The organism is Pseudomonas citri, from assembly GCF_025336485.1.
GTDB lineage: Bacteria > Pseudomonadota > Gammaproteobacteria > Pseudomonadales > Pseudomonadaceae > Aquipseudomonas > Aquipseudomonas citri.
Genome location: NZ_JAODAB010000009.1, coordinates 171788 through 215918, shown reverse-complemented (window position 1 = coordinate 215918; position 44131 = coordinate 171788). Strand labels below are relative to the sequence as shown.

The following is a 44131-nucleotide window of genomic DNA, read 5'->3' as shown; positions in this document are numbered from 1 at the left end:
ACCACTTGCGCTTTCGATCTCTCGTCAGCGGGAGGCGAATTCTACAGCGTTACTCGCTGCTGTCAACACCTCTTTTTTCAGCGCTTCCGGACTTCGATGAATTGAAGCCCTGCACCTTCGAAACTTACTTAACTCATTGAATCTCAAGGAGTTTTCCGTTTCGACTGCGCCGGAAGTGGGGCGAATTATAGAGATCCAGAATTCGCCGTCAACACTTATTTTGCTTTTCTATCAATAAGTTGCAAAACACCTGAAACCAGCCCTCCCCCTCTCGCCACCGAAAGCCCGCCTTAATATGACAGCAAGGATCACAGAACCCCCGCCTCTCTAAACCCCGCCACCGCAGCCTCGTCCAGCCCTAGCACCCGCTGCAACACCTCCAACGTATGCTCCCCCAGCAACGGCGGTGCACTTCGATACTGTATGGGTGTTTCGGACAAGCGAATCGGATTGGCGACTTGCGGCACCATGCCCCCCAAAGCGTGGGGCAGCTCCATTGCGAGGCCACGAGCCCTTACTTGAGGATCGGCAAACACTTGGGCCAGATCATTGATCGGCCCACAAGGCACCCCCACCTCTTCCAACCGAGCCACCCATTCAGCCGTGGTCTTGAACACCGTCGCCTGACGGATCAAGGGGATCAGCAGCGCCCGGTTTGCCACCCTCTGCTTATTCGTGGCGAAACGAGGATCGTCGGCCCATTGCGGCCGACCGGCAACCTCGGCAAATTTTCGGAACTGACCGTCATTACCTACGGTAAGGATGAAATCACCATCAGCCGTAGGAAAATCCTGATAAGGCACGATGTTCGGGTGCGCATTGCCCAGCCGCCTCGGCGCATTACCCGTGGTCAGGTAATTCATCGCCTGGTTGGCCAGACACGCCACTTGAACATCCAGCAAGGCCATATCAATGTGCTGCCCGCCCCCCGCATGATCGCGATGAGCCAACGCAGCCAGGATGGCAACGGTCGAATAAAGCCCCGTAAGAATATCCGTCAGTGCAACGCCGACTTTGACCGGCCCAGCCCCCTCATCACCTTCAGGTCGACCGGTAAGGCTCATCAAGCCTCCCAACCCTTGGATCATGAAGTCATACCCTGCGCGCTTGGCGTAAGGGCCCGTCTGGCCAAAGCCGGTGATCGAGCAATAGATCAGCTGCGGATTGACCGCTTTCAGCGAATCGTAGTCCAGCCCATAGGCTGCCAACCCGCCCACCTTGAAGTTCTCGATCAGGATGTCGGACCTGGCTGCCAACTCTCGCACCAACGCCTGCCCCTCCGGACGGGTGAAGTCGATCGTGACTGACTGTTTATTTCGATTGGCCGACAGGTAATAGGCCGCTTCGGTCGTATTCTCGCCCAGTGCATCCTTCAAGAAGGGCGGCCCCCAGGCGCGGGTATCGTCACCGCTCCCAGGACGCTCGACCTTGATGACCTCTGCCCCCAGGTCCGCAAGGATCTGCCCCGCCCAAGGCCCGGCCAGCACCCTCGATAAATCCAGTACACGCAGATGCGAAAGCGCGCCCATCATCGTTCTCCTATCAATAGAACGCCTGGATTCCGGTTTGCGCCCGCCCGAGGATCAGCGCATGGACGTCGTGCGTGCCTTCGTAGGTATTCACCACCTCAAGGTTCACCAGATGTCGCGCGATGCCAAACTCATCGGAAATACCGTTGCCGCCGAGCATGTCCCGCGCCATGCGGGCGATATCCAGCGACTTGCCACAGGAGTTGCGCTTCATGATCGAGGTGATTTCCACCGCAGCGCTACCTTCGTCTTTCATGCGACCCAGTCGCAGACATCCTTGCAAGGCAAGGGTGATTTCCGTTTGCATGTCGGCCAGTTTTTTCTGGATCAACTGATTGGCCGCCAGAGGGCGACCGAACTGCTGGCGATCCAGGGTGTATTGGCGAGCGGTGTGCCAGCAGAACTCAGCGGCTCCCAGGGCCCCCCAGGAAATGCCGTAACGCGCCGAATTCAAGCAAGTGAACGGCCCCTTGAGGCCACGCACGTCCGGGAAGATGTTTTCTTCCGGAACGAACACATTGTCCATGACGATCTCACCGGTGATTGAGGCCCGCAGCCCGACTTTGCCGTGGATGGCCGGCGCACTCAGGCCCTTCCAGCCTTTCTCGAGCACGAAGCCCCGGATATCGCCAGCGTCATCCTTACCCCAGACAACAAAGACATCGGCGATAGGGCTGTTGGTGATCCACATCTTGCTGCCGGTCAGGCTGTAGCCGCCCTCCACCTTGCGCGCACGGGTAATCATCGCCCCAGGATCGGAACCGTGGTTCGGCTCGGTCAGGCCAAAACAGCCGATCCATTCGCCAGAGGCCAACTTCGGCAGGTATTTCTGCTTCTGGGCCTCAGTACCGAACTCATTGATCGGCACCATGACCAGCGAAGATTGCACGCTCATCATCGAGCGATAGCCGGAATCGACGCGCTCCACTTCCCGGGCGATCAGGCCATAGCTGACATAGTTCAGGCCACTGCCGCCGTACTGCTCGGGAATGGTCGCTCCCAGCAGCCCCACTTCACCCATCTCACGAAAAATCGCCGGATCGGTTTTTTCATGACGGAACGCTTCCAGCACGCGCGGCGCAAGTTTTTGCTGGGCGAACTGCTCAGCAGTGTCGCGGATCATGCGCTCCTCTTCAGTGAGCTGCTGGTCCAGCAACAACGGATCGATCCAATTGAAGCTCGCTTTACCGGCCATGAAAGAGGTCCTCATCGATTAAGTGGAAAGCATGCATGGATCCTAGGCGCCGTTTCCTACCAAAGCAAACGACGATTCTGCACGCTGTTGTGCTAATTTCTCACTTCGTAAACGTCATAAACCACGTTTATTTCGCTAATGAGTGAGGGAGTCGTACATGCGCCGCAAAATCCCCAGCACTGCCGCCCTGGTCAGCTTCGAGGCAGCTGCTCGTCATGAAAGCTTCACCAAGGCCGCCCAGGAGCTCTCCCTGACCCAAGGAGCCATATGCCGACAGATCGCCAGCCTGGAGGATTTTCTCAGCGTGGAGTTGTTCCGACGCTCGCGGCGCGGGGTCAAGCTGACCGAGGCGGGTCTTTCCTACAGTCGACGGGTGGCTACCCAATTGGACGCTGTCGAGCGCGATACCCTGTCGGTCATGGGGCACACCGGTGCCAACGTGATCGAGCTGGCGGTGGTGCCAACATTCGGGACCCAATGGCTGCTGCCGCGCCTCAAGGACTTTCAACAGGCGCACCCGGAAGTCACGGTCAACCTGACCAATCGCACGCGTCCCTTTCTCTTTGCCGATACCGATTTTGACGCCGCCATCTATTTCGGCGATGCAGACTGGTCCGGTACCGAATCCCACAAACTGATGGGCGAGAATCCGATGCCTGTATGCAGTCCGGCCCTACTCGGTGACCAGGACAGCCTGACACCGGAAGCCATCGCGGAGCTGCCCTTGCTCCAGCAGACCACCCGCCCATATGCGTGGCGCCAATGGTTCAACGCACAGAACCTGAACATTGCACGAGACCTGACAGGCCCGCGTTATGAACTATTCTCCATGCTGGCCCAAGCCGCCATGCACGACATGGGGATTGCATTGATCCCACCCTTTTTGATCCAGCGTGAACTGACGGAGAAACGCTTGGTGATCGCCAACCGTAACGCGCTGTCGAGCGTCAAGGCGTACTACCTGATGATTCCTGAGCGAAAGGTCGAATCGGCCTCACTTCGGGCTTTTCGCGATTGGCTGGTGAAACAGGCAAACAACTATCTTATTGATTAATAAGGAAAATTTAATATCCTATTTAGGTAGTCAACTAATCAAAGTCGCTACAGATATAACTATATGTCGCATTCAGTCAATCTGTTACCAATTTAGTACCGTAGTCTCTAAAGCGTTTAAATACATGGCTTTGAGCCATATAGCGCACCCTATCAGGGCTTATTCATTTGGCCGATGGGAGTTTTTGTCAATTTGAGCCTGAATCCTTGAACAGCACGGCCTACGTGGGATGCCGGTCGATAATTGCGACATTCGGTCACAGGGTGACTTGTAGTTAATTTTCCGTCACCCGTCATAATCCCTTGAAGGGCTGAATTTTCGCCTGCAAAATGCCGCGCCCCGCCTGTTTTCAGGCGGGATCGTGCTGATCGGCCGCCCCCAGCCGCACCATCCGAAGTGCCTGGGTTTACTCAATAAGATCACGCAGGAGATTTGACGTGCACATTGGTGTTCCCCTCGAAACCCAAACGGGTGAAACACGGGTTGCTGCTACCCCGGAAACCATCAAGAAGCTGGTCGGCCAAGGCCATAAAGTGACTGTTCAAAGCGGCGCGGGCCTCAAGGCCAGTGTTATTGACAGTGCCTATGAAGCGGCGGGCGCGACCATTGGCACTGCCAATGATGCGTTCGGGGCCGAGCTGATCCTCAAGGTGGTTGCTCCCAACGACAGCGAACTTGCGCTGATCAAGAGCGGCACCGTTCTGGTGGGCATGCTCAATCCGTTCAACAACGAAACCATTTCCAAGCTGGCCGAGCGCGGCATTACCGCGTTCGCCCTTGAGGCCGCGCCACGTACTTCTCGCGCCCAAAGCCTGGACGTGCTGTCGTCTCAGGCGAACATTGCCGGCTATAAAGCCGTGCTGCTGGCCGGCCACTACTATCCACGCTTCATGCCGATGTTGATGACGGCTGCGGGCACCGTGAAAGCGGCGCGCGTGCTGATTCTCGGCGCTGGCGTGGCCGGTTTGCAGGCAATCGCCACGGCCAAGCGCCTCGGTGCGGTGATCGAGGCATCGGACGTGCGTCCAGCCGTGAAAGAACAAATCGAATCCCTTGGCGCCAAATTCGTCGACGTGCCTTACGAGACCGATGAAGAGCGCGAGTGCGCCGTCGGCGTCGGTGGTTACGCGCGTCCGATGCCTGCCAGCTGGATGCAGCGCCAGGCCCAGGCCGTGCATGAACGCGCCAAGCAGGCGGACATCGTTATTACCACTGCATTGATTCCGGGCCGCAAGGCACCCACCCTGCTGAGCGCCGAAACCGTTGCGCAGATGAAGCCCGGCTCGGTGGTCATCGACCTCGCGGCAGCCCAAGGCGGCAACTGCCCGCTGACCGTGGCCGATCAAGTGGTTGTCGCGAACGGCGTGACCATCGTCGGCCCGACCAACCTGGCCGGTGAAGTCGCGGCGGACGCTTCGGCGCTGTATGCCCGCAACTTGCTGGACTTCCTGAAGCTGGTCTTCACCAAGGAAGGTCAATTCGACGTGAACCTTGAAGACGACATCGTCGCCGCGTGCCTGATGTGCCGCGACGGCCAGGTCATCCGCAAAAACGCCTAAGCAGGGATTCAGACAATGGAAGAGCTCATCTCCCCCGGTATCTATAACCTGATCATCTTCGTGCTGGCGATTTATGTCGGTTATCACGTGGTCTGGAACGTTACACCCGCACTGCACACGCCATTGATGGCCGTAACCAACGCCATTTCGGCCATCGTGATCGTCGGCGCCATGCTTGCTGCCGCACTGACCGTAACGCCCTTGGGCAAGTCAATGGGAACCCTGGCCGTGGCCCTGGCGGCGGTGAACGTGTTCGGTGGCTTCCTGGTGACGCGCCGCATGCTTGAGATGTTCAAGAAAAAAGCCCCGAAAGGCGTGAAAGAAGAGGCGCCCAAGTAATGAGCATGAATCTCGTCACGACGCTCTATCTGATCGCGTCGATCTGTTTCATCCAGGCTCTCAAAGGCCTGTCGCACCCGACCACGTCGCGTCGCGGCAACCTGTTCGGCATGCTTGGCATGGCATTGGCAATCCTGACCACTGTCGGCCTCATCTATAAGCTGGGCGCTGAGCTGGCCACCGCCGGTATCGGCTATGTGATCGTCGGCCTGCTGATCGGCGGTACCGCCGGTTCGATCATGGCCAAGCGCGTTGAAATGACCAAGATGCCGGAGCTGGTAGCCTTCATGCACAGCATGATCGGCCTGGCAGCGGTGTTCATTGCCATTGCCGCCGTGGTTGAGCCACAGTCGCTGGGCATCGTCAAACAACTGGGTGACTCGATCCCGGCGGGCAACCGTCTGGAGCTGTTCCTCGGCGCAGCCATCGGCGCCATCACCTTCTCGGGTTCGGTGATCGCCTTCGGCAAGCTCTCCGGCAAGTACAAGTTCCGCCTGTTCCAAGGTGCGCCGGTACAGTTTTCCGGTCAGCACAAGCTGAATGCGGTGCTGGGCCTGGCAACACTGGGGCTCGGCGTAACATTCATGCTCACCGGCAACCTCACTGCGTTCGCATTGATGCTCGCCCTGGCTTTCGTGATGGGCGTGCTGATCATCATCCCGATCGGCGGCGCTGACATGCCGGTGGTGGTGTCGATGCTTAACAGCTACTCCGGCTGGGCGGCGGCGGGTATCGGCTTCTCGCTGAACAATTCGATGCTGATCATCGCAGGTTCGTTGGTGGGTTCGAGTGGTGCGATCCTGTCGTACATCATGTGCAAGGCGATGAACCGTTCGTTCTTCAATGTACTGCTGGGCGGCTTCGGCAACACCGTGGATGCTGGTCCGGCCGGTTCGAAAGAGGCCCGCCCGGTGAAGTCCGGTTCCGCTGACGACGCAACGTTCCTGCTGACCAACGCCGACACCGTAATCATCGTACCGGGCTATGGCCTGGCGGTAGCACGGGCGCAGCACGCGCTGAAAGAACTGACCGAGAAGCTGACCCACCATGGCGTGACCGTGAAGTACGCGATCCACCCGGTGGCCGGTCGTATGCCTGGGCACATGAACGTCTTGCTGGCTGAGGCCGAAGTGCCTTACGACCAGGTGTTCGAGATGGAAGACATCAACTCCGAGTTCGGCCAGGCCGACGTGGTGCTGGTGCTGGGTGCCAACGACGTGGTCAACCCGGCGGCGAAGAACGATCCGAAGTCGCCGATCGCCGGCATGCCGATCCTGGAAGCCTTCAAGGCCAAGACCATCATCGTCAACAAGCGCTCGATGGCCAGCGGCTACGCGGGCCTGGACAACGAGCTGTTCTATCTCGACAAGACCATGATGGTGTTCGGTGACGCCAAGAAGGTCATCGAAGACATGGTCAAAGCCGTGGAATAAGGCTTCGTCGCTTGACCAACAACGCCCCGACATGTCGGGGCGTTTTGATTTGTATCAAGGCGAAACGTTACCGATCCGGTAACAATGTTTTGCCTGAAACGCCCGTAATAGACGCCTCAAATGCGACTTATGTAGCGGGTCGGGCATGGCGCGAATTCACTAGACTGCGCATCTTGCTTCCAGCCCGAGACAATGACCTATGTACCGTGATCGCATCCGCCTCCCCTCTTTATTGAATAAGGTAATGAGCGCTGCCGAAGCAGCCTTGTTGATCGAGGACGGCATGACCGTCGGCATGAGCGGTTTTACCCGCGCCGGTGAGGCGAAGGCGGTGCCTCATGCCCTGGCCGAACGCGCCAAGACCACCCCACTGAAAATCAGCCTGATGACCGGCGCAAGCCTGGGCAATGATCTGGACAAGCAACTGACCGAGGCCGGCGTACTGGCCAGGCGCATGCCCTTCCAGGTCGACAGCACCCTGCGCAAGGCGATCAACGCTGGCGAAGTGATGTTTATCGACCAGCACCTCTCGGAAACCGTTGAGCAAATGCGCAACGCCCAGCTCAAGCTACCCGACATCGCCGTGATTGAAGCGGTAGCCATTACCGAACAGGGTCATATCGTGCCCACCACTTCGGTGGGCAACTCGGCCAGCTTCGCCATCTTCGCCAAGCAGGTGATCGTTGAAATCAACCTCGCCCACAATCCCAACCTGGAAGGGCTGCACGACATCTATATACCGACCTACCGGCCGACCCGCACTCCCATCCCCCTGGTGAAGGCCGACGACCGCATCGGCAGTACCGCCATCCCGATCCCGCCGGAGAAGATCGCCGCCATCGTCATTACTCAACAAGCGGATTCGCCCTCTACCGTCATTCCACCGGACAGCGAGACCCAGGCGATTGCCGATCATTTGATCGATTTCCTCAAGCAGGAAGTCGCGGCCGGACGTATGACCAACAAGCTTGGGCCACTGCAGGCGGGTATCGGCAACATCGCCAACGCCGTCATGTGTGGATTGATCGCGTCCCCGTTCGAGGACCTGACCATGTACTCCGAGGTCCTGCAAGACTCCACATTCGACCTGATCGATGCGGGCAAGCTGAGTTTCGCCTCAGGCAGTTCCATTACCTTGTCGGGTCGACGCAACGCCGACGTCTTCGGCAACCTTGAAAGGTATAAGGACAAGCTGGTGCTGCGTCCGCAGGAAATCTCCAACCACCCCGAAGTCGTGCGGCGCCTGGGTATCATTGCCATCAACACCGCGCTGGAATTCGACCTGTACGGCAACGTCAACTCCACCCATGTCTGCGGCACGCGAATGATGAATGGCATCGGGGGCTCGGGGGATTTCGCCCGCAACGCCCACCTGGCGATCTTCGTGACCAAATCAATTGCCAAGGGTGGCGCGATTTCCAGCGTAGTGCCGATGGTCAGCCATGTGGACCACACAGAACATGACGTCGACATCCTGGTCACCGAAGTCGGCCTCGCCGACCTGCGGGGCCTGGCGCCACGGGAACGGGCCCGGGCGATCATCGACCATTGTGTGCATCCCTCCTATCGCCAGGCCTTGAATGATTATTTCGAAGCCGCGTGCGCCTTGGGTGGACACACACCTCACATCCTTCGCGAAGCGTTGAGCTGGCACATCAACCTGGAAGAAACCGGGCGCATGCTCGCGGTTTGATACAGCTGGATCACCGGTAGGGCAAATACAGTTTTGCAGTGAGTTAAAGACACGTCTCCATTCTTACAAAAACTGTACTGCTGTACCGGTGATTTCCTACAACATTTTCCTATCAGACACCCTTGGACATCCAAGAATGCACAATTTTAGTGCTGACAGGTACAGTTGCCTCAATATCGACCAGTACACCGCTCTTTAACAGTTAACTGGTCTCTCACAATACAGATGAACTGTATCTAGAGAGACTGGCCAAACGAGAGGATCATGGGCACCAGTTAAACCACTACCTAATCCCGCCACAAGCGGAAGGATGTCAACCATGGAACGTACACTCAGTTCCGAGCTGTTTTTCGAAGACAAAGCTGAAAAAAACCAGGCTTCCCTGCCTCTGCGCGTGATCGCCAACCTGATGTTGTGGCAGCGCCGCATCTCCAGCCGCCATCAACTGGCTCGTCTGGATTCGCGTCTGCTGGCTGACGCTGGTATCAGCGAAGCACAACGCTACGAAGAGCTGAGCAAGCCGTTCTGGCGCTAACTCAGCCTCGCTGGCCCTGACCCACCGGGTCCACCGCCAGCACCGAATTGAACAAACAAGACCCGTCGCGGGAAACCGCGACGGGTCTTGTCGTTTTCAAGGATCTATTTTCACATCATCCCCAGAACATAACAGTTTTCTTAATCTTAAATAATTACAGGTACAGTTTTCCCGCAGCGGGATAACGCAACGCTCGGGTACGCCAAAGCTGTCAACCGACTCGTTCTGCCTTAATATCGAGGCGCACCTGGTAATGCGCATCCAGCATGCGTTTCCTCCGCCTGCTACGCGCATCGCGCCATCTCATCATCCAAGGAGTTTCATCATGACCCGTCTTCGCCTGCTCAGCGCAGCTGCCTTGCTGGCCGTCGCCACCCAATCCAGCGCCAGCAGCTTTATCGTGACCACAGACGCTGTCGTCGGCGCGCTCAAGGCCACGTCCGATGCGACGTCCGATGCAACCTCGTCGCTGCGTGACAACAAGATCGTCCAGGCTGCCCGCGATGACGCCGCCAGCTTCGTGGCCAGCGAAGGCGCCATCCGTGGGGTGAAACTGGAAAGCGCCCTGGATTACATCCGTCAGCAGGCGCCACAGCTGAACGCTACCGATGCACAACTGGCGCAAGCCATTCTGGTGATCTGACAGAAGATGAAATATCGGCCCCTAAAGCGTGTTCCGATGTTTCAGCCCTGGCTCTGGGCTGGCGCTTTGCGCTAGCCTTCAGGCTCGTTATCAACTGTCGAGCCCCATGCGTTTTTCCCCAGCTCTGCTCCTCACCTTTCTCCTGGCTTTTGGTGGGTCAGTCCCGGCAAATGCCTTCGATGCGTCCACTCAGCTAGTGGTAGCCGCCGGCTACGCCACGAGCATGGTGACCGCCGCGCCCTTCGACCATAAACTGCTCGTCGCCGCTCATGATGATGCCGCGGCATTCGTCGCCAGTGATGGACAATTGCGAGGCGCACAGTTGGAGTCGGCACTGGATTATCTGCGCCGGACCCAGCCAAAACTTCACGCCAGCGACCTTGAACTGGCACAGGCAATTCTCGTCCAATAGTTATCCTTATTTTTCCGGAGTCATTCCATGCGTAGCCCGCTGATTGCTGCCGCACTAGGCCTGCTGGTGTTGGCCGATGTGGCCCAGGCACACACCCTGGTAGCCACCAGTAACATCATCGTTCGCGCCTCCCAGCGCACGATTGATTTCACTTCCGACACCACTACATCCATCCGTGATTCGAAAATCGTCCGCGAAGCCCATGACGACGCCGCCAGTTTCGTCGCCAGTAACGGCGAGATTCGTGGCGCTCACCTCGAAGCCGCCTTCGACACCTTGCGCACCCGCGTACCAGAAGCGCGCGATGCCAGTGATCAGGTGCTTGCCGAAGCCATCCTCGCATTGTGAGGCGGCTTGCCGCCTGGCTGACGGCCGGTCTGGTGCTGCTGATGAGCAGCACCGCCCAGGCCGGCCTGCAATTGCACCTCAACGGTGAAGGGTTGAGCCCGGCGCAACAGCGGGCCAGCCAGGCGCTGCTCGATGAAGCAATGCAGGCCCTGCCGCCGAGCTTCATCGAGCGACTGGACCGGCGCATCGACGTCGGCTGGACCGACCAGATGCCCGCCAATGCCTACGGCCAAGCCTCGTTGGTGTCGCAACTGGACCTCAACCGCAACCTGCTCGACAGTCTCACTGACGGCAGCGCTGCCACCCAAAAGACCCAGCGCCCCCACGGCACCGTGCGGCGGGAAATGCTCGCCACCGTCCTGCATGAACTGACCCACATCTATGACCGCTCGCGCTTATGGCCGGATGCCGAGCGCGTCCTGATCCAACGCTGTACCCGACGTCAAGGCAGCGCCGGGCTGATCGGCCTCCCCGACGAATGCCGGGGCCAGAACGATCGCCGCTTTACCCTCAGCGATGACCCTCGTTTGCTGGACCTCGCCGGCTGGCCCCAGTACGTCGGCCGGCGTGGCGAGCGTGAACAGCACAACCGCCAGGTCGCCCGCAGCCCCGACCTCTACGAGACCAGCAGCCCCAAGGAGTTCGTCGCGGTCAACATGGAATACTTTCTCCTCGACCCGAGCTACGCCTGCCGACGTCCCGCACTTTATCGCTATTACCAGGAACACTTCGGCTGGGCACCCGCCGCCAAGGACACTTGCGCCAAGTCGTTCGCCTTCCTGAACGCCGGCAATGATTTCGCCAAGACCCCACTGGGCAAGGTTGACCCCGAGCGGGTCTACGCCATCGACTACCTGCTGGCCGAAGCCAACCAGAACTGGGTCAGCCGTTGGGGCCACAGCATGCTCCGACTGGTGATTTGCGCCCCGGGCCGCCCGCGTGGACCGGATTGCCGGTTGGACCTGGACCAGCACCTAGTGCTGTCATACCGCGCGTTCGTAGGCGATGTGCAGTTGTCGAGCTGGGATGGCCTGGTCGGCAAATACCCGTCGCGGCTATTCGTGCTGCCGCTGTCCCAGGTGATCGACGAATACACCAAGACCGAACTGCGCAGCCTGGCGTCCGTGCCGTTGAACCTGTCGCGTACCGAGATCGAGGAAACGGTCGAACATGCCGCCGAAATGCACTGGAGCTATGACGGCAACTACTACTTCCTCTCCAATAACTGTGCGGTGGAGAGCTTGAAACTGCTGCGCAGCGGCAGCAACAACACGCAACTCAAAGGCCTGGACAGCATCATGCCTAACGGGCTGCTGGAAGTGCTCAAGGGACGGGGCCTGGCCGACACCAGCGTGCTCGATGACCCCAAGGAAGCCTTGCGCCTGGGCTATCGCTTCGACTCATTCCGCGACCGCTACCAAGCCATGTTCGATGTACTGCGCAAGCACCTGCCCATCCAACAGCAAACGGTGGAAGACTGGCTGGCCCTGAAGGCCGCCGAACGCCGTACCTGGTTCGACCAGGCCGACCTGCGCACCAGCGCCGCGTTGCTGTTACTGGAACAGGCCAGTTACCGCCGACAACTGTTGCTGGCCCAGGACGAGGTCAAACAACGTTACCTCGGAGCCCGTGAATTGCAGAACGGCGGCATGGAAAAGGCCAACGCGACACTGCAACAGATCCTGGCCAACAGCGGTTTCCTGAGCCGCCCCGCCGAGTTGCTGGGCAGCAGTGGTTACGGGTTGCCGCAACCCAGCGAATGGCAGCGACTGGAATCGGAAAGCAGTTTGCGCCAGAAGCAGCTCCAGACGCTGACCGGAGACCTGGATAAAGAAGTCCGCGCTTTGCTTGAGCCAGAACGGGCGGCCGAAATTGCCGCAAGCGAGGCCAACGTCAAGGAAATCGGCGAGCACTTGAGGAAACTGCACAAGGCAGGCGGTGGGTTGGAGTTGCCGTGATGCCCACCGCCCTCACCACCAGGACGAAATACTAGCCAGAGCGTCTCGTAGTTGTTGCGCCTCGATGCTGCGCTGCCTGGGATCAAAGGCCAGCGCCGAACGCAGCGCCCTCCAACAACGCCTGGGCAGATCGCGCGGCGGCTTGAGTTCACGCTCCAGCCCCGCATCGCGAGCCTGGATGGACGGCAAGCGGCGAAACGGATGCTTGCCGCTCGCCAACTCATACAACAGACAAGCCACACCATAGACATCGGCCTTGCGGGACAAAGGCCAGCCCTCGAGCAATTCCGGGGCCGCATAACCTGGCGTCCAGGCCTTGAGGCGCTCGCGATTCAAACCCGGCAGGTCCTTCAACGGCCCCTCCTCGGCAAGTCCCAAGCCGAAATCGAATAAACGCACATCCGCACCATTAAGCATGACGTTGCTGGGTTTCATATCGCCGTGCAGCACCCCACGACCATGGGCATAGGCCAGGGCGTCGAGCAGAGGCACGGCGATGGCCCGCAGCTCATGCCAGGGCAGGCCCAGGGGACGTTCGCAAAGCAGTTGGTCGAGCGTCAGGCCGTGCATCAGCTCCAGCGTGATGAAGGCTTGCCCGCAGCCAGCGTCCACATCAAAGGTATAGGGGCGCAGCACGTTCGGATGCCGCAGGTACCGGGTCAAGGCGAATTCGCTGTAAAGCAGCGCACTCGCGTCGCAGGACTCGCTGAATTCCTTCCGGAGCATTTTCAGCGCGATGCAGGGCTGTGGATCACCGTATTGTTCGTGCAGCAGGTCCCTTGCGCGATACACCGCCCCCATGCCGCCAGCACCGAGCAAGCGTTCGAGGCGATAACGTCCCGCAACCAGCTCCGGCACATCCTTGATACCGAGTGAGTGCAGTTTCGCAACGGGTGCCGCGCTGGAAGAGGCGCAACCGGTGACCCGATGACTCCCCTCGTTCACTGGCGGATCACCACGGCCGTGAGGTTGTCCCGCGCCGGTCCGCGCAGCACGTCCTCGAAAAGACGCTCCAGCACCCTGCGCGGTGAAGCCAGGCTCAATGCATGACCCAGGGATTCGCCACTCAGGTGCTGGTACAAGCCATCACTGCATAACAAAAACGTATCGCCTGGATGGACACTGAGTTCCAGCACCTCCAACACCAGCTCGTGCGCGGCCCCCACCGCGCGGGTCAGCGCGTTGGCTGCGGGATGGGCACGAGCCTCGTCGAGACTGAGACGTTGCGTGTCTATCAATTGTCGTTGCAGCGAATGATCCTTCGACAATTGATACAAGCGCCGGTCACGCCACAGGTAGCAACGGCTATCGCCTGCCCAGATGCAGACCCCACGATCACCTTCCAGCAACAGTGCCACCACGGTACTGCCCATCACACCGCAATGATCTTCGGTGACAGTCAATTCCTGGCTCAGCCGACGGTTGGTCCAGCGCAGGCACTGGCGCACCGCTTTCGCTCGATCCTCCAAGCCGTGGTGCGGCGGCAGGTCCGCCAGGCTGGTCACGATCAACTGGCTGGCAATATCACCGCCCGAATGCCCACCCATCCCATCGGCCACCGCCCAGAGCCCGCGATGTGGGCACTCCAGGAAAGCATCCTCGTTACGGGACCGGACCTTGCCTGGGTCGGTGCGCGCAGCGCTGCGCCAGGGAGCAACCCTCTGCATCAGAGCTGCGCCGGCATACGGAACGTGCGTAACGCGCCCAAATCGAACGGATTCGGCGTGCGCTGGCTAGTCAACAGATAGTTGGCCCGCAGCCCTCCCAGATCCGCCTTGAGCACCCGCACATCGCGTCCGGTCAGGTACTCGCTCTGCATCAGGTCGAACAAGCGGAACAAGGACCACGGCCCGGTATTTTTCTCGATGCCAAGCCCACGCCCGGTCATTCTGTCGAGTACCAGCGCCGTGCGACCGTTTTGCGCGGCGCTTGGCCAGGTGAACGCCATGGGCAGGATCGGACCGTGACGGTATTCCAGCGACTTGTCGCCGAAGCGAAACTCGGACCGACTCACCGCAGGATCCAGGGTGTAGGGTTCAAGCTTGAATTGCACTTGCGGTTCGGTCGGATCTTCGGCGAAAAAGCTCTGGCGAATGGTGTGTGCTGTCGTCATTTGGTCCAGGTAGGCCCTGGAGACCGGCAAGCTCTGGCCGTCGATGCTGCGCAAGCGATAGTGCCCCGGATGACCGCTGACAAAGGGCCGGAGGTAACTTTCGAAGAATCCCTCGACCATACCCTGATCCTTGAAGAACGCCCGGAAGTCATTGAGGGCAACGTCGCTGGCGCTGTGGGCACTGAACGGGTAGCGCTTGTCGATCGCCGAGCCATAGAAACTGTACAGCTCGCTCTGATAGCGCAGATTCAGGTAACGGTACGCGTCGTTGAGCACCAGGCGCCAACTCTCTTCGGCCAGTCCGTTGAACCAGACGTTGACCGGACGAGGCAAACGCACCGAGGCATTGCGCAAGTTGCTCAACGCATCGCGCTGACCACCCATGCGGCTCCTGGCCAGTTCGAACGCGGCATGCTCCGGAGCACTGGCTCGGGCCAGGCCCGCCAGTTGCAGTTGCACCTCGTCGAGGGCACGCAAGGCCTGGACCAGATCAGCGCTGGGACCATTGTCCGCATCCAGCAGGCGATGCAGCGGTTCAAAACGTCTCTGCAAGGATTTTTGCGCGGTGTCCGGTCTTCTTTCGATGTGCTCGGCCACAGCGGCAAGTTTCGCCACCGCCCCCGCAGCTGTCCCGGACGTTTGCGCCACCTCGTCGATACGCTCGGCAACCCCCTGGATCCGGGTGTTTTCGCGCACTTGTACCAGCAACTGCACGATCGGCGAATGAGCCGAGGCCAACCCTGCCAGTTGCCGGGCCCCTTCACCTGCATCGCTGATCGAGTGCAAAGCCACCAGGCCGACCGCTTCGCTCCAGTGGTCGGCATAGTCACGAAAGTACAGTTGTTCCAGTTCGCCCATCAGGCGCCGCATGTCCGTGCCGCTGAGGCTCGCGCTTTCACCCAGGACCCAGTTGTCCCGCAGCAATCCGGTCACCAGCGCCGAGCCCTGGATCGAAAAGTATTGCTCGTAGCCTTCGCGAGTGTAGAAGCCTGGGATGAGCTGATCGGTGCCGACCAACAACCCACCCTGTGGGCCCAAATGCTGGCTGAGCCGGTATTGTGGTAGATGGTCGGCTTGTTCACGCAGCATCCGGTAAACGACGGTGGCCAGGGATTCACTGCGCAGGACTTCCCGAGCCTGCGTCACCAATGGCTCGTCCAACGCGTAGGTGAAGGGTTGCTCCAGCAGGCGCTCGAAATGCGCGTTCAACCGTTGTTGCAGCGCAGGATTGCCGGCATAACGCCGGGACCAGTCGCTGGCCATGCGGTTCTTCAACCACCCGCTGTCGCGACGCTCTTGCAGGTCCAGCATCAAGTAAGCGCGCAAGCTGTTGAGTAGTTGTTCGCGGTCCTTCCAGTTATCGCGGATATGCGCTTGCAGCGTCTGCGCGACCCGCGGTAGCAATTGCGTGTGCAATTCACGCCTGTAGGCGTCGACCACCACCGGGTTGCTTGTTTCACCCTGGTAAAGACCGCCGCGCTCATGCAGCGGCATCGAACTGCCGGGAGGGAAAACCCCGGTGGCCTCGAAACGGGTATCGAGCGATTCAAGCATCGTGAGCCAGTCAACGTCCGCCTGGGTAGAGCGCTGCTGATCCCAGCGCTGGGCCAATGCACGCAGGAGTTCCAAACGCTCATGGTTGGCCGAGAACGCATTGGCCCACAACAAGCCAGACAGGCCCAGGGTGGTCAGCGCACCGAGGTAAAACGCTCGTTGGTGCCACTGCATGAGGTTACGCTCGCGCGGATCGAGGCCCGCCAGACCGGCTTCGGGAAAGATCACCCGACTGAGCAAGGGATGAGTACGTCGTGAGCGCCCATCGTGCAAGGCACTGCTCGCGCGAAAGATCGCACCGCCCCGCACGGTGGACAAGTCCACGGGACGGGGCGGCTGCAATGCACTGGTCAAGTAGAAGCCGCGCAGATGGCAAGCCTTGCCGGTGAACACCATCTCGACCAATTGGCACAGGTTGGCGCCGATGTTGCCCAGTTGGTAGGGAAACTCAAGGATGCGGCTACGGCGCCGCGGATCGCGCTCCTGATGCATGCGCAGGGTCACCTGGCTGTTGAGCCGACGCAGCAATGCTTCAAACTCGGCGCGCACGGCGCTCACACCATTACCCCGCAGGTCGCGATTGAAGCTCGCCCCCAGCATCTGGTCGCTCTCCTCGCGCGTCAGCGAATCGAAGAACTCGTTGAAGCCAGGCACACCGTCCGCTTTGCTCAGGATGAGATAAATCGGTACATCGACGTGCAGCCGTCGGTGCAGCTCTTGCAAGCGACTGCGGACCTGGCAGGCCAGCGTCGTGAGTTGGCCTTCGCTGCCCAGCAAGACCTCCATCGGAACCGTCACCAGTACACCGCTCAAGGGACGATGACGGCGGCGCTTGCGTAAAAGCTTGAGCAACACGGCCCAAGCGCTGCCATCGACTTCGCTGTCCACCTGGCACAGGTAACGCCCGGCGGTATCGATCAACACCGCGTTCTCGGCAAAATACCAATCGCAATACCGGGTGCCCGGCACCTCACCGATCGGTCTTCGCTCCGAGCTCTCGAAGGGCAGTTCCAGGCCCGAACACTCCAACAAACGGGTCTTGCCGCTGGCAGGCGGCCCCATCATCAGATACCAGGGCAGCTCGTTGCGCCAGCGTTCGCTACGACCGGGATACAGGCTCGAATGCTTCAAGGTCTTTAACGCGTCCCCGAACCGCGAACGCAGTTCACGCTGCTCCTCGGCAATCCTGGCCAGACGCGGCAACGGCGAAGGATCCGTCTCGTCCTCCCGGGCACGACCCGCCTCACGTTCCCGTCCACTGACGAAAACCATGCACAGGCCCCAACCCAACAGCAGCGCACTGACCGTCAGCAAGCGGGCCGTCGGACTTGCCCAGAACTTATAGTCGTTGACCGCCAGCAACGGTCCGATGAACCACACCAACAACGTCACGCCAAGAACCGACAGCAGCGTCCAGACCCAGGTCTGCTGCACCCATGCCGCGGCTTTCCTGAAAAGCAATTTCATGACACATCCCTGTTCATGGCAGTGGCTGGAAAGTAGCCGGCTCCAGCCCTTGATAAGGTTGCAGTACGCTTTCGCGCTGCCCGTCCAGAACCCAGGCAAAGCTTGAATACATCATCCCCAGGCAAGCCAGCGTAAAGGCCATCACCGTCCACGCCGGGACCATGCGCACGGGACTTTGCCGCGCACTCTCAGCACCTTCCCCTCGAGTTGACAACTCACGGGGAGGGTCACCCTGTACTTGGCGGATCAATCGATACAAGGCATCTCGAATACCTTCCAGTTCAAGCACTCCGCGGGTCTGGACCCGATATTTGCCTTCGAAGCCGAGAGACAGGCACAGGTACAGCAACTCGAGCATGGGCAGGTGCTTGACCGGGTCCTTGGACAAACGATCGAGCAGTTGGAAAACCTTCTCGCCACCAAAGGTTTCGCCGTGGAAGGAACTCAACAGGCTTATCTGCGACCATTCGCTTGCCAGGCCCCACGACGTAGTGACGATCGCCTCGTCGATCACCGTGCACAGCACGTAGCGGGCGGCCATCATCTGACTGCCCTCGACATCGCCCTGCACGGCGCGGGCCTCGAACTGCTCCAAGCCGTAGATCAACTCCTGCTTGAGGAGGTGCAAATCCCCGCGCTCACCTCCGTACTTGATGTCCATGACTTGCGACAGCAAGCCGAAAGCCGCTGTCACCAGGGGATTGAGGCTGATATCGAATGACCGGGACGGCGATAGGTGCGCGGCGTAGATCATTCGCTCTTGCAACTGTTCGATAGACGGTGGTGACTGCGCATCCGTCAATGGTCCTGTAGCAGGGCGCTGCCCATGGTGGTCGAGCAAGACGGTGATTTCGTCCTGAGGATGTTCCTTATCCATTTCGGTCAGTTCCTGATGGCCCAGAAGTTCAGTTCAAGCTCGGCGAAATCCCCGGAAACGTGGAATGCAAAGCCTGCCGAGCGCTTGAGCTGAGCCACGTCTTCGGCGCCGGGTTCGAGGATGAAATACGTTTTGTTGGCGTGGAATGCGATCTGCCGCGGCGCCACGGGTAACGGTCTGATCTTGATACCTGGCAAATGCAGGTTGACCAATTGGCGGATACGCTCCACCGGACCGATCTTGAGATGAGAAGGCAAGCGATGGCGCAACTCTTCGCCATCGCAATGAGCACTGGCCGCCAGTACGAACGATGCCGAATCCAGCAGCGAAAGGTCCTGCACCGGCGAAACGAGGATGCCGTATTGACGCGCCTGCAATTGCAGTTCGATCGCGTGCTGTTCGAGCACCATCGACAGGACCTGGCGGATCCCCTGCATAAGGCCTCGAAAGCAATTGCCCTGGTCGCTGTGCTGGTAGCGATTGCCGAGTGACGGTCGCTTGCCGTCGCTGGAGAACGCCGCCAGGTCCCCCAGCAACGCCAGGAGCGCGCGGTAGAGCGCTTCCGGATGCACCTGCTCGAGGTCCAGATAATGACGCAACAACAGCTCGGTACGATTGATCAGCTGAAGCATCATGAAATCCCCGACCTGCGCCCCACCCGCCTTGCCATTCGAACCGACTCGCTCGGCCAGGCTGTCACCCCGATGGGCAAGCATGCCGATGACCTCCTTGAGACACGACAGTAGATAAGGGGATGAACCCACCTGGATGAACGTCGGCACAAAATCCGGATCGAGCCTGATCACCCCGTCCGGGGTGGTGTCGAGCACCTCACAGAGCTTGAGCTTCACAAATGCCTGGTCGCTCTGCTGCTCGCCCAACAGCAGGCGCAGGTCCGGACGACCACAACTGATCGGGTGCCAGCTGGCTTCCCCGGCATTGGAGTCCGCAACCTGCGTCTCATAGAGGGTGTAGCGTGCCAGAACGTCGGACTGTTCCAGGCGACGGGACTCGATGTGATTGCCCGTCACCAATGGCAAGGCGAGGTATATGGGCGTATTGCTGGTGTTGGGCGGTATTTCAAGGACCAGCGGCTCGGCGTTGCCCGCCAACTCGAACAAACTGCCGTCCGGCAAAATGCCCGAGGCCCGGCTCACCACCAAACGGCCCATGTTGAAAAACTGCGAGTCAATTTCCAGTTCGAGGAAACCCCAGACATGACTGGCCAGCAAGCGGGTGCGGACCTTCAACTGATGGTCGAGGTAACGGTCGTTATGCTGTAGATGCTGCGGGCGCAGCAGCATGCCTTCCTGCCAGATGACTTTGTCGTGATTCATTGGTCATCTGCCCCGTTCGGCCTTTCGAAAGTGTTGCCGATCCCGTCCTCGTCCAGGGTCAGGTTGGCTTCGGTCAACCGTGCCACCGCGACCGGCAGCGTGTAGCGCCATTGGCTATGTGGCAGGTCACGATAGGCTGCGAGCACCCCGACGTAGCGACCACCCCGCGCGATTTCGAGCCTGAGCGCGACGGTCTCGCCCGGGCGCAGTTCCAATTCCTCGCTGGAAACCAGGTCGGGCGACAAGGCTTGCCTGGCCCGTTCATACAGGCTGAAGAAATCCGCGCTCTCGAAAGCCACCGGGTGCTTGAGTTCGAACAACCGCACCACCACGGGCGAGGGCCTGCCATTGAGATCTGGGTTGAGTCGATCTGTGGCGGCCAGCGTGAGGTTGAGCTTGGTCTTCGTCGAGAAGGGCGACAGCGTGGTGCAACCGGCCAATAGCCAGGTTGCGGCCAGTACCATCGAGGTCTTGAACAAGAGCATCGTGCAGCGAGACATGTTCGTCATCCGTGGCAATCGGTTTGCAGGGTGCTGATCAACCGCACCTGTTCTTCGTAGGCTCGGGCAAAGTCGCGGGCCAGGAGGCGCTCGGTCCAGTCATCATCTTGGCTCAGGGCGTGGTGATAACGACGATAAGCCCGCCAGTAGTGGCCCGACGTGCTGCACAGTGGCTTGTACTCGCGCTCCAGGCGAACCATCAGTTGCCGGGGTGAGAACTGTTCGAGCGTTGCGCGCATCGCGGCGCGGCTGGCGCAGAGCAGGGCCACCTGATGAGCCTGCAGATCTCGGAATGCATGGGCAATCGCCCGATCGGCCGGTATTCCGAAAGGCTTGTCCGGCCTCAACAGCATCCGCAGGGCATGGTGAACATCTCCGGCCAGTTTCAGCGGATTCGTGCCCCCGTCCTGAACGAGGGTCTGGGCCAGGCGCAGTTCGTTTTTCAGTTCCGAACGGGTACGCAGGCTCTGTTGCAAGCACTGGATGCTTTGCTTGAGCAGCCCCGCGACCTTGATCGCCAGGGCTTCGCGGGCCTCGTCGGACAGGCCTCCAAGCTCCATGTCCAGCGCGGCACCGAAACGCGTCCAAAAATCGTCGGCTGGGCATTCGCGCCCTTCCGACGGCGAAACGGGCACGTTTCCTGGCTCGACCGACGCCTCGACCAACTCGGGCAGCAGCAGATTTTCCATGTCGATGCGGGCGCAATCCGAACCTGCGAACGTTTCCAACGGTATGGCCGTCGGGTTGATCAGCTCATCGATGTCCGGGCAGGCGCGCGCCTGTTGGTCCAGCGCCTTCAATGGGTCGAGATCGAGAAAGGCATCGTCCGGAATGAGGCTTCCCCCCGACACAAAGCCGTTGGCCGGCGCGGTGTTACTCGCGGTATCGGTGACCAGTCGTGCGACGATTTCGAAGTCGCCCATGATGTAGGCATCTCCGTCCCTGATACGCACCGGCTCACCTTTGGGCAGGCGCACGCCGGTCTGGCGAAGGACCGTGCCATTCCCACTGGTGTCGGTCAGGAAAAAGCTCCCCTCAAGCAGGCTGACCTGGGCGTGACGCTTGGACAGCAGGCGCTGGCGATCGGGAATGCTCCAATCACAACCCTCGCCTCGCCCGATCACGCCACCGGCAGGCCCGAAGGTCTTGCGGCACATCTGGGTGGAGATGAACTGGCTGGCGCGCAGTATTTCGAAAACAAGTTCCATCTATGAGGCTCCCTACGCTCACTTGCGGCGATTGACCGCCTGTGGATCACCCAAGGGGCGATAGCCGGCGTCGTTGAATTTGTAATTGCCGCTGCAACCGACGGCAGCGGATAACACGACGAAGGACAGCAGGATCGTTTGCCAGCAATGGACAGGCATCAGCAGATCTCCAGGAATGACAGGGCCACGGGTATTGATGCGAACAGCAAGAACGGGATCAACCGTCGAGATCCTTGCGCTGGATTTTCAGAAGCCCGAGGCGGTAAACCAGTGTGCGCAACGGCAAGCGGAGTTCGCGGGCGGCACGCGTCTTGTTGCCGGCGTTCTTGCGCAGGCAATCGATCAAAAGATGGCGTTCGATCTGCTTCAGCCGTTCGCGAAGCCCCACGCGCTCGGAGAAAGGCTCGATGTGCAGGGCAAAATGCTCGACCAGCAGTTCGCCTTCTCCGCACAACACCACCGCCCTTTCCACGACGCTTTTGAGTTCACGCACGTTTCCGGGAAAGCTGTAGGCGGCCAGGTGTTCGAGCGCCGCGTCGGACCAGCGCACCGGATCGCGCTGCAGCAATGCGCAGGCCTTTTTGGCGAAGTGCCGGGCCAACTCGATGATGTCGCCTGCCCGTTGGCGCAACGCCGGCAACTGGATGGGGAACTGTGCGAGCCGGTAATACAGGTCTTCGCGGAACTTGCCTTCCTCCATCAATTGCTTCAAATCGCGATGGGTCGCGGCAATGACGCGCACGTCGATCTTGTGGGTGTCGTTGGAACCCAACGGACGGATTTCGCCCTCCTGCAACACCCGTAGCAACTTGGCCTGGAGGGACAACGGCATGTCGCCGATTTCATCGAGCAACAGCGTGCCTCCGTTGGCGGCATCGAACAGTCCGGCGCGATCCCGATCGGCCCCGGTGAAAGCCCCCCGGCGATAACCGAACAACTCGCTCTCCAGCAGGTTCTCCGGAACGGCTGCACAGTTCTGTACGATGAATGCCTTGGACCGACGAGGGCCGCACTCGTGAATAGCACGCGCAGCCACTTCCTTGCCCGTACCGGTCTCGCCCCGCAGCAACACGGTGTAGGGGGTATGCAGTACTTTGCCGATCAATGAACAGGTTTTGCGCATTGCCGAACTCTTGCCAATCATGCCGTGGCCATCGAAGGCCGGCAGTTGGGGGGTGACAGGCAAGGTTTCATTGGCAGCAGGTTGCAGGTGTTGTAGCGCAAGCCATTGGCCGAGTGCGAACGCACCCAGATGCCTGAGGGATTCAGCGAAGCCTTGCAGGTCGACATGCCGGGTACTGGCACACACCACCAGGCCTTCGACGTCGCCTTTCGAATTGACGAGGGGCACACAAAGTAGCGACTGCCACGGTGCGCTCCGGACCGGCAGGAAGCCGGTTTCTTGCCCGCTGTCACTCAGGGCGCCAAGGCATACGACTCGGTTCTGGCGCAAGGCGAACTGCAATAGATGCTCGGCGTGGTAATCAGCCGGCGGATGGCTCCGATCACCGAGCCGCAGTTGGCCATCCAGGTATTCGCCGTTCATCTCCAGGCGAGTGCCGGTGGCATCGAGCAAGTACGCTTGCACCAGTTCACAGCCAGTGAGCAGTGCGACTCCCCGGATAAGATTTCCCATTAATACCGCGCCGTCCGTCACCTGTGAAAGGTTCGAGAATTGCGCCACGAGCGCTTCGGCATACGCCAGCGGTTGCGAGACTTGCTTGAACATCGCGGCCACCTCAGTTGAATTCACAAACGAGGCCGGAGTCGGCGTCGAGGGTGGCGTGTACCTGTCGCAATGCTTCACCGTTGGCCATGGCGGCGAGCAATCGGTCTGCAAGCAGGGGCATCAAGTGCTGTTCGAGCAGTTGGTCAATCAAGCGCGCACCGCTGTCACTGCGCGTGCAGCGCTCGACCAGGTAGTCCACCAGGCGCCCGCAATAACTGAAACGGAGTTGCCGTTGCCCCAGCCGCTCGCCCAGGCGATCGAGTTTGATTGCCACCAGCTCGCGTATCACCGATCCACTGACCGGGTAGTACGGCACCACCCGCATGCGGGCGAGCAGCGCGGGCTTGAAGTGCTTGCTGAGTATCGGGCGAATGACGTGTTCAAGATGGTCGGCACTCGGTTGCGCAGCGTTTTCGCACAGTTCGCTGATGCGCTCGCTACCCAGGTTCGATGTCATCAGGATCAGCGTGTTGCGAAAATCGATTTCGCGCCCTTCCCCGTCGTTGGCCAGTCCCTTGTCAAAGATCTGGTAGAACAGGTTCAACACTTCCGGGTCGGCTTTTTCGACCTCGTCGAGCAACAGCACCGAATAGGGTTTCTGCCTTACGGCCTCGGTCAACATGCCGCCTTCGCCATAGCCGACGTAACCCGGGGGCGCGCCGATCAGGCGAGAAACGGTGTGTTTCTCCTGGAACTCTGCCATGTTGAAAATACTGATGAAGCGCTCGCCGCCATACAGCAGGTCAGCCAGGGCATGTGCCGTTTCGGTCTTGCCAACACCGCTCGGTCCCACCAGCAAGAACACACCCACCGGAGCGTCGGGCTTGTTCAGGCCCGTGGCGGCGATACGCATCGTCCGATCGAGCATCTGCACGGCCTGCTCCTGCCCGCGAATACGAGCCCGCAGGTCAGTCGCAAAACTGGCAATTCTGGCGTCGTGTTCCCGCGCCAGTTGTGCCAGGGGGATCCCCGTCCAGGCGTTGATCACCTCGGCCACCAATCGCGGGCAGACTTCAAAGCTGACCAGGCGCGCCTGGATTTGTGCAGCGACCAACCTGTCGTGGGCTTCGCGCAATGCCGCTTCCAGGGTTGCGGCTCCCTGGTCTGGATCCTCTGCCGTATCCCGTGCGCCGGCCAACTGTTGACGCAAGGACAGCACGCGTTGCGCAAGAACGCGTTGCTCGGTCCATTGGGCATCCAGTGCCCGGCACTCGCCTTCGATGGCAACCAGGCGCGCCTCCAATGTCTCCAGCGCCTGCACATCGGTTGGCAGGCCGGCCTGTGCATCACGACGCAACGCCTGGCATCGACGCTCGCCTTCGGCCAGTTCGCCACGCAATCGCTCGAGGCTTGGCGGCGCAGCGGCGAGACTGATGCGCACACGCGCACACGCGGTGTCGAGTACATCGATGGCCTTGTCCGGCAGTTGACGACCCGCCAGGTAGCGGGCCGACAATTGCGCGGCTGCGACCACCGCATCATCGCGCAGGTAGATTCCGTGACTGCTCGCGTAGATCGGGGCCAGGCCGCGCAGAATGCTCACCGCCTCATCGACGGTCGGCTCAAGTACTTGCACCGGCTGGAAACGACGGGCCAGGGCCGGATCCTTCTCAAAATGTTGTTTGTATTCGGACCAGGTGGTGGCCGCTATGGTGCGCAATTCGCCGCGGGCCAGGGCCGGCTTGAGCAAGTTGGCTGCATCGCAGCCACCGACATTGCCGCCCGCGCCGACCAAGGTATGGGCCTCGTCGATGAACAGGATGATGGATTTTGGCGACGTCTTGACGCCGTCGATCACACCTTTGAGACGGCGCTCGAATTCACCTTTCAGGCTGGCACCCGCCTGTAGCAGCCCCATGTCCAGAGACAACAGCTCAACGTCGACAAGCTCCGGTGGTACTTGCGCGGCCACGATGCGCAAGGCCAATCCCTCGACGACAGCGGTCTTGCCCACCCCCGCTTCGCCCACCACGATGGGGTTGTTCTTGCGGCGGCGAACAAGGATATCGATCATCTGCCGGATCTCGCCGTCCCGACACAGCACCGGGTCGAGGCGCCCTTCACGGGCTTGCTGGGTGAGGTTGTGACAGAAGCGGTCCAGCAGCGAATCAGCCGATGCAACAGGCTGGCCGGTATCCGACTGGACTTGTTGTGACAACGCGAACGCCTTCAGCCGGTCCACATTGATCCCGGCAAGCAACGCCTGGTAAGGACTGCCTGCATAGCGAAGCGGGTTGCGCAGCACCGCCAGGATCAGAGCCGCTTGTCCGACCTGGCTCTGGCCCAACTCCAGATTGGCCACCAGCAGTGCGTCCTGCAGCCATTGCACCAGTTCGGGCGAGAATACTGGATTGCGTGCAGCGCTGTGCTCCCCACGCGGTTGCAGGACAGCGCTCAGCTCACCGACACTGACACAGGCATCCTGCAACGCCCGTGCTAGCAGGCTTTGCGGACGCTCCAGCAAACCCAGCATCAGGTCCTCCACCAAGACTTTGTGCGCACCACGTGCCACGCATCGTTCGGCCGAACGCTCCAGGTCATCCCTGGTTTCGGCGTCCAACGCCTGAATGAGTTGCTGAAGGTCTACGTTGATCATGTCATCCATTCCTAAAGAGCCTGGTTGCCGAGAATGAGCACGCCGTCGGCGCGCTCGTGCCCCAGCCAACTCGTCCATCCCAAGCGGCAGGTGTTTTGTTCGCCGATACGCAATTCACGTATTTCCTGACGGCGCAGGACCAGGCGAATGTCATATTCGAGGGGATCACGCAGGGTGAATCGCACCAGTGAGCACAGCGGTTGGTAACCGGCGCCGATAGGCAGGAACTCGTGGAAACGCTGCCAATCCAGTTCGCCAATATGGATCCGGAACTTACCGCTGCGGTCGCGTACCCGCTCGCCCATGACCAGGTCGCCGCCCAACAGGCTGTTGGCGCGTCCCAAGCGATTGTGTTGCTCGGCCAGTATGTCCACACGGCGCTCGACGCACTGCTCCAGGTTCAAATGGGCATGCTTGAAGTAGTAACGCAGTACCGCTTCGATCAACGCCGCGGAATGGGCTCGAAGGCTCAACAGGCCCAGGTACGGCAGCAGGCGCTTCCAGTTCAGCTGGGTGGCCTTGCGTATTTCCTCGCCACCCAGGCCGATCAAGGCAAACAGTTGCCCTGAGAAGGAGTCCCTGGCGCCGCTTTGGAAGCTTGCGCAATAGCGGTATTTACGCCAGATCGGCAGCAACAGTCGCTGAAGACGATGGTGGAGCAGATCGAGGAAATGGCGAGTGGGATTGCCTTCCTCGCCCCCCAGGGCCTGTTCGCCATAGAACGCCGGCAGCGGCGATCCCGAGCCTGCCAGGTTGAGCAGGTTCAAGCGCAGGCATGCTCGCAGTTGCCCCCGCTCCTCGAAGAACTCCACACGATCGATGTCGCTGCCGGGGAACCCCAGGCTTGGGTTGCCCTGGAACTCCAACCGGTCATACAGCGCTTCATCATCCAGGTCGGGATGGGCTTCACGTAACCGGTCAATGACCAGCAACATGGCCTGGAAGAGCGTGTACTCGCGTATTCCGCGCGTCAGCACGCTTAAAGAAGCGGCTGCTGGCCCATACGGGGTGTCCATTGGTACACCTCTCCCTGTGTGCTGTTCACCCGCAGTTCGTGGAACGAATTGAGGCTGGCATAAAGTGCGAAAAACTCATTGAGGACCGATGCAAAGACGAACAGGTCGCCCTCGCCGATGTAGCCCCGCGGATCGATCGTCAATTCCGTGCGCAAGCCGCGGACCGGTAACCCCCGATGCAGTCGGTCGACAGGTTGGTGCCTGATCGACTTGAGCCCGTCCAGCAAGCACTTGCTGACCTTCTCTGTCTGTTCGTCGTGGTAGCGCGGGAAATCGTAGGTTTCGAGAATCACCTTGAGTGCATTGACGTCCGCCAGCGACAGGTAGTTGAGCGACATGTTGCTGATCAGCTTCCAGAGAAAGTCGCGGCCCAGCGGCGGCGCGAAGCTGGAGGTGACTGGACCGATATTGCGAAAACCCAGCGCCTCAGGGCTGTTTTCACCCGGCTGGTCGATGTCACCCGGCTTGAGCCGACGCGGCAGGTTCTGGTTGGTGCACATCAGCTCGATCGACAGGGTTTCATGGAACTCGGTGTGTCGGGCCCCAAAGGCCAGGCAGGTGTCGAGCCCCCCATGCAAAAACGATGGGCGCTGGCGAACGCTGTAGTAGGGGCGATTATTGGGCACATCGAAGCTTGCATCGTGCTCGAACGACTCGAACGGCACATAGGCCTGGTAGCCAAGACCACCGGGGCGCCACCCGGTGACGCTTTCGACTGAGAACACCCCGCAATGCTCCAGGTCATGACCCGCCGGCAGCAGCAGGTACTCATCCTGTTTACCATCCAGACGAATCGGCTGCGCGTCATGCTTGAACAGGTTGGCGATGGGCGTGCAATACAGCTTCACGTTGTCCAGCGTCGGGCGCAGCCGCTGGATGCCGCTTTTGCCGATGTCGAATCGCAGCTCCAGGCCACGCATCTGCTGGATACGGCTGTCTGGCGCCGCGTTGATCACGTCCAGGCCATTGACGTCGACGAACAGGAACTTGTCCTGAAAAGCGAAATACTCCTGCAAGTAGCGATAACCGCGAAAAGTATTGAGCGGATACGGCACCAGTGCTTCGTCTTCGGTAAAGCCTACCGGCTGGACGCGGTCGACCGGGATCTTGAAGGACAGGGGCGTGCCATCGACAGCGGTGATGGGCTGGCCGGCACTGTCCAACGGGACCAGCTCGAGGCCTTCGAGGTTGTGCAACAGGCCGAGATACAGCATCTGGCTGATGTAGCGCTCGCCAGCCAAGTGCAGACGCAAACGGCTCAATTGCAACTCGCCCAGGTGCCCCTCGCAATGCATCGCCAGGCGCAAGCTCAGCAGCGACCCGTCGCCCTTCACCGAATAGCTCAACCCGGTCAGGTCCAACGCCAGGACCTCGGTCGGATAACACGTCAGGAAACGGCAGCGCACCTGCTGGATGGGTTTGCTTTCGACCGGCGTATCGCGCTCCACCCGTAGTGCGGGGCCGGACCGTTGTAGTGGATCGAATTGCAGGATGCTGAAGGCGGGCAGTGGCCGCATGTAATTGGGCCAGAGCAACTGCATCAACGAATGGCTCAGCTCCGGCAATTCATCATCGAGCTTCTCGCGCAGGCGCCCGGTCAGGAACGCGACCCCCTCCAGCAACCGCTCCACATCCGGATCTCGTCCGGCCAATCCCAGGAACGGCGCCAACGCCGGGTTACGCTCGGCAAAACGTCGCCCCAACTGACGAAGCGCCGTCAATTCACTCTGGTAGTAATGGTTGAACGACATGGCTGGCTATCCTTGACTGACCTTCACTTGGCCGCTGCCATCCAGGCACGCGGAGAAACTGACCGACCGCTTGACCCCTTCCACCTCCAGCAACGCATCGATGCTGAAAGACAGACGAAGCTGATCGACGTGACTCGGTAACGAAGCGACGCGCACACCTTTGAGGCGTGGCTCGTACGCCTCGATAAAGCACTCGATCGCTTCGCGCGCCTGGCTCCTCGCGTCATGCAGGCTCAAGCGCATGTCATTGAGATCCGGCAGTCCATAGTCGGCTAACGTCTGCACGCTACCTGCGCGCGTGCTGAGCATCTTGGCCAGGTGCGCAGCCACGGAGACCACGACACAAGCCTCACGGCTCAAGCCTGCACGTTTCTCGACATCGCCATTCAGGCGCTCGAAAAGACTGCCGTAAGTCATGGGCGACACTTATTCCTTATCCAGCTTGCCCACCAACGACAGGGTGAAGTCGGCCCCCATGTATTTGAAATGGGGGCGCACGTTGAGGCTGACGCGATACCAACCCGGATCACCTTCCACTTCACTGACGAGGATCTTCGCCGCGCGCAGCGGACGACGGCCACGAACCTCGGCACTTGGGTTTTCCTGGTCGGCCACGTATTGGCGGATCCAGTTGTTCAGCTCACGCTCCAGGTCCGTGCGTTCTTTCCATGATCCCAGTTGCTCGCGTTGCAGGACCTTCAGGTAATGGGCCAGGCGATTGACGATCATCATGTACGGCAACTGGGTGCCAAGCCGGTAATTGAGCTCCGCACGCTTGTCTTCGGCACTGTTGCCGAAGAACTTCGGTTTCTGCACCGAACTGGCGGAAAAGAATGCAGCGTTATCGCTGCCTTTGCGCATGGTCAGGGAAATGAACCCTTCCTCGGCCAGTTCGTATTCGCGACGGTCGGAAACCAGCACTTCGGTCGGGATCTTGGTTTCGATTTCGCCCATGCTCTCGAAGTGGTGCAACGGCAGGTCTTCGACGGCCCCGCCGCTCTGAGGGCCGACGATGTTCGGACACCAGCGGAACTTGGCGAAACTGTCGGTCAGCCGGGTACCGAAGGCGAATGCCGTGTTGCCCCACAGGTAATGCTCGTGGCTGTTGGCAACGGTTTCCTTGTAGATGAACGACTTGACCGGGTTCTCTTGGGGATCGTACGGATTGCGCAACAAAAAGCGCGGTACGGTCAGGCCAAGGTAACGAGCGTCTTGCGATTGACGGAAGCTCTGCCACTTGGCGAATTGAGGGCCTTCGAAATGGTCCTTCAGGTCCTTGAGGTCGGGCAGGCCAGTGAAGCTTTCCAGGCCAAAGAATTTCGGACCGGCCGCAGCGATGAACGGCGCATGGGACATGCAGGCGACACTGGACACGTACTGCATCAACTTCACATCCGGCGAGCTGGGGGACATGAAGTAGTTGGCGATGATCGCGCCCACCGGCTGCCCACCGAACTGACCGTATTCAGCGGTATAGATGTGTTTGTACAGACCCGACTGCATGACCTCCGGCGAGTCTTCGAAATCGTCCAGCAGATCGCTCTTGGAGACATTGAGCATTTCAATCTTGATGTTTTCACGGAAGTTGGTGCGCTCCACCAACAACTGCAAACCACGCCATGCCGATTCCAGCGCCTGGAATTGCGGGTGATGGAGGATCTCGTCCATCTGGCGACTGAGTTTGGTATCGATCTCGGCGATCATGCGATCAACCAGGGCTTTCTTGACCGGTTCGCCGTTGTTCTGCGGCTTGAGCAGTTCCTCGATAAACGCCGCCACGCCGCGCCTGGCGATGTCGTAGGCCTCATCGTCCGGGGTCAGGCAGGTCTGGGCGATGATGCTCTCGAGAATGCTGTGGTCGGCATTGTTCTGGCTTTGCTGCTGTGCTGCTTGGGTGCTCATGTGTCGGCCTCCTTGGCTGGAAGAATCAAGCGTTCGCGACGGGGGCATTCAGGCCCAGCTCATCGAGTACGCGACTGCGGGAACTGTCATCGGCGAGCACGCTCTCGATGGCTTTACGAAACGCAGGAACGTTACCCAGCGGCCCCTTGAGCGCGACCAACGCATGGCGCAGCTCCATCAGTTGCTGGAGTTGCGGCACTTGCTCGACAAGACTCGCCGGGTTGAAGTCCTTCATCGAGTTCATGCGCAGTTGCACAACCAGCTCCTCGCTACCGTGGGCGTCCTGAAGACGGTTCGGTACGCTCAGGCTCAGGTTCAACGCTTGCTTGGCCAGTACCTCGTTGAAGGTCATCTTGTCGATGCCAATGGGCTTGCGATCTTCGAGCTTGCGCTCGTCTCTTCGATGGGTGTAGTCGCCAATAGCCAACAGCTTCAGCGGCAGTTCAATCTCTTCCTGAGCGCCGCCAGTGGCAGGCTTGAAGGTGACGTTGATGCGTTCCTTGGGGGCGACCGAGCCGTCTTTGGCCATGATTTACTCCTTACAATGGGGACCCGAAGGCCTATTCGATGACCCGTTCCAGGTCGAGATGACATAACCTGCGGTAGGTCTCTTCCTTGCGTTCGCGCACAACCTGGTTCTGGGGCAACAACTCGCAGCAGTTGTGCAGAAGGTGCAGCACCTGCAGCGAAAGTCCGGGCTCCCAGGCATTGAGGCCAGCGTCTTGCAGCTTCTGATCGAGCGCTTCGAGCTGGACCTTGACGAGTTCGTATTTCTTGGCCGAGAAGCACAGGCGAGCCATCGCGAACTGCCAGAGAAACCGCTCACGCGCGCCCTGGGCCCCCTGCATGCCTTGCATGAGCAACTGGACACCGGGTTTGAGACCATCCTTGGGCAGAATCGACCGAGCCTCTTGCAGCGTCAGCTCCCAGGGTGCGAGCTCGCCGATGACATCGGTAGGGGGGGCAATGGGACTTTGCAGGTGAGGCATGACCTGGGCACTGATCCAGGCCTGGGTGGCCGAGTCGGCGAATGGCGCACCGTCATGCCAGCGCAGCTCGACCACACCCGGGAGGCGCTGGATGAACCAGGCAAATTGAGTTTCCACTTCCCGCATGGCCGGTTCTGCGTTGAGTCCTTGCAGACATTCCCAGGCAAGCCTGTGACCGTCGAGCCAGAACGGAGCCGTCGCCAGGCTCGTCTCGACCTCCACCAGCAGGTTCGCGTAATGCCCCTGCTGAAGGCTGTCCCGATAGGCCTTGAGTTTGTCTGCCGGTGGGCTGCGCAACTGGGTGATCTGTTCGGCGTTGCGCTCGGGCATGGTATCGATACCCAACCAGAGCAAGGTACGGTTCAGGCGCAGGGCGCGGGCATCAGTCGCTTTTTGTTTGAGCCACCAGGCGCACAGCGCACGTGCACCGTCCTGCTGGGCGCGCAGGGCCTTGTGCGCTTCTTTTTCGTTTTCGATCGGGGCGCCGGGGCTGAGCAGTTGCGTGGCGACTTGTTTCACTTGGGCAACGACCGTCCCGATGGCACCCGTTGGCGGCAGGTTGTCAGTCACTCCCCGGAGCCGGTTGTTGAGTCGCCGGTACAGTGGCAACAACAGCGGTGCTTCATCGCCCAGGTGAGCAGTGCAAGCAGCATCGAGGCCTTCGAGCTGCTCCGCCAGATGACGGAACACGGGCATCTGTTCCTTGATCGCCACCTCTTCGCTTAATGCCTGCTCCAGGTACGGAACCAGCCACTGGATGCCGGCAGCGCGGGTCCGGGGCTTCGCCGGGTGGAGTTCGGACCAGTGGTTCTCGCACCAGTGGCGCAGGAGGCCGAGGCCGGCCAACAGCCCCTGATAGGATTCACGTTGATACAACGCCCACGTCAGCCAGCACGCCACGCGTAGATCCTTCGACTGAGTGCGCAACAGCGCCTCGCTCCCATCAAGGACCTTCAACCAGTCGACTTGCCCGCTTTCATGCATCGACCGGGTCTTGTCCAACTCGCTTTCCAACGCTTCGTATTCATCTGAAAAACGCACGTCCGCGCCCGCGAAACACTCCAAGGATACTGGAGATTTGGCGAGGGCCAGGTAATGGGCGGACAGTTTTTCGGAATACGACATTCACGACCCTGGTTGGGAAACAGTGTTAATGACGTGGTCGACAATGATCATGTCATTATTCAAGGGACTAAATTGATTTTTCTTGTAGGAAGTTTCGCCAAACACAGGAAAGTTTCTTCACAGCAATAGCGTTGACCGATCTCCGGCCCTCCAAACGCTGCGCAGAATGCCAAAGTTTTAACGGTAAAAAAGTAGGACCTTTCGTTTTTTGAAAGGAAAATTGGAGCCTGTTGAATGGTCAGAAATATCCGAAGCCAACATCCATTTGGCAACCATCAAATACAGCACACCGTCAATTTCAAAACCAATTCAAAACTCTTCGTCACGAATACACCTAACCCCGAAGAAACCAGGTTTTTCCTCGGCTGACGTATCTACAACACCTATTGCTCATCGGTTTGAGCGGGTTGGCCGCAGGCAATAAACATCAATGTTTATTCTCCTGCCGCTAATCTTCCGTCAAGCCACGCATCCTTGCGCCTTTGCCTACAACTACGCCAGAATCCGCCTGCTTGTGCGCCTTGCCTATGGGTTCTATCGTTTTCCGACCACTGCCCATCAGTGGTCGGGTTTAGTAGCCCTGGTTGGAAATACATAATGGTTGCATGAGTCTCGTCAGTCAGGCGTTGCCTGCACTTGATGGTGGCTGTGCGCATGGCGCCTTCGGGCGCGCCGGGCTTTTGTGTATTTTCCACCGGTCTACTAACTTGCGCACAGCTGCCACCCCCTTCGTTTAGTAGCGAGATGGTTGCGGCCTACTAGAAGGAAAAATGCATATGTTCAAGATAACTCCGAACCCTCCAGAAACTGACTCAATGTCTGCCCATCCCGGTCGCAAGAAAAAACAGCAGGATGAAGCCGCCAAACGCGCCTTGGATTACTACCTGCTACCGAAACCGGAAAAGTCCGAAGATGCATCCAAACCGGACCAGCTCTTTACCGTGGCAAAAAACGCCGACAACGAATGCCTACTCGCCAACCTCAGCGAAAATCTGGCATCCGCCGACGCGATGATCAGCAACCTAGCCTTCGACCTCGAAGGCCCCCGCCGCCACATCGCCCTCGGCGTCCAGCAACTGATTGAACTGAGTTCATTGTTGGCGAATCGAGTGCTGGATAACGTCGATCCGCGCTAGCAAAACCGAGAGCAAAAAAGGCATATTGGTCCATCCCAATATGCCTTTTTTAAAATTCTTTCCTCGCAGACGAAACTCTACAGACCGTAACCGGCTGATTCAGTGGAAAAAGACGGTCCTCTCCGAACGTCATTTATTGGGAAAATAGAAGCTCCCATCAGCAAGCATCTACGTGAAATTTCCGTCTGAAAGGCGCTACGAAGATTCAGGAATTCAATCTCCGACGCGTAACCTTCTGGTTTGAAAATCGCCGCCGATTTTTTCAACAGAATCGACCAGAAGCAGACGTTGGCTCCAAGGAGTGGCATCCGCCCGGCAGCATTCCATTGACGGACTGTTAGCGTCTAGATATCAGAACTCACCTAAATACGGCTACTTCCTACTATCGGTAGGGAAATCTTGTGTTTGCGTTCGTTTGACCTAGTGTCAATTTAAGATCGAAACGACAAGTCAAGGAGGGCGTATGAAGCTCACCATCAATGTGTTTCTGCTTAAGACAGGTCGAACCATTCATGACGCTCTCTCCGATGAGGTCAGACTCGACCCAATTTCATTTTCACTCTCTGGTGTGGAATGCCTTTTCTACCATGAGACGAACGCCTCCCATCCAAGGTGGATACAGCTGTTCAGTAATGTCGAAGAGGTCGCCCAGTTGGATTTGCACGGCAGATCCCTTAAGGCCCTGATGGTAATGGCGGTAAATGATCGCGTCTTCTGCTTCACCTTCGGACATGCAAGACACCTCATTGATGGCATCAGCATTGAGCGCTATTTTGGGCTACGAACGGCGTTGAGCCTCACCGATCCACTGCTCATAAAATCAGTAGAAAAGTCCAATATAGATAGAGCGCCACTACGCTCGAAGTCTCAATCTTCAAAGCACCTATCCATATCTGAGTTCGATTTCAAATTTGATTCGGAGATTCTGAAGTCGTTAACGGGCGTGGTTGAGAGCGAAAAAGACGACAATGAGTTTGTGAGTGGCTCGGACTCATTGGCTTTGCACTCAGATGTCAGACTAGAACAGCTTCCTGAAATTGCTGCTCGATTGCTGGTTGCCTACGAAGACGAGCGCTGCAAGGAAAAATACCCTTGGATGGATTACATCGTTCCGGTACGAGACGCAGCGCTTGTTTCTCAACTAGATAACTCGCTAGTGACGATCGTAAACGCACAGGATTTTGATCAGATTCGTGCTGCGGCGCCGATGCTTTTGACCGACGACATTAGTGGCTTCGGTTATGTTCGGCATAGTGGACGCTCACGAAACGGCCCTGCAATTAACTTCGATCTTGATCTCCGACAAGCACTCTTGGCAAAGCAGATCCTAGGAACGGTCTCTCTCCAATCGCTCCATTCCGAGCGTATCTATCTCTACAATGCTGAAGGTCAGCGACGTGAATGCTGGTCATTATATGAGTGCATTGAAGCAGAGATTGAGCTTGAAAATAAGGTGTATCTATTGAGCGAGGGAGACTGGTACCAAATTGATCGGGACTACACCGATCAGGTCAATCGATACTTCGAAACTGCTACTCCATCGGACTTACAATTTCCTCCTTACGGTACAGACCACGAAGGCCCATATTTAAGGCGAATTGCTGACAACGCGAATTTTTACCTCCTTGATCAGAAACTTGTACAGCTAAGTGGCGCCTCAAGCTCCTTTGAGTTTTGCGATCTTATCACACCGGAAAATCATATTATCCATGTAAAAAAGTACTCCTCCTCCAGCGTACTAAGTCACTTATTTTCGCAGGCCTACGTTTCCGCTGAAGCGTTGATCAATGCTCCGGAAGTTACAGTGCAAGTCAATGCATATCTCGCGTCCGACGGGGACTTTCGATTTGTGTTTGACCCTGCGACTCAGCCTAGGAACAAAATCGTGTTCGCCATTATGCAGTCCAATGAGGTACTGCATATGCCATTTTTCTCAAAGGTCAATTTCAGGCAATTTGCCCAACGATTAATTGCGATGGGATATCAAGTGCAGATTTGTCGAATAGCAAACTGACTGAATCAGCTGAGACACTGACTGAACAAGCCACACTTAATTACAGTCAAGGAGCGCAAACTTCAGAATCACCTTTCTGTTTGCGATGTGTCTCTGCTTTCTAAACTCGATTCATAGCTGTTAGTGCTTTCGAAATCCACCCGAAGTTTTTGCTGTTTTAGCATCAATTCCGAGAGTTGCTCTCTTGTCTGTTTTTTGAATTCTTCTGGAGCGTCCTTGTCCTTGAGGTGCTTTCGGCATATTTTGATAGCTACCGCGATAGCTGCTTCCTGCCTGAGAAGTGCAGGGGGGTGGTCAATTTTCGTGTAAAGCCTTATAAGCAATAATGCCAGAAAAGGGGTAATCAACTGTGATAGGTTGCTTGCTACCTTCAAAGATTCCGGCGTGCTTGAAAATAGCAAATCACATAAGTTGATAGCTGCAGCATTGATAATTGCTGTTAGCGAGGCAAAAAGCATATTGTTTTTCATGCGGTGTGCCTCCGAATGGCGGAGCTTGTATCGTTAAGCTTGTAGATTTTGCTTTGCTTGAACAGGCGCCTCTTGATGTAATAAGTGCTTTTTACTGTGCCATTCTCTGTGTACTCAATGATCGCATCTCTTGGAATTAATCTGTTGAGCAAATAACTGAGTAGCGTTTTTATGAATACGTATACAAATGGGGAACTCAGGATTAGAGTCCCCAAGAGAAGCGCTTCAGATATGTCGCGGTCCGTCCACATAACTGGTGATCTCTGTCGCGCCGCTAGTTAATTACTCGCTTGATCGTATAGGTATTCTTAGTGTTGCCTGGTCTGCGAGTCTGCTCGTGCTCCAGATCGACGGTATACAGCTTGTCTTTCTGGAATGCCTCTTCGTTAGCAGTAACTTTTTGCATAAAACCTTCGTCTGCAATGTGCACTGCACACTCAAAACCATCACGTGTCTGAATTCTCCAGCCTGTCTTGCCTTTAAAGTTCAGCGCAATAAATTTGACTACGACCTGATTGGTTTCGGTAACTACTTCTTCTAGCGAACCAACTTTTAGCGGGTCAAATAGTCCAATTTTTTCAGGCGCTATCTCAACTTCGACGGTATTGTTTTCGCCGAGCAGCTTGACCCGAGCACCTTCAATATTTTCGACAGGAGCCTTAATGACTTTATGGAGGGCCGCTCGGACAGTCTTGTCTGTCACGAGTTGAGCAATACGCTCCGGAATTTCGATCTTTTCACCCTCAACTTCGAGGGTCGCGATTTTGGTGTTTACGTCAACGGAGTAACGATCAATTTTGCGATCTTTTAATCTCTCAATGACGCTGATGGCGGTAGCACTGCCGACTGCTAGGCCTGTTGTAATAAGACCTACGCCTGCTAGTAGAGCTTTAGTTGTGATTGGATCGGCCAGGATAGCAAAAACGACTTCAAGCGAGCCTTCCTGCGCGGGCGCTAGAACCTTGAGTTTTGCTTCTGATGACCCGTTACTAACAATTTTGGCGGCAGCCTTAATAAGCTCATCCATGCCTAATATCGCGTTACCCAACGACTTCGCATCAATCATGTGATTAGCCAGCTCACTGCCCTCAGCGTCATAAGAGATCGCAAATACAGTTTCTACTTTTTCATCCTTGGGCTGCTGGTTCATCTACTGACTCTTGGCTCTTTAAGGGTTAGTAACGTGATTGCGCAATTTGCAAACACACAAGACGCAAAAAATGACGCTAAGGTTTGGCGTCATTGAGAGGTAGCACGAGGCCATCGTAGCGGTTGCGCCACGTTGGTACTAGATGCGTTCGCTCCTTTTGCCCTCTTTTTTACGCTCGGTCGTGCCGCTGAGCCCAATCGAGCCGCGCAAGGCTCTACAGTCGGTACTTCCGAAGTCTACCTGTCGATGGCGGCGCTAGCTCTCAAACATCTCGCCTGGACGGAGCAAACTCCCTCGCCACGGTTCAAAGCCTCAAGGAGGCTTACGCCCCTTCCCCGCGCACACCCGCGCCAACAAGGGGCCATTTACGGTCAAACCTTTTGGCCACATCGATCCCCTTTTGGCCTCTCCTGCCGTTTTCTTCAAACGCCCCACCCCGCGAGACTGTGACCATTCGAACCAGCCTTGCGGAGAACAATAATGCTGACGATCTATTCGGACGATCACCACCTGCACCACGGGCGCTGCGAGTTGATGGACGGGCAGTTGATGCCTTGCTTCGAAATGCCCTCGCGGGCCGATCACGTACTGGACCGGGTCAAGGCCCGGGCGCTGGGGCCGGTGCAGGCGCCGCAGGATTTTGGCCTGGGGCCGATCCAGCGCATTCACAGCACAGCGTATTTGGAGTTCTTCAAGGGCGCGTGGGCGCGTTGGACGGCCTTCAACCGCGAAGGCGATTTGTTGCCGTTCACCTGGCCGGCCCGCACGCTGCGCAGTGTCATCCCGAAGAGCCTGCACGGCCAGCTCGGTTATTACAGCTTCGACGGCGGCGCGCCGATCACGGCGGGCACGTGGCAAGCGGCCTATAGCGCGGCCCAGGTGGCCCTCACCGCCCAGGCCGAGATCCAGCGCGGTGCCCGCAGTGCCTTTGCATTGTGCCGTCCGCCCGGCCACCACGCCGCCAGCGATTTGATGGGCGGCTATTGCTACCTCAACAACGCGGCCATCGCCGCCCAGGCCTTTCTCGACCAGGGCCATAAGAAGGTGGCTGTGCTCGATGTGGACTATCACCACGGCAACGGCACGCAGTCGATTTTCTATGAGCGCAGCGACGTCTTGTTCAGCTCGATCCACGGCCACCCGGAAGCCGAGTTTCCGTTCTTCCTCGGCTATGCAGACGAGCGCGGCGAAGGCGCCGGTGAAGGTTTCAATTTCAACTATCCGTTGCCGGCCGGCTCGGCCTGGGATGCCTGGAGCGCAGCCCTGGAGCAGGCCTGCGGCGAGATCCAACGCTATGGCGCGGATGTCATCGTCGTGTCCTTGGGCGTGGACACGTTCAAGGACGACCCGATCTCCCAATTCAAGCTCGACAGCCCGGATTACCTGGCGATGGGCAAGCGCATCGCGGCGCTCGGCAAGCCGACCCTGTTCGTCATGGAAGGCGGCTACGCGGTGGCCGAAATCGGCATCAATGCCGTGAACGTTCTCGAAGGTTTCCAAGACGCCCAATGAGGAACAACAGCATGAACAGACTCAAGCGTTTGATGGTGCCCGCCCTGTGTGCCGGGTTGCTGTGCGGGGCTGCCCAAGCCGAAGAACGGACCCTGCGCGTCTACAACTGGTTCGACTACATCACGCCCAAGGCCCTGGACGATTTCAAGGCGCAGAACAGCCAGGTCAAGCTGGTCTATGACATCTTCGACACCAACGAGGCGCTGGAGGCCAAGCTGCTCACGGGCAATTCCGGTTACGACGTGGTGGTGCCGTCCAACGTGTTCCTGGCCAAGCAGATCGAGGCCGGGGTGTTCCAACCCCTGGACCGCAGCAAGCTGCCGAACTGGAACCACCTCGATCCCAAGCTGATGAAGCTGATCGAAGCCAACGACCCGGGTAATCAATTCGCCGTGCCCTACATGTACGGCACCATTCTGATCGGCTTCAACCCGGACAAGGTCAAGGCTGCCCTGGGCGACAGTGCCCCCGTCGACAGCTGGGACCTGATCTTCAAGGAAGAAAACATCAGCAAGCTCAAGCAGTGTGGCGTGGCCTTGCTCGATTCGCCTTCGGAGATCCTGCCCCTGGCGTTGCAGCACCTGGGCCTGGACCCCAACAGCAAGAAACCGGCGGACTACGCCAAGGCCGAGGCGTTGTTGCTGAAGATCCGGCCGTACATCACCTATTTCCATTCGTCGAAGTACATGGCCGACATCGCCAACGGTGACATCTGCGTGGCGGTGGGCTACTCCGGCAGCTTCTCCCAGGCGGCCAACCGGGCCAAGGAGGCCAAGAACGGCGTGACGGTGGATATGCGCCTGCCCAAGGAAGGCGCGCCGATCTGGTTCGACATGCTCGCCATCCCCAAAGGGGCGAAGAACCCGGACGACGCCTACACCTTCATCAACTACCTGTTGCAACCGCAGGTGATCGCACCGGTCAGCGATTTCGTCGGCTACCCGAACCCGAACAAGGACGCCACGACGATGGTCGACCCGGCGATCCGCAACAACCCCAACCTGTACCCGACCGAAGCGGCCATGGCCACGCTCTACACCCTGCAACCCTTGCCCAAGGATGCCGAGCGCGCACGGACACGGGCCTGGACGCGGATCAAGTCCGGCCAATAATCCGCCCCCGCAGCCTCGCAGCGACACCCGCCGATGTGAGGTTGCATATACGAGGCTGCATATACATAGTTACCGCCTTCCCGGCCCTGTGCCTGCCTAGCATGAAATACCCGGAGCGTTTTGCTGCGGGGCTTTCATGCATCGCCACACAGGGAGAAAAACCGGATGCCAGAAACCTCTACCCCCACACCTGCCACGCCTTCTGCGCCTTCCACCTCCACGACACCCGGATCCAGCCTCGGGGACGCCGTGATCAACCAATTGCTCGCCGGCCCCACCTCCTCGGAAGTGGCCGCCAGGTTGCTGCGCGAAGCCCTCAAGAAGCTGTACCCCACACTGAACCTTGATCCGAACAACACGGTGGTCGGCGAGCCTGGCTGGGACATCATCAACGGCGAACTCGTGGAACTGTCTACGCGTTATCAAACGCTTAGCAATATATTGGCTGCGCGCCAGGCCGAGAGCGACCCGACGCTGCTGGTCGAAGGGTTCCACTTCCTGAGCCAGTTGCCCCTCGTCACACCCGAGGTGCACCTGCCGGTGCGGATCAGCCAGATTGGTGGTTTGATCAACGAACTGGTGCCCGTCATGACGCCCGCCTGCCAGGAACAGCAACTGGCGTACTGGAACACGTCGCGGGGCAGCTCCGCGCCTCGCTGGCATGACCTCTCCAACACGCTGCGCAAACTCTGGGACGTCAGCCAGGTCCCGGGCTGGACCGCGACCGAATGCGACATGGCCAGGCAACTGTTCCTCTACCCCACCCTCAAGGACCGCACGGACCATGGCCGCTATGACACTCACGCCTACCTGATCGACGTCGATGAGGTGGAGGGCGACAAGGTAACGCGACTTATCGAGAACATGCTGGTGGTGCTGATCGGTCAAATCGACAAGCAGCAAACCATCCTGGCGTACTCCCTGCGCAACGGCTATGAGAAGTTCGATTCGCTGCACGCGTTGGGGCTATCCATCCCGGGGCACCTGGGTGTGGTCAGCAGCAAGAAGATCCAGTGGCGGCTTTACGAGCCCGCCGGCAACCTCTTCGATTACAAGGCCTGCGGGCTGATCGCGACGCAAATCAAGATCCTCAACTCCCCTGAAGTGCTGGAGAGGTTCATGTCCGAAGAAGGCGATCAGCCGGCGGCCAACGGGCTCAACGTGGCTGACGGTCCCAGTGTGGCCTGGTTCGAGAACCAGATGCCCGACTGGCTGCGGCAAGCGTCTATATCCGACCAGGTGCAGTTCGCCCAGCACATGAAAAACCTGTCGGCGCTGAGCAGCTTCCAGGCTGGCAAGACTTATCAGGACGACATCCCCACCCTCAAGCGCCACGCATCGACCGCACTCAAGCAACAGATGCAAACGGAACACGCCAACGCCTCGACGCTCGACCCGGAAAAGATCGAGATTCAGGTACAAACCCCTGTTGTCTGGGGTACGTTCTTTGTCCCCGGAGCAGTCGACACCACCCGGTTCAGCCTTGTCGAGCTGGCGCTGCAAAACCTGATCGCGCTCCCCCTGGGCAACAAAGTGGTCAGGTCTCTGGACGGCAAGACGTTACCCGCCTGGATGACCGTCGATTACATCGAGGCACTCATTACCAAAATCGATATCGGGCGTGTCTACCCGGAACTGGTCAAGAGCAAGCTCTTGGACGACCAGGCAGAGTCTGTCCGGCGCCAGGAGCTGTACACCTCCCAGCTGCGTATCCAATTACCCATGCTGGCGCTGGAAAACAAAATCCGCGGACAGGGCAATATCGACGAACGAGGCTACCGTTACGTCGCCGCGCTCATGGAGCCCGAGGAAGCCGATCGCAAGGTGGACGGGCAAACAGTCGTGCTGCGTAAACTGGCCTTCATGTCCAACCAGCCTTTGAGCACCTCCGAGGACGCGGTAACCAACATGTTCGTGATCGGCCCGCAAGACCTGAGCGCCGGTCCTTGTGTGCTCTACCGTCCCCTGCTTGAACCGCAGTTGATCCAGTACCCGACACCCAGCAACCTGCTCTATGCCATCCGGCAAACACCTGACTTGCGCCAGTCCGTACTGGCGTGGCTGCCCGATGAAACACGCGAGTATTACAACCGCTATGTTTTTTCAGGCACGGTGCCCTCCCCCTGGGCAATCGTGGAATTCACGGCGGACCCGTTCTGGGCCTGGTCCAATAGCGCCCCTGTCAGCTTGAGCGACACCCACCTGGGCACGGATTTCTTGCCCCTGCTGTTCAAGGCCAACGCTGATGCCCTGGTCGAACTGGCCGACCGCCAATCGGTTTCCAACCGCGAAAACCGCTGGCAAACCTTCAAGCACGCCAGTTGGCTGATTTTCAACCTGGCACTGCCCTACCTGGGAACGACCGTAGGCACCGCGACCTGGCTCTGGCAAATCCTGGACGACGTTGAAACGCTGACACAGCCCAGTGAGAACTCCAACAATCGGGCCACGTGGGACGCCTTCGTCGACCTGTTGCTAAACATCGCAATGGCAATCACGGCTCATGCCATCGAGCGCGCACAGCAACACAGTACCGCCCGCCGTGTAGCCGCGCCAGAGACGCTACCCAAATTGGAGAACCTGGTAAAACCTCCACTCATCATCGAAAAACTCCCACCGTTGACGAGCAAGGAACTGCCCTTCGAGCACTATGACGCCATCCACAGCAGCGGCGCCCTGGCAGGCAAATCCGGTGACCGCGCCACGCTCCTGGACGCCTTCGCCATCGACCCGCCCGCACAACCAGGGGAGCTTCAGACCGAAGGCGCACTCAAGGGGCTCTACCAGCAGGCAGACCAGTGGTACGCAAAGATGGCCGGGAAATGGTTCAAGGTGATGGTCGAAAACGAACGAGTGTCCGTGGTCGACGGCAAAGATCCCACACGGGCAGGCCCGGCCTTGAGGCACACCTACGACGAATGGCATATCGACACGCGTCTGCGATTGCGCGGCGGCGGCGCCAGGGAGACCCGGCAAAAAGTCATCCAGGAAGCAAAAAGCCTCAGCACTCGACTGCTTGTCGAACTGAACCGCTTCGAGCAAAAGAAACCGGAGGGCCAGACGCTGTTGACCATGAACGCGCGCCAGTTGAACAAGGCAACGAGTACCTCCAAGGAGACCAAGCGCATCGCTTATCTCAGTACCTTGAAGACACAGCGCGAGAGTTATGAAGAGGCGTTGAAAATCCTCACCGAGTGGCCGGTCTTCCAGTCAAGGCCCGACGCCCCCCAAGTCCGGCTCAGCTACCTGAACGCACAAATCAACTTCACGTTCGAAGAAATAAACGCCCTGAAAGAACGATTTACCCCGGTGCTCAGGGACGCCCTGGAGATGAGCACTTCAGGTGTCGAGGAAGTGGAGCAGCAGCACGTGGACACGGCCGACGGCATGATCCGCATCGGTGAGGACATGATTGAACGGCTGGACTACATGGAGACACGCTTTTCCAACCTCAAGAAACTGGGGCGCGAAGGCTTTGAATTCGTCCGCGATTACCGTGGGAAAATGCCGGCCTACAAGAGCGATGCGATCAGGTTGATCCAGTTGGACATGTATCGACACCTGTGCCTGACACTCGAAAGCGTCAACAGGGTCCCCGAAGGCTGGGCAGACATTAACCAGATGGTCGATAACACCACGGTGGCTTTTCAAAGCCTGCACGACGCCGTCCAAGAGCGAAGCGTGATCCGGCTGGACGAGCAGATCGATACCTTTGGCAGCCTGACGGAACAGTTCACGGCCATCGAAGAGCACCTTGAATACGTGCGCAATGAATACAAGGATCACGTCCGGCCGGCCGAGCTCAATCGGCTGGGTAGGCAGATCGCGAAGCTCAAGACACAGACACTGGCCGAGCTGAGCCGTGCGCTGGACGA

The 44131-nt window shown here is 58.7% G+C and carries 35 protein-coding genes (1 of these 35 only partly in view); 15 read left to right on the top strand and 20 right to left on the bottom strand.

From position 1 onward, the window contains the following. Nucleotides 1–308: 308 nt before the first annotated feature. A complete protein-coding gene (locus N4Q37_RS13335; RefSeq protein ID WP_260958461.1) occupies nt 309–1532 on the bottom strand; it encodes a CaiB/BaiF CoA transferase family protein in 1224 nt (407 codons plus the stop codon). A 10-nt stretch (nt 1533–1542) separates the two neighbouring features. Further along, nucleotides 1543–2724 carry an acyl-CoA dehydrogenase gene (locus tag N4Q37_RS13330; RefSeq protein WP_039593369.1) on the bottom strand — a complete coding sequence of 394 codons (1182 nt, stop codon included), beginning with the start codon at nt 2722–2724 and terminating at the stop codon, nt 1543–1545. Between the two features lie 157 nt (nt 2725–2881). On the opposite strand from N4Q37_RS13330, the gene N4Q37_RS13325 reads away from it, so the two are divergent. The 10 genes from N4Q37_RS13325 to N4Q37_RS13280 all read left to right on the top strand — a co-directional run bounded on the left by N4Q37_RS13325 (nt 2882) and on the right by N4Q37_RS13280 (nt 12698). Then, nucleotides 2882–3778 (top strand): LysR family transcriptional regulator, encoded by an 897-nt coding sequence (locus N4Q37_RS13325; RefSeq protein WP_260958460.1) that lies wholly within the window; start codon nt 2882–2884, stop codon nt 3776–3778. A 437-nt stretch (nt 3779–4215) separates the two neighbouring features. Then, nucleotides 4216–5337: a Re/Si-specific NAD(P)(+) transhydrogenase subunit alpha gene (locus tag N4Q37_RS13320; RefSeq protein WP_260958459.1), complete on the top strand. Its 1122-nt coding sequence runs from the start codon at nt 4216–4218 to the stop codon at nt 5335–5337. Nucleotides 5338–5352: 15 nt separating this feature from the next. Continuing rightward, nucleotides 5353–5676: an NAD(P) transhydrogenase subunit alpha gene (locus tag N4Q37_RS13315; RefSeq protein WP_260958458.1), complete on the top strand. Its 324-nt coding sequence runs from the start codon at nt 5353–5355 to the stop codon at nt 5674–5676. Continuing rightward, a complete protein-coding gene (locus N4Q37_RS13310) occupies nt 5676–7109 on the top strand; it encodes an NAD(P)(+) transhydrogenase (Re/Si-specific) subunit beta (RefSeq protein WP_260958457.1) in 1434 nt (477 codons plus the stop codon). The genes N4Q37_RS13315 and N4Q37_RS13310 overlap by 1 nt, the downstream gene beginning before the upstream one ends. A 199-nt stretch (nt 7110–7308) precedes the next feature. Continuing rightward, on the top strand, nt 7309–8802 hold the full coding sequence (locus N4Q37_RS13305) for an acetyl-CoA hydrolase/transferase family protein (protein WP_260958456.1): 1494 nt from the start codon (nt 7309–7311) through the stop codon (nt 8800–8802). A gap of 319 nt (nt 8803–9121) precedes the next feature. Next, nucleotides 9122–9337 carry a DUF1127 domain-containing protein gene (locus N4Q37_RS13300; RefSeq protein WP_260958455.1) on the top strand — a complete coding sequence of 72 codons (216 nt, stop codon included), beginning with the start codon at nt 9122–9124 and terminating at the stop codon, nt 9335–9337. Between the two features lie 325 nt (nt 9338–9662). Then, a complete protein-coding gene (locus tag N4Q37_RS13295) occupies nt 9663–9980 on the top strand; it encodes a DUF2388 domain-containing protein (protein WP_260958454.1) in 318 nt (105 codons plus the stop codon). 106 nt (nt 9981–10086) lie between these two features. Beyond that, the gene (locus tag N4Q37_RS13290; RefSeq protein ID WP_260958453.1) at nt 10087–10392 is read left to right on the top strand and encodes a DUF2388 domain-containing protein; all 306 of its coding nucleotides are present in this window, start codon (nt 10087–10089) and stop codon (nt 10390–10392) included. Nucleotides 10393–10419: 27 nt separating this feature from the next. Further along, nucleotides 10420–10740 carry a DUF2388 domain-containing protein gene (locus tag N4Q37_RS13285; protein ID WP_003187020.1) on the top strand — a complete coding sequence of 107 codons (321 nt, stop codon included), beginning with the start codon at nt 10420–10422 and terminating at the stop codon, nt 10738–10740. Next, entirely contained in the window at nt 10737–12698 is a 1962-nt protein-coding gene (locus N4Q37_RS13280) for a DUF4105 domain-containing protein (protein ID WP_260958452.1), read from the top strand. Before N4Q37_RS13285 ends, N4Q37_RS13280 begins: the two co-directional genes overlap by 4 nt. Before the next feature lie 12 nt (nt 12699–12710). On the opposite strand, the gene N4Q37_RS13275 is transcribed toward N4Q37_RS13280, so the two are convergent. Genes N4Q37_RS13275 through tssA form a run of 16 tightly spaced genes read right to left on the bottom strand, consistent with a single transcriptional unit; the run spans nt 12711 to nt 32862 of the window. Continuing rightward, entirely contained in the window at nt 12711–13643 is a 933-nt protein-coding gene (locus N4Q37_RS13275) for a serine/threonine-protein kinase (RefSeq protein WP_260958451.1), read from the bottom strand. After that, the gene (locus N4Q37_RS13270) at nt 13640–14365 is read right to left on the bottom strand and encodes a PP2C family protein-serine/threonine phosphatase (protein WP_260958450.1); all 726 of its coding nucleotides are present in this window, start codon (nt 14363–14365) and stop codon (nt 13640–13642) included. The genes N4Q37_RS13275 and N4Q37_RS13270 overlap by 4 nt, the downstream gene beginning before the upstream one ends. Continuing rightward, the gene (tssM, locus tag N4Q37_RS13265) at nt 14365–17832 is read right to left on the bottom strand and encodes a type VI secretion system membrane subunit TssM (protein ID WP_260958449.1); all 3468 of its coding nucleotides are present in this window, start codon (nt 17830–17832) and stop codon (nt 14365–14367) included. Before tssM ends, N4Q37_RS13270 begins: the two co-directional genes overlap by 1 nt. Nucleotides 17833–17845: 13 nt before the next feature. Continuing rightward, on the bottom strand, nt 17846–18709 hold the full coding sequence (icmH, locus tag N4Q37_RS13260) for a type IVB secretion system protein IcmH/DotU (protein WP_260958448.1): 864 nt from the start codon (nt 18707–18709) through the stop codon (nt 17846–17848). Nucleotides 18710–18714: 5 nt separating this feature from the next. Further along, complete coding sequence (gene tssK / locus N4Q37_RS13255; protein WP_260958447.1) at nt 18715–20046, bottom strand: type VI secretion system baseplate subunit TssK; 1332 nt, start codon at nt 20044–20046, stop codon at nt 18715–18717. Beyond that, nucleotides 20043–20546: a type VI secretion system lipoprotein TssJ gene (tssJ, locus tag N4Q37_RS13250; protein WP_260958446.1), complete on the bottom strand. Its 504-nt coding sequence runs from the start codon at nt 20544–20546 to the stop codon at nt 20043–20045. Before tssJ ends, tssK begins: the two co-directional genes overlap by 4 nt. Before the next feature lie 5 nt (nt 20547–20551). After that, complete coding sequence (gene tagH, locus N4Q37_RS13245) at nt 20552–21754, bottom strand: type VI secretion system-associated FHA domain protein TagH (protein WP_260958445.1); 1203 nt, start codon at nt 21752–21754, stop codon at nt 20552–20554. A gap of 18 nt (nt 21755–21772) precedes the next feature. Then, on the bottom strand, nt 21773–21913 hold the full coding sequence (locus N4Q37_RS13240) for a type VI secretion protein (RefSeq protein ID WP_260958444.1): 141 nt from the start codon (nt 21911–21913) through the stop codon (nt 21773–21775). A gap of 58 nt (nt 21914–21971) precedes the next feature. After that, nucleotides 21972–23483: a sigma-54 interaction domain-containing protein gene (locus N4Q37_RS13235; protein ID WP_260958443.1), complete on the bottom strand. Its 1512-nt coding sequence runs from the start codon at nt 23481–23483 to the stop codon at nt 21972–21974. Between the two features lie 10 nt (nt 23484–23493). Next, nucleotides 23494–26079 carry a type VI secretion system ATPase TssH gene (tssH, locus tag N4Q37_RS13230; RefSeq protein WP_260958442.1) on the bottom strand — a complete coding sequence of 862 codons (2586 nt, stop codon included), beginning with the start codon at nt 26077–26079 and terminating at the stop codon, nt 23494–23496. Between the two features lie 11 nt (nt 26080–26090). Further along, entirely contained in the window at nt 26091–27095 is a 1005-nt protein-coding gene (gene tssG / locus N4Q37_RS13225; RefSeq protein WP_260958441.1) for a type VI secretion system baseplate subunit TssG, read from the bottom strand. Next, nucleotides 27059–28846: a type VI secretion system baseplate subunit TssF gene (gene tssF, locus N4Q37_RS13220; protein ID WP_260958440.1), complete on the bottom strand. Its 1788-nt coding sequence runs from the start codon at nt 28844–28846 to the stop codon at nt 27059–27061. The genes tssG and tssF overlap by 37 nt, the downstream gene beginning before the upstream one ends. A gap of 6 nt (nt 28847–28852) precedes the next feature. Further along, nucleotides 28853–29263, bottom strand: a complete 411-nt coding sequence (tssE, locus tag N4Q37_RS13215) for a type VI secretion system baseplate subunit TssE (protein ID WP_260958439.1) — start codon at nt 29261–29263, stop codon at nt 28853–28855. 9 nt (nt 29264–29272) lie between these two features. Beyond that, complete coding sequence (tssC, locus tag N4Q37_RS13210; RefSeq protein ID WP_260958438.1) at nt 29273–30748, bottom strand: type VI secretion system contractile sheath large subunit; 1476 nt, start codon at nt 30746–30748, stop codon at nt 29273–29275. A gap of 25 nt (nt 30749–30773) precedes the next feature. After that, complete coding sequence (gene tssB / locus N4Q37_RS13205; RefSeq protein ID WP_260958437.1) at nt 30774–31277, bottom strand: type VI secretion system contractile sheath small subunit; 504 nt, start codon at nt 31275–31277, stop codon at nt 30774–30776. A gap of 31 nt (nt 31278–31308) precedes the next feature. Further along, entirely contained in the window at nt 31309–32862 is a 1554-nt protein-coding gene (gene tssA / locus N4Q37_RS13200; RefSeq protein ID WP_260958436.1) for a type VI secretion system protein TssA, read from the bottom strand. 776 nt (nt 32863–33638) lie between these two features. Here tssA and N4Q37_RS13195 point away from each other — a divergent pair. Beyond that, on the top strand, nt 33639–33998 hold the full coding sequence (locus N4Q37_RS13195; RefSeq protein ID WP_260958470.1) for a DUF6124 family protein: 360 nt from the start codon (nt 33639–33641) through the stop codon (nt 33996–33998). A 463-nt stretch (nt 33999–34461) separates the two neighbouring features. Further along, nucleotides 34462–36012: a TIGR04141 family sporadically distributed protein gene (locus N4Q37_RS13190; RefSeq protein ID WP_260958435.1), complete on the top strand. Its 1551-nt coding sequence runs from the start codon at nt 34462–34464 to the stop codon at nt 36010–36012. Between the two features lie 68 nt (nt 36013–36080). Here N4Q37_RS13190 and N4Q37_RS13185 read toward each other — a convergent pair whose 3' ends face one another. Both N4Q37_RS13185 and N4Q37_RS13180 read right to left on the bottom strand, forming a co-directional pair. Next, the gene (locus tag N4Q37_RS13185; protein WP_260958434.1) at nt 36081–36482 is read right to left on the bottom strand and encodes a hypothetical protein; all 402 of its coding nucleotides are present in this window, start codon (nt 36480–36482) and stop codon (nt 36081–36083) included. A 274-nt stretch (nt 36483–36756) separates the two neighbouring features. Further along, nucleotides 36757–37632: a DUF7946 domain-containing protein gene (locus N4Q37_RS13180; RefSeq protein ID WP_260958433.1), complete on the bottom strand. Its 876-nt coding sequence runs from the start codon at nt 37630–37632 to the stop codon at nt 36757–36759. A gap of 480 nt (nt 37633–38112) precedes the next feature. Between N4Q37_RS13180 and N4Q37_RS13175 the strand changes: the two genes are divergently transcribed. The 3 genes from N4Q37_RS13175 to N4Q37_RS13165 form a co-directional block, all read left to right on the top strand. Then, the gene (locus N4Q37_RS13175) at nt 38113–39144 is read left to right on the top strand and encodes a histone deacetylase family protein (RefSeq protein ID WP_260958432.1); all 1032 of its coding nucleotides are present in this window, start codon (nt 38113–38115) and stop codon (nt 39142–39144) included. A gap of 11 nt (nt 39145–39155) precedes the next feature. After that, entirely contained in the window at nt 39156–40256 is a 1101-nt protein-coding gene (locus tag N4Q37_RS13170; protein ID WP_260958431.1) for a polyamine ABC transporter substrate-binding protein, read from the top strand. A gap of 165 nt (nt 40257–40421) precedes the next feature. Next, nucleotides 40422–44131: the 5' portion of a dermonecrotic toxin domain-containing protein gene (locus tag N4Q37_RS13165; RefSeq protein ID WP_260958430.1), read on the top strand. Its footprint extends 916 nt past the window's final position; only the first 3710 of its 4626 coding nucleotides appear in the window; its start codon is at nt 40422–40424; the stop codon falls past the right edge of the window.

Coding starts and splice junctions, on each gene's coding strand:
- N4Q37_RS13335 (WP_260958461.1), bottom strand. CDS start 1,532: ATGATGGGCGCGCTTTCGCATCTGCGTGTACTGGATTTATCGAGGGTG.
- N4Q37_RS13330 (WP_039593369.1), bottom strand. CDS start 2,724: ATGGCCGGTAAAGCGAGCTTCAATTGGATCGATCCGTTGTTGCTGGAC.
- N4Q37_RS13325 (WP_260958460.1), top strand. CDS start 2,882: ATGCGCCGCAAAATCCCCAGCACTGCCGCCCTGGTCAGCTTCGAGGCA.
- N4Q37_RS13315 (WP_260958458.1), top strand. CDS start 5,353: ATGGAAGAGCTCATCTCCCCCGGTATCTATAACCTGATCATCTTCGTG.
- N4Q37_RS13310 (WP_260958457.1), top strand. CDS start 5,676: ATGAGCATGAATCTCGTCACGACGCTCTATCTGATCGCGTCGATCTGT.
- N4Q37_RS13305 (WP_260958456.1), top strand. CDS start 7,309: ATGTACCGTGATCGCATCCGCCTCCCCTCTTTATTGAATAAGGTAATG.
- N4Q37_RS13300 (WP_260958455.1), top strand. CDS start 9,122: ATGGAACGTACACTCAGTTCCGAGCTGTTTTTCGAAGACAAAGCTGAA.
- N4Q37_RS13295 (WP_260958454.1), top strand. CDS start 9,663: ATGACCCGTCTTCGCCTGCTCAGCGCAGCTGCCTTGCTGGCCGTCGCC.
- N4Q37_RS13290 (WP_260958453.1), top strand. CDS start 10,087: ATGCGTTTTTCCCCAGCTCTGCTCCTCACCTTTCTCCTGGCTTTTGGT.
- N4Q37_RS13285 (WP_003187020.1), top strand. CDS start 10,420: ATGCGTAGCCCGCTGATTGCTGCCGCACTAGGCCTGCTGGTGTTGGCC.
- N4Q37_RS13270 (WP_260958450.1), bottom strand. CDS start 14,365: ATGCAGAGGGTTGCTCCCTGGCGCAGCGCTGCGCGCACCGACCCAGGC.
- tssM (WP_260958449.1), bottom strand. CDS start 17,832: ATGAAATTGCTTTTCAGGAAAGCCGCGGCATGGGTGCAGCAGACCTGG.
- icmH (WP_260958448.1), bottom strand. CDS start 18,709: ATGGATAAGGAACATCCTCAGGACGAAATCACCGTCTTGCTCGACCAC.
- tssK (WP_260958447.1), bottom strand. CDS start 20,046: ATGAATCACGACAAAGTCATCTGGCAGGAAGGCATGCTGCTGCGCCCG.
- tssJ (WP_260958446.1), bottom strand. CDS start 20,546: ATGTCTCGCTGCACGATGCTCTTGTTCAAGACCTCGATGGTACTGGCC.
- tagH (WP_260958445.1), bottom strand. CDS start 21,754: ATGGAACTTGTTTTCGAAATACTGCGCGCCAGCCAGTTCATCTCCACC.
- N4Q37_RS13240 (WP_260958444.1), bottom strand. CDS start 21,913: ATGCCTGTCCATTGCTGGCAAACGATCCTGCTGTCCTTCGTCGTGTTA.
- N4Q37_RS13235 (WP_260958443.1), bottom strand. CDS start 23,483: ATGTTCAAGCAAGTCTCGCAACCGCTGGCGTATGCCGAAGCGCTCGTG.
- tssH (WP_260958442.1), bottom strand. CDS start 26,079: ATGATCAACGTAGACCTTCAGCAACTCATTCAGGCGTTGGACGCCGAA.
- tssG (WP_260958441.1), bottom strand. CDS start 27,095: ATGGACACCCCGTATGGGCCAGCAGCCGCTTCTTTAAGCGTGCTGACG.
- tssF (WP_260958440.1), bottom strand. CDS start 28,846: ATGTCGTTCAACCATTACTACCAGAGTGAATTGACGGCGCTTCGTCAG.
- tssE (WP_260958439.1), bottom strand. CDS start 29,263: ATGACTTACGGCAGTCTTTTCGAGCGCCTGAATGGCGATGTCGAGAAA.
- tssC (WP_260958438.1), bottom strand. CDS start 30,748: ATGAGCACCCAAGCAGCACAGCAGCAAAGCCAGAACAATGCCGACCAC.
- tssB (WP_260958437.1), bottom strand. CDS start 31,277: ATGGCCAAAGACGGCTCGGTCGCCCCCAAGGAACGCATCAACGTCACC.
- tssA (WP_260958436.1), bottom strand. CDS start 32,862: ATGTCGTATTCCGAAAAACTGTCCGCCCATTACCTGGCCCTCGCCAAA.
- N4Q37_RS13195 (WP_260958470.1), top strand. CDS start 33,639: ATGTTCAAGATAACTCCGAACCCTCCAGAAACTGACTCAATGTCTGCC.
- N4Q37_RS13190 (WP_260958435.1), top strand. CDS start 34,462: ATGAAGCTCACCATCAATGTGTTTCTGCTTAAGACAGGTCGAACCATT.
- N4Q37_RS13185 (WP_260958434.1), bottom strand. CDS start 36,482: ATGAAAAACAATATGCTTTTTGCCTCGCTAACAGCAATTATCAATGCT.
- N4Q37_RS13180 (WP_260958433.1), bottom strand. CDS start 37,632: ATGAACCAGCAGCCCAAGGATGAAAAAGTAGAAACTGTATTTGCGATC.
- N4Q37_RS13175 (WP_260958432.1), top strand. CDS start 38,113: ATGCTGACGATCTATTCGGACGATCACCACCTGCACCACGGGCGCTGC.
- N4Q37_RS13170 (WP_260958431.1), top strand. CDS start 39,156: ATGAACAGACTCAAGCGTTTGATGGTGCCCGCCCTGTGTGCCGGGTTG.